This is a genomic window from Salinivibrio siamensis (assembly GCF_001996005.1).
GTDB classification, from domain to species: domain Bacteria; phylum Pseudomonadota; class Gammaproteobacteria; order Enterobacterales; family Vibrionaceae; genus Salinivibrio; species Salinivibrio siamensis.
In genome coordinates, this window is record NZ_MUFB01000007.1 from 57,672 (window position 1) to 115,342 (window position 57,671).

59 protein-coding genes and 2 pseudogenes (1 of these 61 only partly in view) are annotated in these 57,671 nt (G+C 51.1%); 57 read left to right on the forward strand and 4 right to left on the reverse strand.

What is annotated here, in order from left to right; genetic code table 11:
* Positions 1-8 precede the first annotated feature (8 nt).
* A complete protein-coding gene (gene flgA / locus BZG73_RS05275) occupies positions 9-701 on the reverse strand; it encodes a flagellar basal body P-ring formation chaperone FlgA (protein ID WP_077577997.1) in 693 nt (230 codons plus the stop codon).
* Positions 702-826: 125 nt separating this feature from the next.
* Between flgA and BZG73_RS05280 the strand changes: the two genes are divergently transcribed.
* From BZG73_RS05280 to flgL, 13 genes are all read left to right on the forward strand, one after another.
* Positions 827-1,750, forward strand: coding sequence for a chemotaxis protein CheV (locus BZG73_RS05280; RefSeq protein ID WP_046074970.1), 924 nt, complete (start codon positions 827-829; stop codon positions 1,748-1,750).
* A gap of 26 nt (positions 1,751-1,776) precedes the next feature.
* Complete coding sequence (locus BZG73_RS05285; protein ID WP_046074969.1) at positions 1,777-2,604, forward strand: protein-glutamate O-methyltransferase; 828 nt, start codon at positions 1,777-1,779, stop codon at positions 2,602-2,604.
* Positions 2,605-2,790: 186 nt separating this feature from the next.
* Complete coding sequence (gene flgB, locus BZG73_RS05290; RefSeq protein WP_046074968.1) at positions 2,791-3,186, forward strand: flagellar basal body rod protein FlgB; 396 nt, start codon at positions 2,791-2,793, stop codon at positions 3,184-3,186.
* Between the two features lie 3 nt (positions 3,187-3,189).
* On the forward strand, positions 3,190-3,603 hold the full coding sequence (flgC, locus tag BZG73_RS05295; protein WP_046074967.1) for a flagellar basal body rod protein FlgC: 414 nt from the start codon (positions 3,190-3,192) through the stop codon (positions 3,601-3,603).
* Between the two features lie 14 nt (positions 3,604-3,617).
* The gene (gene flgD / locus BZG73_RS05300) at positions 3,618-4,361 is read left to right on the forward strand and encodes a flagellar hook assembly protein FlgD (protein WP_046074966.1); all 744 of its coding nucleotides are present in this window, start codon (positions 3,618-3,620) and stop codon (positions 4,359-4,361) included.
* 24 nt (positions 4,362-4,385) lie between these two features.
* Positions 4,386-5,699, forward strand: coding sequence for a flagellar hook protein FlgE (gene flgE, locus BZG73_RS05305; protein ID WP_046074965.1), 1,314 nt, complete (start codon positions 4,386-4,388; stop codon positions 5,697-5,699).
* Positions 5,700-5,873: 174 nt separating this feature from the next.
* Positions 5,874-6,623 carry a flagellar basal-body rod protein FlgF gene (gene flgF, locus BZG73_RS05310; RefSeq protein WP_046074964.1) on the forward strand — a complete coding sequence of 250 codons (750 nt, stop codon included), beginning with the start codon at positions 5,874-5,876 and terminating at the stop codon, positions 6,621-6,623.
* Between the two features lie 22 nt (positions 6,624-6,645).
* Positions 6,646-7,434 carry a flagellar basal-body rod protein FlgG gene (gene flgG, locus BZG73_RS05315; RefSeq protein WP_046074963.1) on the forward strand — a complete coding sequence of 263 codons (789 nt, stop codon included), beginning with the start codon at positions 6,646-6,648 and terminating at the stop codon, positions 7,432-7,434.
* Between the two features lie 20 nt (positions 7,435-7,454).
* A complete protein-coding gene (locus BZG73_RS05320) occupies positions 7,455-8,249 on the forward strand; it encodes a flagellar basal body L-ring protein FlgH (protein WP_101494468.1) in 795 nt (264 codons plus the stop codon).
* 58 nt (positions 8,250-8,307) lie between these two features.
* Positions 8,308-9,363, forward strand: coding sequence for a flagellar basal body P-ring protein FlgI (locus BZG73_RS05325; protein WP_369795706.1), 1,056 nt, complete (start codon positions 8,308-8,310; stop codon positions 9,361-9,363).
* A gap of 8 nt (positions 9,364-9,371) precedes the next feature.
* Entirely contained in the window at positions 9,372-10,322 is a 951-nt protein-coding gene (gene flgJ, locus BZG73_RS05330) for a flagellar assembly peptidoglycan hydrolase FlgJ (RefSeq protein ID WP_077667771.1), read from the forward strand.
* Between the two features lie 169 nt (positions 10,323-10,491).
* Positions 10,492-12,369: a flagellar hook-associated protein FlgK gene (gene flgK / locus BZG73_RS05335; protein WP_077667772.1), complete on the forward strand. Its 1,878-nt coding sequence runs from the start codon at positions 10,492-10,494 to the stop codon at positions 12,367-12,369.
* 11 nt (positions 12,370-12,380) lie between these two features.
* On the forward strand, positions 12,381-13,574 hold the full coding sequence (flgL, locus tag BZG73_RS05340) for a flagellar hook-associated protein FlgL (RefSeq protein ID WP_046074959.1): 1,194 nt from the start codon (positions 12,381-12,383) through the stop codon (positions 13,572-13,574).
* 106 nt (positions 13,575-13,680) lie between these two features.
* Here the strand turns inward: flgL and BZG73_RS05345 are convergent, their stop codons facing one another.
* Entirely contained in the window at positions 13,681-15,783 is a 2,103-nt protein-coding gene (locus tag BZG73_RS05345; RefSeq protein WP_077667773.1) for a tetratricopeptide repeat protein, read from the reverse strand.
* A 445-nt stretch (positions 15,784-16,228) separates the two neighbouring features.
* Between BZG73_RS05345 and BZG73_RS05350 the strand changes: the two genes are divergently transcribed.
* From BZG73_RS05350 to BZG73_RS05525, 37 genes and pseudogenes are all read left to right on the forward strand, one after another.
* Positions 16,229-17,371, forward strand: a complete 1,143-nt coding sequence (locus tag BZG73_RS05350) for a flagellin (protein WP_046074957.1) — start codon at positions 16,229-16,231, stop codon at positions 17,369-17,371.
* A gap of 268 nt (positions 17,372-17,639) precedes the next feature.
* A complete protein-coding gene (locus BZG73_RS05355; protein WP_077578001.1) occupies positions 17,640-18,764 on the forward strand; it encodes a flagellin in 1,125 nt (374 codons plus the stop codon).
* A 56-nt stretch (positions 18,765-18,820) separates the two neighbouring features.
* Complete coding sequence (locus tag BZG73_RS05360) at positions 18,821-19,249, forward strand: flagellar protein FlaG (protein ID WP_046074955.1); 429 nt, start codon at positions 18,821-18,823, stop codon at positions 19,247-19,249.
* A gap of 18 nt (positions 19,250-19,267) precedes the next feature.
* A complete protein-coding gene (gene fliD / locus BZG73_RS05365; RefSeq protein WP_046074954.1) occupies positions 19,268-20,626 on the forward strand; it encodes a flagellar filament capping protein FliD in 1,359 nt (452 codons plus the stop codon).
* Positions 20,626-20,931: a hypothetical protein gene (locus tag BZG73_RS05370; protein ID WP_077606536.1), complete on the forward strand. Its 306-nt coding sequence runs from the start codon at positions 20,626-20,628 to the stop codon at positions 20,929-20,931. The genes fliD and BZG73_RS05370 overlap by 1 nt, the downstream gene beginning before the upstream one ends.
* Positions 20,932-20,943: 12 nt before the next feature.
* A complete protein-coding gene (fliS, locus tag BZG73_RS05375; RefSeq protein WP_046074953.1) occupies positions 20,944-21,348 on the forward strand; it encodes a flagellar export chaperone FliS in 405 nt (134 codons plus the stop codon).
* 163 nt (positions 21,349-21,511) lie between these two features.
* Complete coding sequence (locus BZG73_RS05380) at positions 21,512-22,996, forward strand: sigma-54 dependent transcriptional regulator (RefSeq protein WP_077667774.1); 1,485 nt, start codon at positions 21,512-21,514, stop codon at positions 22,994-22,996.
* Between the two features lie 138 nt (positions 22,997-23,134).
* Positions 23,135-24,184, forward strand: a complete 1,050-nt coding sequence (locus BZG73_RS05385; protein WP_046074951.1) for a sensor histidine kinase — start codon at positions 23,135-23,137, stop codon at positions 24,182-24,184.
* A pseudogene (locus tag BZG73_RS05390) lies at positions 24,181-25,338 on the forward strand (sigma-54-dependent transcriptional regulator); the annotation flags it as partial. The gene BZG73_RS05385 and the pseudogene BZG73_RS05390, both read left to right, overlap by 4 nt.
* Before the next feature lie 78 nt (positions 25,339-25,416).
* A pseudogene (locus tag BZG73_RS16330) lies at positions 25,417-25,590 on the forward strand (helix-turn-helix domain-containing protein); the annotation flags it as partial.
* 110 nt (positions 25,591-25,700) lie between these two features.
* On the forward strand, positions 25,701-26,012 hold the full coding sequence (gene fliE, locus BZG73_RS05395) for a flagellar hook-basal body complex protein FliE (RefSeq protein WP_046074949.1): 312 nt from the start codon (positions 25,701-25,703) through the stop codon (positions 26,010-26,012).
* 15 nt (positions 26,013-26,027) lie between these two features.
* The gene (gene fliF / locus BZG73_RS05400; RefSeq protein ID WP_077667775.1) at positions 26,028-27,803 is read left to right on the forward strand and encodes a flagellar basal-body MS-ring/collar protein FliF; all 1,776 of its coding nucleotides are present in this window, start codon (positions 26,028-26,030) and stop codon (positions 27,801-27,803) included.
* Positions 27,793-28,848 carry a flagellar motor switch protein FliG gene (gene fliG, locus BZG73_RS05405; protein WP_077667776.1) on the forward strand — a complete coding sequence of 352 codons (1,056 nt, stop codon included), beginning with the start codon at positions 27,793-27,795 and terminating at the stop codon, positions 28,846-28,848. Before fliF ends, fliG begins: the two co-directional genes overlap by 11 nt.
* A 22-nt stretch (positions 28,849-28,870) precedes the next feature.
* Complete coding sequence (locus BZG73_RS05410; RefSeq protein ID WP_077667777.1) at positions 28,871-29,833, forward strand: flagellar assembly protein FliH; 963 nt, start codon at positions 28,871-28,873, stop codon at positions 29,831-29,833.
* Positions 29,833-31,152, forward strand: coding sequence for a flagellar protein export ATPase FliI (fliI, locus tag BZG73_RS05415; RefSeq protein WP_046074945.1), 1,320 nt, complete (start codon positions 29,833-29,835; stop codon positions 31,150-31,152). Before BZG73_RS05410 ends, fliI begins: the two co-directional genes overlap by 1 nt.
* A gap of 3 nt (positions 31,153-31,155) precedes the next feature.
* Positions 31,156-31,611, forward strand: a complete 456-nt coding sequence (gene fliJ, locus BZG73_RS05420; RefSeq protein WP_046074944.1) for a flagellar export protein FliJ — start codon at positions 31,156-31,158, stop codon at positions 31,609-31,611.
* Between the two features lie 88 nt (positions 31,612-31,699).
* Complete coding sequence (locus BZG73_RS05425) at positions 31,700-33,328, forward strand: flagellar hook-length control protein FliK (RefSeq protein WP_077667778.1); 1,629 nt, start codon at positions 31,700-31,702, stop codon at positions 33,326-33,328.
* Positions 33,329-33,350: 22 nt separating this feature from the next.
* Entirely contained in the window at positions 33,351-33,842 is a 492-nt protein-coding gene (gene fliL, locus BZG73_RS05430) for a flagellar basal body-associated protein FliL (protein WP_077667779.1), read from the forward strand.
* 8 nt (positions 33,843-33,850) lie between these two features.
* Positions 33,851-34,921 (forward strand): flagellar motor switch protein FliM, encoded by a 1,071-nt coding sequence (fliM, locus tag BZG73_RS05435; protein WP_077578008.1) that lies wholly within the window; start codon positions 33,851-33,853, stop codon positions 34,919-34,921.
* Between the two features lie 29 nt (positions 34,922-34,950).
* Entirely contained in the window at positions 34,951-35,349 is a 399-nt protein-coding gene (fliN, locus tag BZG73_RS05440) for a flagellar motor switch protein FliN (RefSeq protein ID WP_046074940.1), read from the forward strand.
* Positions 35,350-35,357: 8 nt separating this feature from the next.
* Positions 35,358-35,741 (forward strand): flagellar biosynthetic protein FliO, encoded by a 384-nt coding sequence (gene fliO, locus BZG73_RS05445; RefSeq protein WP_158010009.1) that lies wholly within the window; start codon positions 35,358-35,360, stop codon positions 35,739-35,741.
* Positions 35,738-36,577 carry a flagellar type III secretion system pore protein FliP gene (fliP, locus tag BZG73_RS05450; protein WP_077578010.1) on the forward strand — a complete coding sequence of 280 codons (840 nt, stop codon included), beginning with the start codon at positions 35,738-35,740 and terminating at the stop codon, positions 36,575-36,577. Before fliO ends, fliP begins: the two co-directional genes overlap by 4 nt.
* An 11-nt stretch (positions 36,578-36,588) precedes the next feature.
* The gene (gene fliQ, locus BZG73_RS05455) at positions 36,589-36,858 is read left to right on the forward strand and encodes a flagellar biosynthesis protein FliQ (protein WP_046074938.1); all 270 of its coding nucleotides are present in this window, start codon (positions 36,589-36,591) and stop codon (positions 36,856-36,858) included.
* 11 nt (positions 36,859-36,869) lie between these two features.
* Positions 36,870-37,652, forward strand: coding sequence for a flagellar biosynthetic protein FliR (gene fliR / locus BZG73_RS05460; RefSeq protein ID WP_046074937.1), 783 nt, complete (start codon positions 36,870-36,872; stop codon positions 37,650-37,652).
* Between the two features lie 6 nt (positions 37,653-37,658).
* Positions 37,659-38,795 carry a flagellar biosynthesis protein FlhB gene (flhB, locus tag BZG73_RS05465; protein WP_077667780.1) on the forward strand — a complete coding sequence of 379 codons (1,137 nt, stop codon included), beginning with the start codon at positions 37,659-37,661 and terminating at the stop codon, positions 38,793-38,795.
* A gap of 151 nt (positions 38,796-38,946) precedes the next feature.
* On the forward strand, positions 38,947-41,052 hold the full coding sequence (gene flhA, locus BZG73_RS05470; protein WP_046074935.1) for a flagellar biosynthesis protein FlhA: 2,106 nt from the start codon (positions 38,947-38,949) through the stop codon (positions 41,050-41,052).
* A gap of 25 nt (positions 41,053-41,077) precedes the next feature.
* On the forward strand, positions 41,078-42,628 hold the full coding sequence (gene flhF / locus BZG73_RS05475; RefSeq protein WP_077667781.1) for a flagellar biosynthesis protein FlhF: 1,551 nt from the start codon (positions 41,078-41,080) through the stop codon (positions 42,626-42,628).
* Positions 42,621-43,508, forward strand: a complete 888-nt coding sequence (locus tag BZG73_RS05480) for a MinD/ParA family protein (protein WP_046074933.1) — start codon at positions 42,621-42,623, stop codon at positions 43,506-43,508. The genes flhF and BZG73_RS05480 overlap by 8 nt, the downstream gene beginning before the upstream one ends.
* A complete protein-coding gene (locus tag BZG73_RS05485) occupies positions 43,501-44,226 on the forward strand; it encodes an RNA polymerase sigma factor FliA (protein ID WP_077667782.1) in 726 nt (241 codons plus the stop codon). Before BZG73_RS05480 ends, BZG73_RS05485 begins: the two co-directional genes overlap by 8 nt.
* Before the next feature lie 55 nt (positions 44,227-44,281).
* Positions 44,282-44,650, forward strand: coding sequence for a chemotaxis response regulator CheY (gene cheY, locus BZG73_RS05490; RefSeq protein ID WP_046074931.1), 369 nt, complete (start codon positions 44,282-44,284; stop codon positions 44,648-44,650).
* Between the two features lie 30 nt (positions 44,651-44,680).
* The gene (locus BZG73_RS05495) at positions 44,681-45,415 is read left to right on the forward strand and encodes a protein phosphatase CheZ (RefSeq protein WP_046074930.1); all 735 of its coding nucleotides are present in this window, start codon (positions 44,681-44,683) and stop codon (positions 45,413-45,415) included.
* Positions 45,416-45,424: 9 nt separating this feature from the next.
* Complete coding sequence (locus BZG73_RS05500; protein WP_077667783.1) at positions 45,425-47,659, forward strand: chemotaxis protein CheA; 2,235 nt, start codon at positions 45,425-45,427, stop codon at positions 47,657-47,659.
* Positions 47,660-47,677: 18 nt separating this feature from the next.
* Complete coding sequence (locus BZG73_RS05505) at positions 47,678-48,814, forward strand: protein-glutamate methylesterase/protein-glutamine glutaminase (protein WP_077638741.1); 1,137 nt, start codon at positions 47,678-47,680, stop codon at positions 48,812-48,814.
* A 10-nt stretch (positions 48,815-48,824) separates the two neighbouring features.
* Positions 48,825-49,607, forward strand: a complete 783-nt coding sequence (locus BZG73_RS05510) for a ParA family protein (protein WP_046074927.1) — start codon at positions 48,825-48,827, stop codon at positions 49,605-49,607.
* On the forward strand, positions 49,594-50,745 hold the full coding sequence (locus tag BZG73_RS05515) for a chemotaxis protein CheW (RefSeq protein ID WP_077667784.1): 1,152 nt from the start codon (positions 49,594-49,596) through the stop codon (positions 50,743-50,745). Before BZG73_RS05510 ends, BZG73_RS05515 begins: the two co-directional genes overlap by 14 nt.
* A gap of 34 nt (positions 50,746-50,779) precedes the next feature.
* Positions 50,780-51,268 carry a chemotaxis protein CheW gene (locus tag BZG73_RS05520; protein ID WP_046074925.1) on the forward strand — a complete coding sequence of 163 codons (489 nt, stop codon included), beginning with the start codon at positions 50,780-50,782 and terminating at the stop codon, positions 51,266-51,268.
* Positions 51,268-51,702 carry a DUF2802 domain-containing protein gene (locus BZG73_RS05525; protein ID WP_046074924.1) on the forward strand — a complete coding sequence of 145 codons (435 nt, stop codon included), beginning with the start codon at positions 51,268-51,270 and terminating at the stop codon, positions 51,700-51,702. The genes BZG73_RS05520 and BZG73_RS05525 overlap by 1 nt, the downstream gene beginning before the upstream one ends.
* A 20-nt stretch (positions 51,703-51,722) precedes the next feature.
* Here BZG73_RS05525 and BZG73_RS05530 read toward each other — a convergent pair whose 3' ends face one another.
* Both BZG73_RS05530 and BZG73_RS05535 read right to left on the reverse strand, forming a co-directional pair.
* Entirely contained in the window at positions 51,723-52,022 is a 300-nt protein-coding gene (locus BZG73_RS05530; protein WP_327294534.1) for an EscU/YscU/HrcU family type III secretion system export apparatus switch protein, read from the reverse strand.
* Complete coding sequence (locus BZG73_RS05535; RefSeq protein ID WP_077667785.1) at positions 52,022-52,831, reverse strand: hypothetical protein; 810 nt, start codon at positions 52,829-52,831, stop codon at positions 52,022-52,024. The genes BZG73_RS05530 and BZG73_RS05535 overlap by 1 nt, the downstream gene beginning before the upstream one ends.
* 120 nt (positions 52,832-52,951) lie before the next feature.
* Here BZG73_RS05535 and ccmA point away from each other — a divergent pair, with 120 nt between their 5' ends.
* The 7 genes in view from ccmA to BZG73_RS05570 are tightly spaced (at most 28 nt apart) and all read left to right on the forward strand, a layout consistent with a single transcriptional unit that may run on beyond the window.
* On the forward strand, positions 52,952-53,569 hold the full coding sequence (gene ccmA, locus BZG73_RS05540) for a cytochrome c biogenesis heme-transporting ATPase CcmA (protein WP_046074922.1): 618 nt from the start codon (positions 52,952-52,954) through the stop codon (positions 53,567-53,569).
* Complete coding sequence (ccmB, locus tag BZG73_RS05545) at positions 53,566-54,234, forward strand: heme exporter protein CcmB (protein ID WP_077578019.1); 669 nt, start codon at positions 53,566-53,568, stop codon at positions 54,232-54,234. The genes ccmA and ccmB overlap by 4 nt, the downstream gene beginning before the upstream one ends.
* Positions 54,235-54,262: 28 nt before the next feature.
* Positions 54,263-55,000 carry a heme ABC transporter permease gene (locus tag BZG73_RS05550; RefSeq protein WP_046074920.1) on the forward strand — a complete coding sequence of 246 codons (738 nt, stop codon included), beginning with the start codon at positions 54,263-54,265 and terminating at the stop codon, positions 54,998-55,000.
* Positions 55,000-55,206, forward strand: coding sequence for a heme exporter protein CcmD (ccmD, locus tag BZG73_RS05555; RefSeq protein ID WP_077638738.1), 207 nt, complete (start codon positions 55,000-55,002; stop codon positions 55,204-55,206). The genes BZG73_RS05550 and ccmD overlap by 1 nt, the downstream gene beginning before the upstream one ends.
* Complete coding sequence (gene ccmE, locus BZG73_RS05560) at positions 55,203-55,688, forward strand: cytochrome c maturation protein CcmE (RefSeq protein WP_046074918.1); 486 nt, start codon at positions 55,203-55,205, stop codon at positions 55,686-55,688. The genes ccmD and ccmE overlap by 4 nt, the downstream gene beginning before the upstream one ends.
* A complete protein-coding gene (locus tag BZG73_RS05565) occupies positions 55,685-57,649 on the forward strand; it encodes a heme lyase CcmF/NrfE family subunit (RefSeq protein ID WP_077667786.1) in 1,965 nt (654 codons plus the stop codon). The genes ccmE and BZG73_RS05565 overlap by 4 nt, the downstream gene beginning before the upstream one ends.
* Positions 57,646-57,671, forward strand: the beginning of a protein-coding gene (locus BZG73_RS05570) for a DsbE family thiol:disulfide interchange protein (protein ID WP_077665887.1). Its footprint extends 526 nt past the window's final position; 26 of the gene's 552 nt are visible here — the first part of the coding sequence; the start codon lies at positions 57,646-57,648; its stop codon lies beyond the right edge, outside the window. Before BZG73_RS05565 ends, BZG73_RS05570 begins: the two co-directional genes overlap by 4 nt.

Sequence of the window (57,671 nt, forward strand, 5' to 3'; positions counted from 1 at the left end):
GTAAAAAGTTAGAAATTAACCGTTACTTCGCCGACCGCTGAGATTGTAGCATCGACAATCCGGTTAGATTTATTGTTCTTCACTTTTATTTGCTCACCTAGAGCGCCATCACTTAATGCCGTGCCTTTTGCAACAATGTTCAGTCCGTTTCCTTGCGCAGTGATCAAAACGTCATCATTTCGACACACGGCGCAGACATCGTTACTGCTGATCGGTTCACCTATTCCCACGGTTCGTTTGACTTTAGAGCCAATTAAACGCGCGGGTTGCGTATAGGTATGCCCGCGTTGAAACCGACTATTTACCATTTGAACGGCTAGATCATTCGAAGCAATAGTCATGCCACGATTGAGTGGTCGCTTTGCGACAACCGAGGGGGTCATCAACTCGATTTTAACCGGAATATACACTTGCCAGTTGTCTCGATCACAAGACACCATTACGGTGACCGAGGTATTAATCTGTTGACGGCCTGGCACTTTGGTGTCGAGTGGCACGGGGCAATCGGTTAGGCGCATGCGCGAATCAAGGTTCCCCGCCGCGATGTTGAGTTCGCCATTTTCAGGCAGCGAAATAATACCGGCGACATGCGCCTCCGCGGCTTCTTGCACCGCTTCAATTTGACTTACTGTCGCAGCAGCTATACTTAGGCTAAAGCTTGTAAGCCAAACGACGATAAATAAACGTAATATCTTGGACATAGTTCAATCCATCAGTAGCGGACGTTAAGAAAAAAAATCCCTTCTTTTCTCGAGAGTCATGTGATTACCCACTATGATTACCATGCTACTCTACAAAAAAAACGGGGCAATATGGAGTTTATCTTATGACAGGTGGTGTTCTTGATTCGGTCAACCAGCGTACACAGCTGGTAGGACAAAACCGGTTAGAGCTGTTGACTTTCCGCCTGATGAGAAAACAGCGCTTTGGCATTAATGTTTTTAAAGTCAAAGAAGTGTTGCAGTGCCCACGGCTCACCGCAATGGCAAATTTGCATCCTTTGGTGAAAGGAGTGGCCCACATCCGCGGTCAAACCGTCTCTGTCATCGACATGAGCCTAGCAACTGGCGGGCCAGCTATTCCCGATCCAGAGAACCGCTTTGTGATTATTGCCGAGTTTAACCGTTCCATGCAGGGCTTTTTAGTCGGCTCGGTCGAGCGTATCGTCAATATGAACTGGGAAAAAATTCTTCCTCCCCCGCAAGGGACAGGGCGATCGCACTACCTCACCGCGGTCACCGAAATTGATAACGAGTTGGTGGAAGTGCTCGACGTTGAAAAAATTCTCAATGAAATCGCGCCCGTGAATGAAGATGTGAGTGAGGAAGTACTCTCGAAACGGCAAGAGCGGGAAGAAAGTGCGCCTAGCCAGGTGTTAGTGGCCGATGACTCCAGCGTCGCACGCCGTCAGGTGAAGCGCGCGGTTGAAAGCGTCGGGTATGACGTTATCTTGGTACAAGATGGCAAAGAAGCGTTAGAAAAACTGAAAGAAATGGCCGCCGAGGGAAGCATCTACAGTCAACTTGCCTTGGTGATATCCGATATCGAAATGCCTGAAATGGATGGGTATACCCTCACAACCGAGATTAGAAAAGATTCGAGTCTCAAGGATCTTCATGTAGTATTGCATTCATCATTGAGTGGGGTATTTAACGAGGCCATGGTTCAGCGTGTCGGGGCTAACTCGTTTATTGCGAAGTTCGACCCTGATGAATTGGGCTCTGCCGTACTCGAGGCGGTTAAGTCGTAACCCAACCAGAGCGATTGAGTTAATTAATGACAAATGTAGCAATCAGTGACCAAGAATATCGAGACTTTTGCAAACATCTCGAAGCCAAGTGTGGGATCGTACTGGGAGATAGCAAGCAGTATCTGGTACGTAGCCGCTTGAGCCCGCTGGTGAATAAATTTGGCTTGGGGTCGCTGTCAGAGTTGATAAAGTCAGTCACCACTGGACGTAATCGCGAGCTGGCAGTCGCTGCGATAGATGCGATGACCACCAATGAAACCTTATGGTTTCGCGATACTTATCCGTATGAAGTGCTGGCACATCGTTTGTTACCCGAGCTAGCCAAATCTCGTAAGCCGATAAAAATCTGGTCTTCAGCAAGCTCCTCAGGGCAGGAGCCCTACTCCATTGCCATGACGGTGGCGGAAACCCAGCAACGCAAACCTGGCATGCTTGGAAGCGTGAGTATCACCGCGACTGATATATCGACATCCATGCTGGAGGCGTGTCGCCAGGGGATATACGACAACTTGGCACTGGGACGCGGACTGTCGCCGGAACGTCGACGTACCTTTTTCGAGGACGTGGGAGATGGCAAAATGCGGGTGAAAGAAAATATCAAGCGCATGGTGACGTTCCGCCCGCAAAACTTGATGGAAAGCTATAGTCTGTTAGGCAAGTTCGACATCATTTTTTGTCGTAATGTACTGATCTACTTTTCACCTGATATGAAAGCCAAAGTGTTGAATCAGATGGCGGGGGCATTGAATCCTGGCGGTTACTTGATCTTGGGCGCGTCGGAGTCACTCACGGGGTTAACCGACAAGTTTGAAATGATCCGCTGTAACCCCGGCATTATCTATAAGCTTAAATAGCAGGCGGCAAAGCGGCACATGGTTTGCCGCTTTTTACATCTCTCTGCCGCTCTCTCACTTTTTATCGATAGACATTCCTGTCTCTCACCCCGCGTCCCACCTGAGCTGAAGACAAAAACAAGGCCTTGTTGAAAACTTGGCACCCTGTTTGCTTTATTACATGCAGTAAGAACTCGGAGGTTGTCCATGGCGATCACATTTGACAATGCACTTGGTGTGCACCAGCACACAGTTGGCGTTAGAGGCAAGCGGGCAGAAACCCTGTCTAGCAACATTGCGAATGCCAACACGCCAGGTTACAAGGCGCAAGACATCGACTTTCAACGCGCCTTAAAAGCGGCAACATCCGAGGCAAGTATTGGCCTAAGCCGCACCAATGAGCGGCACATTGCTGCCTCTAGCCAGGTGATGGGGGAAAAGAAATACCGTATCCCCACGCAACCAGACACTGGCGATGGCAACACGGTTGATGCGCAATTAGAAAAGAATTTGTTCATGCAGAACGCACTAGAATACCAAGCCTCACTGGACTTTCTTGGCTCTAAGTTCAAGAACATGAAGAAGGCATTGAATGGGAAATAATCGATGAGTTTGTTTAATATTTTTAACGTGTCGGGATCGGCGATGAGTGCCGAGTCAGTACGATTGAACACCACATCAAGCAACCTGGCCAATGCCAACTCGGTGAGCAGTTCTGCGGAAGAAACGTATCGAGCTCGGCATCCGATTTTCTCTGCGGAGCTTAACCGCTTCAAACAGCAAGGGGAAAGTGTGCCGGTCAACATTGACGGTATTGTGGAAAGCCAAAAGCCATTACGGGCGGAATATAACCCTGATCATCCGATGTCGAATGAAGAAGGGTATATCTTCAAACCGAACGTGAATGTCATGGAAGAAATGGCGAACATGATTTCGGCATCGCGGGCCTACCAGACCAACGTGCAGGTTGCCGATGCCAGTAAACAAATGCTGATGCGTACGCTTCAGATGGGGCAGTAATGTAGGAGGCGAAGATGGCCGGAATCGACGGTACAGGTTCGAGTAACGGACTGTCCTACATTGACCAGCTAAAGGCGCAGCAAGAGAAAAAACTGCAAGAGAGCCAAGATAGTACAACAGGCAAACAGGCACTCAAGCAAGAAGACTTTCTTTCTCTGCTCACCAAACAGCTGTCACAACAGGATCCGTTCAAACCTGTCGATAATGACAAGATGATCTCGCAGATGGCGTCTTTTGCGACGGTAGAAGGCATCGGCAAAATGAACAATCAGTTTGATACGTTCAACGAGTCGATTACTTCCAACCAAGCATTGCAAGCGTCATCCTTGGTCGGACGTGATGTCCTTGTGCCTGGATCGACAGGTGTTAAAGGAGAGACTGGCGGTGTGGCTGGTATGGTGAAGTTGCCGCGTGCGCTCGATAACGTCAGTGTCCGAGTTGAAAACGAACAAGGACAGCTATTACGAACGTTCAGTATGGGTGCCAAACCGCCGGGCGATCACCGTGTGGAATGGGATGGGCTCGACGATAACGGCAATCCTATGCCGGAAGGGACCTATAAGCTCAAAGTTAGCGGCTTGGTTGATGGCCAAACTCAAGAGTTTGATGTGTCGACCTATGCCAATGTAAACAGTGTCTTGCTGGGGAATGGCGATGGCAACGTGATGCTAAATCTTGCCGGCTTCTCCTCACCGTTTAAGCTTGCTGAAGTGCTAGAGGTCGGTAATGCCGACGTCGGAAATGTGACGAAAGGCTAACCGATTTATTAGGAGTGAAAAGCAATGGGTTTTAATATTGCGTTAAGTGGCCTTGGTGCGGCCCAGAAAGACATGAACACCACCAGTAACAACATCTCGAATGCCAATACGTATGGCTTTAAGGAGTCACGTGCTGAGTTTGGTGATGTCTACTCAACCTCCATCTTCTCTAATTCGAAGACCACGAACGGGACCGGTGTACAAACGTCGACCGTGGCACAACAGTTCCACGAAGGCTCGAGTATCTACACCAACAACCCGCTTGATTTGCGGATTAGCGGTAATGGTTTTTTCGGCGTGTCAAATGACAAGCTGCAAAACAACGATTACCACTTAACGCGCAACGGTGCCTTCCACCTTGATAAAAATAACGACATTATCAACTCTGAAGGCCAGTATCTGCTCGGTTATAATGTCGACCCTGATACTCAGCAGGTTTCGTCGTATGAGCCGCAGTCGCTCAACGTCCCGGATCAGTTTGGCCAGCCTCGTGCGTCACAAAATGTTGATATTGGCTTGAACTTGCCTGCCGGCGGGGAAGAGAAAGATCCCGCGCAGTTCAATTTTGAAGATCCAGAAACTTACAATAAGCAAACCTCTGCCACAGTCTATGACTCCCTCGGTCAGCCATATAAGTTGTCGACGTACTATGTAAAAGGCAACGATCCGGCGAACCCGAACAGCTGGTCAGTGTACTACACCATGACAGATCCTGAAGGCGAGAAGCCGGTGAATATCCAAGGGGGTAATTCAACCAATGCCGCTGGACAGGTTGGCCACACCATCGACTTTAACTCTGATGGCTCAGTGAACAATATCAATGGTGGTAACCCGATCGTGACCGATGCCCTAGGGCCTGCGGGGGCGGGATTGGAAATGAACGGCGCGAATGGTGATCAGCAGCTTACGCTCAACTTCGATAATCCGACCCAGTATGCGGCACCGTTTGAGATGCGAAAATTCACCGATGATGGCGCAACCACGGGGTATCTCACCAAAGTCGACATTGATCCTAAAGGCACTATCATGGCGACATACAGTAACGGTGAAAATGTCGCGCTAGGACGAGTGGCGATGGTGCGTGTTGCCAACCAGCAAGGCTTGGCACAAGTGGGCAATACGCAATGGGATGTGACGCAAGACTCGGGTGATCCCATTTTTGGTGAAGCCATGCAAGGCGCCTTCGGGCAGGTAAAAAGTGGCACGATCGAACAGTCCAATATCGATATGACCCAAGAGTTGGTTGATTTGATCACCGCGCAGCGAAATTTCCAAGCAAACTCGCGTGCCTTGGAAGTGAGCAACCAGATGCAACAAAATATCCTACAGATCCGCTAGCGATGATACGCCTTGCCGCTTAGTCATAGGGCGGCAAGGCTTTTCCATTCTCCCCCTTTTTTCTTTCTTTTTAACCACACCACATCCCTGTTAACGTACTGATATTGAACGATTTAAATTACTGGCACGCTCTTTGCTTTCTTCTCTGTAGAACGATTGTGGAGGCAACCAATTATGGATCGCTCGTTATACCTAGCCATGAGTGGCGCAAAGCAAGATATGCAGGCCATGCAACTGCGCGCCAATAACCTGGCCAATGTCAGCACCACAGGCTTTCGAGCAGATTTAGAGCAATCTCGCTCCATGCAGGCCTATGGTGAAGGACTACCCAGCCGTGTGTTTAACATGACTGAGCGACCTGGATACAGCTTTGAACAAGGTTCGACGATCACCACTGGCCGAAACCTCGATGTGGCGGTGCAAGGTGAAGGCTGGATGTCAGTGCTAGACAGCCAAGGGCAAGAAGGCTATACCCGTGCGGGCCATCTCAAAGTGGATCAAACCGGCTTACTCCAAAACAGTAATGGTAACCTCATTGTCGGAGAGAGTGGGGGCCCGATATTTATTCCCCTCCCTGCAGCCAAAATTGAAGTGGGCAAAGACGGCGGTGTCTCTGTACTCCCCCAAGGTGCGCCAGCTGATGCGATGGAAGTGGTGGATAGAATCAAACTGGTTCGCCCAGATAATCAAGATCTCTTTAAAGACAAAGACGGCGTGTTCAAACCCAAAGAGCCCGGCACTGTGTTTCCGGCCGATGCGGGTGTGACGTTGCAAACGGGCGCGTTAGAAGGCAGTAATGTCAACGCTGTGGGTGAGATGACTGGGTTAATCGACTTGCAACGTCATTTTGAAATGCAAGTGAAGTTAATGAAAACCGCGGAAAAAATGGACGAGTCGTCTTCATCGTTATTACGGCTTGGCTAAGGTTTATTAAGAGGAAGTAATTATGCATCCAGCATTATGGGTCAGTAAAACCGGACTTGATGCGCAGCAGACCAATATCTCGACGATTTCGAATAACCTAGCCAACGCATCCACGGTCGGGTTTAAAAAATCACGCGCGGTGTTTGAAGATCTCTTCTACCAGAACATCAACCAACCAGGTGGGCAATCCTCACAGAACACTGAGTTGCCAAGTGGATTGATGCTCGGTGCTGGTTCAAAAGTGGTGGCCACTCAGCGCGTGCACACCAATGGTAATGTGCAAACCACAGACAATGCCCTTGATATGATGATTGAAGGGGATGGCTTTTTCCAAGTATTACTGCCTGATGGCAACATCGGCTATCAGCGTAACGGCCAATTTACCCTGAATGACGAAGGCACGATAGTGACATCAGGTGCGGGCTATACGCTAGAGCCAGAAATTACTGTTCCTGAAGACGCGGTACAAATTACGGTCGGAACGGATGGTGAAGTGTCTGTGCGATTACGTGGTCAACAAGAGAACCAAGTACTCGGGCAAATAACCACGGTTGATTTTATTAACCCAGGTGGGTTGGAGCCTATCGGCCAGAATATTTACCTGCCCACTGGTGCGAGTGGTGATCCTCAAGAGGGGGTGCCTGGACTCGATGGGTTCGGTGAAGTGAAGCAATCGATGCTGGAAACCTCTAACGTGAATGTCACCGAAGAGCTGGTGAATATGATTGAGGCTCAGCGCGTCTACGAAATGAACTCCAAAGTGATCTCGTCGGTCGACCAGATGCTCAGCTACGTCAATCAGCAGCTGTAATAAGGGTTAAGGAGGCAATGATGACGGTGCAACGTATATTAATCCCAGGCCTTTTCCTTGCCACCTTGTTGGGGCTAGGTGGCTGTTCATTGCCGGGGCAACAAGACACAGGCAGTGATCTTGACCAAGCGACCTCGACCACCGACGCGGTCGAAGGGGACACCACACCGGACAGCGAAGGCTTGATTGGCTTATTGCGTCAACGTGAAGACCCCAAAGCGGATGATCCAGCGTGGTCGCCAATCCGGCCGCAACAAGCGCCCGAGCATTACGCCACGGCGACAGGATCCTTATTCAACGTGAATGACCAGCGTGACCTGTACGATGGTTCAAAACCACGTAGTCTGGGTGACATTGTGACCGTGATGCTGGAAGAAAACACCCAAGCGCAAAAAAGTGCCAGTTCTGACTTGGCTAAATCCAATGATCTCAGTATGGATCCCTTATCACTAGGCGGTGAGGAGATCACCATTGGTGAGCGAACACTGTCGTACGAGGTCAGTAACGACAACTCGGTAACCGGCTCCACCTCGGCGGATCAGAGCAACAGCCTGCAAGGCTCTATCTCTGTACAGGTGGTGGATGTACTCGCGAATGGGAATTTGATGGTACGCGGTGAAAAGTGGCTTACCTTGAATTCAGGGGATGAATATATCCGCCTCAGCGGTACAATTCGCCCGGCCGATATTGGCCCTGACAACACCATTGCTTCGACCCGTATTTCCAACGCTAGAATTCAGTATTCAGGGACAGGTGAGCGACAAGATACCCAAGAGCAAGGCTGGTTGGCACGATTCTTTAATGTCACCTTGTAGCCCTACAATGTGTCGGAGAGTTGACGTGAAAAAGTGGTTGTTATCGATAGTCTTGCTGATGGTGGCGATGCCAAGCCTCGCTGCGCGCATCAAAGATGTGGCGGAGGTCGCAGGGGTACGCAGTAACACCCTAACCGGCTATGGCTTGGTGGTGGGGTTACCCGGTACAGGTGAAAGCACGCCCTTTACCGATCAAAGCTTTAAGTCGATGCTGGAAAACTTTGGCATCCAATTGCCGCCAGATATCAATCCTCAATCAGCTAACATTGCCGCCGTTGCCGTCACCGCTGACTTGCCCGCGTTTGCTAAACAAGGTCAAAAACTTGACGTTACCGTGTCGTCGATTGGTTCGGCAGAGAGCTTACGTGGTGGCACCTTGTTACAAACTTTTCTCAAAGGCTTGGATGGTAATGTCTATGCGACCGCACAAGGAAACTTGATTGTAGGCGGTTTTAGCGCCACCGGTGCTGATGGCTCTCAGTTGGTGGGAAACACCCCAACCGTTGGACGGATCACTAATGGCGCGTCCGTTGAGCGGGAAGTTCCTAATCCTTTTGGTCGTGGTGATTACCTGACTTTCAACTTATTCCAATCCGACTTTACTACCGCACAGCGTATGGCGGATGCGGTTAATCGCTTTCTTGGTCCGTCAACCGCATCAGCTATGGATGCAACCTCAGTGAGAGTCAGAGCGCCGCGTGATGTTAGCCAGCGTGTGGCTTTCTTATCAACGGTAGAAAATATTGAGTTTCAGCCGGGTGATGCGGCAGCGAAAATAATCGTTAATTCTCGCACTGGCACGATTGTGGTCGGGCAAAATGTGCGCCTTCGCCCTGCGGCGATCACCCATGGTGGCATGACGGTCTCGATCCAAGAAGACTTCAATGTTGATCAGCCTAATCCATTAGGTGGCGGTGAAGCTGTGGTCACGCCTGATACCGAGATCAATGTTGAGGAAGAGCAAGGGCGGATGTTCCACTTTAAACCTGGCGTGACATTAGACGACTTAGTCCGCGCCGTGAATGGCGTTGGTGCTGCACCCTCCGATCTCATGGCGATTCTGCAAGCGCTGAAACAAGCTGGGGCCATTGATGGCCAATTGATAGTGATATAGGGCAACGCATGAAATCTCCTGTTGATAGTCAATTTGTACACGATATAAGCCAGCTCGACTCACTACGTCGCCAAGCCGTGAAAGGGGAAGAAGGGGATGAGCAAGCGGCGTTGCGTTCAGCCGCCGAGCAGTTCGAGTCCTTATTTACCCAGATGCTGTTCAAGTCAATGCGTGATGCCAATGAGGCGTTTGAGTCTGACTTAATCGACGATCGTACCTCGAAGTTTTATGAGCAGATGGCCGATGAACAAATGGCCAGTGAACTAAGCCGAGAGGGCTCACTGGGCCTCGCGGATATGATTGTTGAACAATTAGGCAAAGCGCAAGGCGACAGCCAGCCAGATATGAATGAWGCGGCTCGCGCGTCGGCGCAATCTTTGCCGTTGGATCAAAACCGTAGTCGAGAGGCAGCAGAAAAAGCGATTGCGGCGCTCGATAGTCAGTCTATCGCGCCGCCAGTCGCTAGCACCCCTGCGCCCCAACGTTCAGAAGGCTTCGATTCGCCTGATTCCTTTGTGAACACGCTGGCACCGCATGCTCGTCGCGCGGCTCGCGCGTTAGGCACGGATCCGGCGATTATTCTTGCTCAAGCAGCACTAGAAACCGGTTGGGGGAAAAAGGTTATCGCCAATGCCCGCGATAACAGTCATAACTTGTTTAATATAAAAGCGGATCAACGTTGGGGAGGCGATAAAGTCGCCACACAAACCCTGGAAGTGTATGACGGGATCCCGGTCAAAGAAACGGCAAGCTTTCGGTCRTACCCCTCCTATCAAGAGAGTTTTGACGATTTCGTCTCATTTTTGCGTGACAACCCGCGCTATGAGCAAGCTTTATCGCAATCTGCGCAACCTGAACAGTTTATTCGGGCGCTTCATCAAGCCGGATATGCCACCGATCCGGAATATGCCGATAAAGTCATTCGTGTGCTCGACCAAGTGCGTGGCATGATGGACTAAGGCGGCGGCAGGCAAGAGCTTGCCGTTTTTACTTCATCTTGCTTCAATTGTACTCTTGAACTCCTTAATACATTGTTTTAATGAGACAATAACTCAAATTCACTCCTTGGCTCAATTTTTGCTTAACCCCTAGTATCTCGTTTTAATTGCCGGGTTATTTGGAGGCACAATGGGCTTGGACCTGCTTTCCCTTGGGTCGCAAGGCGTACTGACTGCGCAGCGACAGCTGAATACAACAGGTCACAATATCTCTAACGTGAATACGGAGGGATATAGTCGTCAGTCGGTTGAGCAAAAAACCAATGATGTCCAGTTTTGGGGCGGCAATAACTACGGCACCGGTGTCCATGCCGCGGCAATACGCCGCAACTATGACAAGTTTGCGGTCAACGAGTTAAATGTCTCGACGTCAAACCTTTCTCATGCTGCTGCCCGCAATGAACAGCTTGGGCGGCTTGACGATATGATGGCGCATTCGGCCAAAAAAATACCCGAGAATATGAACGAATTTTATGGGGCGGTCAAAGGGCTGGCAGATAGCCCCAGCGACATGGGCGCTCGTAAAGTCGTGCTCGAGAAAGCGCGTATGGTCGCTTCTGGTATGAACGATGTTTATGGTGTGTTGCAGCAGCAATCAATTGATACGTCCTCGCAAATTGATGCCACCGTCAAACGAATGAATGACATTGGTCAAGAGTTGGTGGATGTGCATAAAGCCATACTGAAAACGCCCGCCGAAGCCAATGACTTGCTAGACCGGCATGACAAGCTGATCCGAGAGCTCTCTGAATATACCCAAGTGAGCGTAAACGCGCGAGAAGATGGGCTATTCAACGTGATTATCGGCAGTGGCCATATGTTGGTGTCTGGCATGAATAGCAGTGAATTGACCACCTTGCCGGGTAAGCCTGACCATCAAGAGCGTCGTTTGGCGTTGGTGGAAGGGAAGACAGTGAAAGCGATTTCTAATCAAGACATCCGCGGCAAACTCGGGGCATTGTTTGAATATCGTGATGATACCTTAGGACAAGCGCGAGACGAATTAGGTCGGATGGCCATTGGCTTCTCTCAATCTCTCAATGACTTACAGAGTCAGGGTTTTGATCTGAATGGGGAAGTGGGAAAGAATATTTTCACTGACTTTAACAATGACCGTATTGCCAGCGCCCGAGTGATCCAAAACGGCGACTCTACCGCTGACTTAAAAGTCTATATCGATGATCTTCAGCAGCTCAAACGGGGCGATTATCAACTGAAATTTGATGGCACCCAATATACCCTGACATCACCGGATGGAAAGCAATCGACGGTGACACCGAGTGGCACCCCGCCTAGTTTTAATGTCGATGGAATGCGAGTGCAAGTGGATGCCGGCTTGGCGGCCAATGAACGCGTATTGATTCGTCCCGCTCGCTCAGCGGCAGGGCAAATGCGTGTGACCATGGAGGATCCGGCAGATATCGCGGCGCAAAGTTATGTCAGTGCAAGCTCGGTGAGCCATGGCGACGGTGATGTGCGAATTCTACAAGCCGGTGGACAAAAAGAGTTTCAAGTGCGGATCTCCCCCGATGGCAGCCAATTTGCGGTGACCGACCCTAAGGGGCAAGTCTTGGTCGCGCCACAGGCCTACCCAACGGGTGGGCCGGTTGATGTCAATGGCACCATCATTGAGGTCAACGATAAAGCGGCACCGGATGATGTGCTGGCTATCAGCCTTATCCCGGCTGATGGTGACAATAGTAATCTTATCCGTATGCAGGAGCTGCAAACGGAAAAACTAATGGATAACGGTCGCTCGACGGTGCTCGATGTCTATGAGGGACTAAGTACCGATCTTGGGGTGCAAAAAGCCTCTTATGAGCGTCTGCAAGATGTGAGTATGGTTGAACACGATGCCGCAGAAAGTCGTGTGGCGGAAGTGTCTGGGGTGAACCTGGATGAAGAAGCGGCCAATATGATGAAGTTTCAGCGCGCGTACATGGCGGCGTCACGGATTATGACCGCCGCTAACGAAACATTTGACTCTCTGCTCAATGCAACGCGATAAGGTAGGACAGTATGATTAGTCGTATTGCCAGCTTTCACAATTACCAGTCGGTCTCCAACGACATTATGCGTCAGAATGTGAAGGTGCAGGATAACCAAGAGCAGATGGCGACGGGGAAACGTGTTATTACATCCGGTGATGATCCGGTGTCGTCTATCTACATTCAAAACTTTCGCCAGCAAGATGAGCAGATTGACCAATTTATTGACTCGATAACGTTAGCGAGAAACCGACAAACTCGCGAAGAAATCGCGATTGATGAGTCCGAACAGCTCATGGACGGCGCGAAACGCAAAGTGATGGCGATGATCAACGGCTCGTTATCGGTGGAAGATCGCACCGCGCATCGGCAAGATTTGCAAGGGATGTTTGATAACTTTATGGACTTGGTGAACACCAAGGATGAGTCAGGCAATTTCTTGTTTTCTGGTACCCAAACCAGTACGCAGCCTTTTTATCGTGATAGCCAAGGCAACGTGCGTTATGCGGGGGATAGTTACTTTCGTACGGCCCAAGTAGCCCCAGCGGTAGAAGTGCCGACGTCTGATCCAGGCGATAAACTGTTTATGGAAATTGATAACCCTTTTGGTGATTATCAGCCTGAATACGATCTTGAAGACGGGTCTTTACTGCTGATGGCGAAAGCGGAAAATACCAATGATGCGGATACCTCTAACTATTCGGTGTCTTTTGACGTTAATGCGAGTGGAGACACCACCTACTCGTTGATGCAAGATGGTACTGAGGTCAGTGCCGGGCTCTATGATCCTCAAAACGGCGTTGAGTGGAACACGCTGAAAATGACTTTCGAGGGTGAGATGAAGCCAGGTGATACCATTAACCTTGAAAGGCAAGACAGTTTTAACGTTTTTGATTCGTTTAAAAATGGTGCCGCGCTGTCTTATGCCGATATTGACGATGCGTCTGCCACAGCAGAACTCCACCAAGTGACCGAACAGTTTGCAGCAGCCTTCAAGCATTTGAACAAGGCTCGTTCAGAAGTGGGAACACGACTGACCACCTTAGATAGGCAAGAAAGTATGCACAAAGACTTCAAGTTGGTACTCAACCGCTCACTGGGCACCATGGAAGACCTGGACTATACCCAGGCGGCCATCGATATGAACGAGGACATGCTCGCGCTGCAAGCGTCCCAACAGGCCTTTGCCAAAACGAAAGATCTCTCGCTGTTTAATTATATCTAACCCAAAGCGTAAGCCTTTGGTGGCCACAAGATGCCGAGGATAAGAGAAAAACGGGGTCGCATCAGCGGCCCCGTTTTGTATCCGTTTAGACTTGCAGTCTCATCCTTTAGGGGCAGAGGTCACTCACCATACGGTGTGCCATGGCATCGAGCAAGGGTTGCTTATCTTTGAGCATGGGCGGATAACTGAACGCGTACTCATGGTTCCCCGGCATCGCGTCAGGGGTTTGCATATCACTGTGCTGATGGCCGGCAAAAAACACATAACATGGGGTGCCAACGGCGACGGTCAGCCTGTGTACCGCTGTCCCTGCGGTAAACACACCAGACAATTGTTTGATTGTGTGCGCCGTCCCCATAAAGTCATTTTTAAGATCCAGTCCCGGCAAGGAGACGATCTCGATCCCCGTTTGTTTCTTTATTTTACTGAGTTCTTTATCACACTCGCCATATTGCAAATTGACAAACTGGGCATTGGGGCAAAGCTGGCGCATGGTTTTTATCCAGCCAGCCAATTCATCCGCGACCAAATAGTGAATATTACGGGTGGCGGCGGCGAGGCCACTTCGCCAACACACGCCAAACACGGGCCCGTGTTGATGTAGCTCGGCTAACGGGGCGATCCAAGGCGCATCGGCGGCGACATCTGGGACAATGTAGGTTTGGTGATACAAATGGCGCCCAAAGTGTTGGTAGCTCAGGCCCGCCAACGAGCCACCGGCAATCCAACTATCAATATCGGCTAGGACATGCTCTGGCACAAAAATGTCTTTCCCGTCAGTACGAGAAATGGGCACAATTTCCGTGCTGGGGAAAGCTTGGCGTAGTAGGGGCTCTAAGCGGGGATCACAGCCGACATACACTTTCCGAGCGCGTTCAACCACCATGGCAACATTGTGAAAATAAGCCAGTTCATCCCCAACCCCTTGCTCGGGCATGATAAGCACGGCATCGGTTTTTGGCCGAGATAAATCCCAACGGGGTAAGTTGCCGTGATATTTGAGGCGGCGACCGCATTCAATCCCAGCTTCATTGGCTTGGTAGAATTTCTCCCAGGCCATTTGCGTACGATAGACAAACGCCAGGTTAAATCGCAGTGCCTGATCATCCGGCTGCGCCGATAGCAATGCTTCTAGACGATGCTGTGCTTGCTCAATATCGCCCATATACCAATCAAGCTCGCCCAGTTGTGCTTGTAACGTATTGGCTTGCTTATCCTTGACATGATTGAGTGCCTTGAGGTGGATCTGGTAGCAATCGGTTAATTTATCTTGGGTAAATTGATGGTGCTGCTTGAGCAGTTCGAAGGTCGCACGGGCATAGGCATAGTGTAATTCACCGCGCTCAGGTTCATCACGCAAACATTGTTTGGCCAGTTTACTTGCTTCTAGCCAGTTAGCTTCATTGAGATAAACCACCAGGAGTTGACGCAAAAATGCCGTGTCTTGCGTTTGCTTATAGGTCGTTAAACAGCGCTGGCGCGCGCTGGCATACTCCCCCAGTCCGGCTTCTGCGCGGATGAGTAGCAGTTGCCAAACTGGATGAGCCTGTGCTTTTGCACTGCCACGTAGTAGCAATTGTTGTGCTTTGCCGAACGCTTTCTGATCCAATGCTTGTTGCGCCAATGCCATCAGCGCCGGTGGGTAATCCGGCTCCAGCGTGAGTATGGTTTGGTAAAGCTGCTCAGCTTGGTCACTATGCCCATCAGCGACCAAATCAGCCGCCACTGACAAGGTTTTGTTAATTTCATCGGCCAGCCCTTGGTTTTTTAGCTGGTGGAGCTCGTCACGCAAAGCATGCGTTCGACGACTTTCTCCCTGTAGGCCGAGCTTGGCCGTTAACTGCTCACGCAAATTAAGGATGTCTTGGTTCGTCGGAGCGGCGGCAAACAATGTCTCAACAAGTTCCATGGCCGCGTGATTATGCCCTTGTTGCGTCAATAGCTGTGCCTTATCGAACAACAAAGACAGATCGTTAGGGGCATGCTCAAGCGCGTGGTCAAGGTGAGCCATTGCTTGCGTGTGTTGCCCCGCTTCCGCATCCAATACGGCCAGCACTTGCCGCACTTGCACGGTATCGGGTGCGTGGCTCAGTATTTGCTCGAACACTTGCCGCGCGTCGGTTTTCTTCCCCTCTTGGTAAAGACGAATCCCGAGCTGGAAGGCGTCATCCAGCGTCATATTAGTGTGGCCGTCATTGTCTTGCGTCATCGGTTACATCGTCCTGTTATCCGTGAGAGCCTCGCGTATTACCGCAAGAGGCTGGCGAGCATCGATAAGCCAATAATTTAGCAAAAAATATGCCTCGCGTCCGGCTGTTGAGCGAAGTTGGCCGCTAACTTGCAGGCTAACGCTCACATAGACGGCAAAAAGCTAGGCGAGGCATTGCCGCACCTTGCCGCCAAGCACAGAAAAGCGGCAGTGTTTTTTGAATCAATTTTGGCTGTCAGGACAACGAAAAGCATTTAAGATTATGATTTTTAATGATTTATAAAAGTTGGCACACATATTGTATTTATTCGAACAAGCGGCCAGTTTTTGAACGGGCTGATTTTGAAACTGATTAACAAGCTGTTCCCGCAGCACCGCCAAACACAGTGCAACACGTCGCGGGTAGGCTGTTTCGCAAAGCAAGCGAAAGTCAAAGGAGAGCAAAATGGGTGTAACAGTTAACACCAACGTGTCTGCGATGACTGCGCAGCGTTACCTGAATAAAGCGACCGATGAGTTGAATAATTCAATGGAACGTCTGTCGTCAGGTAGCCGAATTAACAGTGCTAAAGACGACGCGGCGGGTTTGCAGATCTCTAACCGTTTGGTTGCCCAAACACGAGGCCTTGATGTGGCAATGCGAAACGCCAATGATGGTATTTCTATTGCGCAGACTGCCGAAGGGGCAATGCAGGAATCGACCAACATTTTGCAGCGTATGCGGGATCTTTCCCTCCAGTCTGCAAACGGTGCCAATGGTAAATCTGAGCGTGTCGCTATCCAAGAAGAGGTAGAAGCACTGAAAGATGAGCTTAACCGGATTGCTGAAACCACGGCGTTTGGTGGCCGTCGATTGCTTAATGGCTCGTTTGGTGAAGCCTCGTTCCAAATTGGTGCGGATGCCGGTGAGGCGATCATCATGGGACTATCGAGTATTCGCGCTGATGATTTCCGCATGGGTGGGGTCGAGTTCACGGGTACTCAGCCAAAATCGGCAGGGTGGGAAGTCGATCCTGCGGCGGCAACGTTGCAGCTGCAGTTTACTACTAAAGATGGCCAAAACGTGAGCATGGCCATCGCCGCGAAAGCGGGTGATGATGTCGAGGAGCTGGCCAGTTACATTAATGGTCAGTCTGGCGAAATGTTAACCGCCTCAGTCGATGAAGAGGGTCAACTTCAAGTCTTTATCGAAGAGCACAAAGTTGAAGGTGCGGTGACCTTTGGTGGCGGACTGGCGACCTCGTTGGGGATGGTGTCTGGCAATGGTGATTTGGTCACCGCCGCCGACCTCGATGTGTCGGATGTTGGTGGCGCGCAAATGGCCGTTGGGGTGATTGATTCGGCTATGCGCTATATTGACAGCCAACGTGCGGACTTGGGTGCCAAGCAAAACCGACTCAGCCACACCATTAGCAACTTGTCGAATATTCAGGAAAACGTGGCGGCATCGAATAGCCGGATCCGCGATACCGACTTTGCCCGAGAGACCACGGCAATGACCAAAGGGCAGATCTTGCAGCAGGCGGGCACCTCCATGTTGGCGCAAGCGAAACAGATGCCACAAGCGGCACTGAACCTTCTGCAATAATTCTCTTCATATCAACACACTAAAAGCGGCAATGGGTTGCCGCTTTTTTTTGTGCCATTTTTTCGCAAAATCTTGCTAAAGATATTTCTCCTTTGGGCGTTAACCTTCATAGCGCCTTACGGCAGTGGTGTAAATGCACCGCCAAGCACCGACAAAAAAAGCTAAAGCTTTCTCAACGTGCGCCGCTAAATGGGTTGTGAACAATTTTGATACTGGTTTTCCCTGGTCAGCTGGGCGAAGCCGGACCTAGAACCAAAGGAGAATAGTTATGGCTATTACTGTTAACACTAACGTCCCTGCGATGACTGCTCAGCGTTATTTGAATAACTCAACGGATGCGCTGAACAACTCGATGGAGCGTTTGTCATCCGGTTCTCGCATTAACAGTGCTAAAGACGACGCGGCAGGCCTTCAGATTTCTAACCGTTTGATGGCACAAAGCAGTGGTTTGGGCGTGGCTGTACGAAATGCGAATGACGGCATCTCAATGGCGCAAACCGCTGAAGGTGCGATGGAAGAGTCAAGCAACATCTTGCAACGTATGCGTGACTTGTCACTGCAATCAGCTAACGGTGCGAACGGTGATTCTGAACGTGCTGCAATCCAAGAAGAGGTTGTTGCGCTGAAAGACGAACTGAACCGTATCGCAGAAACCACCTCGTTTGGTGGGGCGAAACTGCTTAACGGTACCTTCGGTACGCGCTCTTTCCAAGTGGGTGCAGACGCCGGTGAAGCTGTGATGATGGAGTTTAAAAACATCCGTGCAGACCACAGTGAAATGGGTGGGGCAAGCTTTACGGCGGCTAACGCAAAATCAGCAGGTTGGACGGCGACTGCCGGTGCCACCATGGCAATCAATATCACTAACGCTGACGGCACGTCTACGTCTATCAACGTGACGGCCAAAGGCGGAGATGATATTGAAGAGATCGCTACTTACATCAATGGTCAATCTCAAGACAAGCTGAGCGCGTCTGTGACTGAAGATGGCGAGCTGCAAATCGTAACCGGTGCTGGATCAGATGCGACCTTCACCGGCGCCTTGGCAACATCGCTAGCCATGGGTACCAAAGTAGATGAAACCATTAAAGATGTTGATGTTTCGTCTATGGGTGGTGCGCAAAAAGCCGTGGGTATGATTGATAATGCAATGCAGTTTATCGACTCTCACCGTGCGGAATTGGGTGCGAAGCAAAACCGCTTGAGCCACACCATTGCCAACTTGGATAACGTTAATGAAAACGTCTCGGCCTCTAACAGCCGTATCCGTGATGTTGACTTTGCCAAAGAAACAACCAACTTGACCAAGTCACAAATCTTGCAGCAATCTGGTACCTCTATTTTGGCGCAAGCCAAGCAGGCACCACAAGCCGCACTGAGCTTGCTCGGTTAAACCATTCACGAGTGGCGGCCTAATCGCCGCCGCTACGTTTTGGGAGGTGAATAACGATGGACATTTCATCCGTTACAAATTCATCCCTGCCGCACTCAGTACACTCTGATGGCACAAAGGTTGCTAGAGATGTAAGAGTTGGAAAAGTACGCCCAGATCCGGTCAGCCAGCACCAGCAGGCAGAGCGTCGTGAGGCGAGAGAGTCAATGCAACAACGCCGTGTAGAGCAGTCACAGCGCATTGAGGAAAATCGTCAGCTACAACGCAAACAACTGGAGAAGTTGGTAGAGCGGCTCGATGAGTTTATGTCCGACTTTAACAAGGGGCTCGCATTCCGTTTGGATGAAGACACAGGACGCAGTGTGATCACCGTTTATGAAATGAACAGTGGCGACATCATCCGTCAGATCCCAGAGCAGGAAATGTTAGAGCTTGCTAAGCAATTGTCGCAACACGCGCGAGGGCTTGTCACAGAAAAGGTATAACGAGGTGAGAGAGTCGTTATGAGTGTTAAGGCAGCAGGCATGGGCGGTGGCATGGATATCAACTCCATGGTCACTAAAATCGTGGATGCTGAGCGTGCACCCAAACAAGAGCGTATCGTCAAACGCATGAATGATGTCGAAACCGACATCAGTGCGTTTGGCCGCTTAAAAGAATCTCTCGATAAACTCAAAACCCAAATGTACGATTTTCGTCGCAATGAAGGTTTTGCGGCGAGAACCACATCAGTTAGCAATCCAGACGCACTTGGCGCCAGCGCGACGCCAGATGCCATCCCCGGTCGTTATCAAATCGATGTTCAGCAACTCGCGGGTGCACACAAGCTTGTGTCACCGGGCGTTGATGCTGATGCGTCTTTAGGTAGTGGCAAGCTCACCATTACCATGGGTAATCGCACCAGCGTGATTGATGTTCCCCAAGGCAAAGACAGCTTGGCAGACATCGTGCGTGCGATTAATAGCGATCCGAAAAACCCCGGTGTACAAGCGTCGCTTATCCAAGATGATAGCGGCGCACGCATGGTGTTGAATGGCAATAAAACGGGGGCGGATAATCAGGTGGAAGTCAGTGTTGATGCGCAAGTGGGGAGTGCGCTTCATCAGTTAGGCTTCAAAGCGGGACAAGCCAATAACGGCATGGCACAAATGCAAGCTGCACAAGATGCCAAGATACTGATTGATGGTATCGCGTCAGTCTCCAGTGCCACGAACACCTTTGATAATGCCATCGAAGGCGTATCACTGGAAGTCGCGCAAACCAGTGATAAGCCGTTGGCACTCGCCGTTGAACATGACCGAGAGTCTGTACGTTCGACCATTACGTCGTTCGTCGATAATTACAATGCGTTTTTCCGTGTCTCGCAAGCGGTCAGTAAGTATGACCCTGAAACCCAGCAAGGTGGCCCTTTGGTGGGGGAAAGTGTCATTCGAACGGCAACCAGTCGATTGCGCAATCTTTTCTCGTCACCGATTGAGCAAGCCCCGGAGGGAATGAAAACCCTGAGCGAGCTTGGTGTCACTACCACTATGGACGGTCGTCTAGAAGTCGATAACAAGGTGCTTGATCGGCAACTGCGTCAAAACTTTAACGCATTGGAAGGTTTTTTTGGTGGTAATGATGGCTTTGCGCGTCAGCTTGAACAAGTCGTCGGCGGCTTTACCGGCGCGGGTGGTGCGATCAGTAATCGTGAAAGCACATTGTCAGAGCAAAAACTTCGCCTTCGTGATGACCAACGAGAGTTAGACCGCCGCATGGAAAACTTAGAGTCGCGCACCATGCAGCGCTTTTCTGCGATGGAAGAAGCCACCTCGCAAATGCGTTCACAGTTACAAGCTATGCAAAACATTATGCCGGGTTAATGATGACCCAGGTATCCGAATGGCTCGACGCACTCGAGCAGATTGATGAAGCAATTGCGCAGCAATTGAACATGAGTGACATTGATTCAGAAAAACTGGCTCAGCAATTGCATGACAGACAAGCGTTGCTTGAGCAGATTGCAGCGTCGCCACAAGCGCCGAATCAACAGCAATGGTCTCAGGCGTTAGCAAGAACAGAAACGCTCATTGATGCACTCGAGGGGCAGAAAGCCGATGCTGCCAAGCGCTTGTTACAGCAGCGCAAGGGGAAGCAGTCTGTGCAGCTGTATAAGAAATTTCAATAAGTGAGGAAGACTATGAGAGGCTCACTACAGGCCTACAAGAAGGTCTCGGTTGACAGTCAATTAAGCGCTGCGTCGCCTCATAAGGTTATCCAAATGCTGATGGCCGGCGCGATTGAGCGCTTAATTCAAGGCAAAGCTGCCATGGCACAAGGCGACTTATCCGTCAAAGGTGAGCGGTTAGGTAAAGCGTTAGATATCATTATTAATCTACGTGCATGTCTATCAATGGATGATGGCGGCGATATTGCTGATAACTTAGACGCCATCTATGACTTTATGATTCGTCAGGTGAGTACCGCGAATTTGGAAAACAAACCGGAACCCATCGACGATGTGATTGAGCTGTTAAGAGAGATAAAATCCGCTTGGGACCAGATCCCTTCCGAATACCATAATATGACTCAAGCGACCAGTTAAACTGCCTATCAAACCACTGACATGGCACTGGAGTCACAGGTTTACTGTGTCTCCGGTTGCCTTATGCGCGTTCTCTATTACAATGTCTTGATTAAAATTGAGATTGTTGTTGCTTAAAAGCGACACAATTATAAAAAGTTATCAGGGCAGACGTATCTCACACATGCAAGATTTAGCAAAGATCCTCGTTATCGATGACGATGACCAGTTTCGTCACGATCTCGGCGTGATACTCGACTTTATCGGCGAGCGTTACGCGCTTCACTCGACCACAGATGTCAGTGATGCACTTTGGGAGCAAAACTGGGGCGCATGTTTTCTTGGCCACGTCCGCTCGACACCGTTACTTGAAAAAGTACTTGAGCAGCTTGCTACCTATCATCACGTGCCTGTGATTGCGATTCGACGCCACGATCGTGAGCTTTCAGGGTTACCTAACTATGTGGGTGAACTTGGGCTACCTTTGAACTACCCGCAATTATTCGATGCACTCCATCATTGCCGCGAGTTTGCCGGTAAACAGGCTTTCAGTATTCCACAGTTGTCTGGCGATAATACCGCCTTTCATAATATGGTGGGCAAAAGCGATGCCATCGAACAGGTCCGTCATCTTATTGAACAGGTCGCTTTTACCGAAGCCAGTGTTTTGATCCTCGGTGAATCCGGTACCGGAAAAGAAGTGGTGGCGCGTCATATTCACCATGCCTCATCGCGCGCGTCTGGCCCCTTTGTGCCCGTCAATTGTGGGGCGATTCCAGGAGAGCTGTTAGAAAGCGAACTCTTCGGTCACGAGAAAGGTGCCTTTACGGGCGCGATTTCAGCGCGTAAAGGGCGCTTCGAACTGGCGGAAGGCGGAACGCTGTTTTTGGATGAAATCGGCGACATGCCGATGCCAATGCAAGTCAAATTGTTACGTGTGTTGCAAGAACGCACGTTTGAGCGAGTGGGAGGCAACAAAAGCATTCGCGCCAATGTTCGCGTCGTTGCCGCGACCCACCGTACGCTAGAAACCATGATCAAAGACGGTGAGTTTCGAGAAGATTTGTATTATCGACTCAATGTCTTTCCTATCGAAATGCCAGCGCTGCGCGAGCGAATTGATGATATTCCGCTATTGATCCATGAGCTCATGTCTCGTCTCGATGTGGAAGGTAATGGTCGGATCCATATTTCACCTCGCGCGATTAATTCGCTGATGGAGCATGAGTGGCCAGGCAATGTACGCGAGCTGGCTAATCTCATTGAACGTTTGGTTATCTTGTATCCTGGGCAAATGGTCGATGTGAACCATTTGCCAGCTAAATATCGCTACAGTGATATCCCTGAATTCCAGCCTGAGGCCTATTCGGTCGAAGATACTGAAATGGCGGAGCGTGATGCGCTAACGGCGATGTTTCATGAGCCGGACGAACCTGCTTTCGAAGAGGATATGCCAGGCTTTGCAGATAGCCCAGGACTCACAAGCTTGCCGCCTGAGGGGGTTAACTTGAAAGAAACCCTCGCCGAGGTTGAGATTGATTTGATTAAGCAGGCGCTAGAGGCGCAGTCTGGTGTGGTTGCTAGGGCGGCTGACATGCTGAGTATGCGGCGAACGACACTGGTAGAAAAGATGCGAAAGTACGGATTGAATAAGGAAGAATTAATCTAGAACGACGAGGCGTCAAAAAGCGGAGTCAAAAAAATGACTTCGCTTTTTTGTCTTCAACTAGCTGATAATATTAGTTATTTTTATGGCATAATCTCTGCTTAAGTGAGTAAAACCTTGATCGAAATGTGTGTTGCCTAAATGGAAACCCAATCTTCGCCACTGGGATCAGTGGATCAACAAGTCACTCGGTATAAGCAAGTTCTCGATGTGATGCCAGCAGGCGTTATTTTGCTTGATGCGAATGGCCGTGTCGCTGAAGCCAATCCAGAGGCACATCGCCTTCTTGGGGAACCGCTTACTCAGCAGCGATGGTTTGATGTGATTCAACGCGCATTCTCGCCGCGAGATGATGATGGACACGAAGTCTCTCTCAAAGATGGTCGTCGGGTGAAGCTTGCCATTTCTGCGTCCGATTCAGGGCAACTTATCTTGATCACCGACATGACAGAAACCCGTTTATTGCAGTCGCGCGTCAGTGATCTGCAACGGCTATCGTCGTTGGGGAAAATGGTGGCGTCGCTGGCACACCAAGTGCGTACGCCGCTATCTAGCGCGATTTTATATGCGTCGAATCTTGGCGCGCCTAACCTCAACGATGCGACACGGCAGCGGTTTCAATTCAAACTGTTAGACCGGCTACATGACTTGGAAAAACAAGTGAATGATATGTTGTTGTTTGCGAAGGGTGGCGACAACAAAGTGGTTAAAGTGTTTACCGTTGAGCAGTTGTTTAACGAGTTCGAGCCGATGGTGGATGCGGTGATTCAAGGTCACGATGTTGACTTTGCCATCAACAGTGATGATGAGAGTCTTGCGTTGCTCGGTAACCCCAATGCATTGGCCAGCGCGCTGAGTAACTTGGTCGTCAATGCCGTTCAAGTGGCAGGCAAGGGCTGCCAAGTTGTGGTTGATTCGCGCCAACAAGGCGATAATTTATTGCTGTCTGTTGCGGACAATGGTCCTGGGATTGCGCCTGAACTGCAAGCGAAAGTTTTAGAGCCTTTTTTTACTACACGACAGCAAGGTACAGGTCTTGGCCTCGCCGTTGTGCAAATGGTGTGTCATGCCCATGATGGCAAGCTCACCTTACAATCGGAGCCTGAAAAAGGGGCCTGTTTTACATTGTGTTTGCCGCTCGCCAAGGGTGTAGCGGCAGAGCAGGGTAAGAGCGTAGGAGAAACACAATGAGCCAAACCACAGTGCTAATCGTTGAAGATGATGAAGGTTTGCGCGAGGCGCTGGTCGATACCCTAGCCTTGGCGGGATACCATTGGCGTGAGGCGGACAGTGCAGAGCAAGCCCTAGTGACACTCAAAGCCGAGCCGATTGATATTGTTGTTTCAGATGTACAGATGGCGGGTATGGATGGCTTGGCGCTTTTGCGCTCAATCAAAACACATATGCCGAATTTACCCGTTTTGCTCATGACGGCTTATGCCAACATTGAGGATGCGGTCGCTGCCATGAAAGAGGGGGCGATCGACTATATGGCCAAACCCTTTGCGCCTGAAGTGCTACTTAATATGGTCAGTCGCTACGCCCCGGTTAAAAGTGACGACTCGGATGCCATTGCAGAGGATCCTAAAAGCGTCGCCTTGTTAGCCTTGGCCGATAAGGTTGCCAACACTGATGCCAACGTGATGATCCTTGGACCCTCAGGGTCGGGTAAAGAAGTGATGGCGCGCTATATCCATGACCATTCTACCCGCGCGAGTGCCCCGTTTGTCGCGATTAACTGTGCCGCGATTCCAGAAAACATGCTGGAAGCAACCCTTTTTGGCTATGAAAAAGGGGCGTTTACCGGTGCTGTGCAAGCGTGTCCGGGAAAATTTGAGCAAGCCCAAGGTGGCACTATCTTATTGGATGAAATCAGTGAGATGGATTTGGGGCTACAAGCCAAACTTCTCCGTGTGTTACAAGAGCGAGAGGTGGAACGCCTCGGGGGTCGCAAAAGCATTCAGCTTGACTTGCGCGTGCTTGCTACTAGCAACCGCGATCTAAAAGACTATGTTGCCCAAGGACACTTTCGTGAAGACTTATATTACCGTCTGAATGTGTTTCCCATCACGTGGCCTGCGTTATATGAACGCCCAGGTGACATCATCCCGTTGGCAAACTATTTATTATCACGGCATTGTCAAAAACAAGGTCTCCCTTGCCCAAGCATACAGCCTGACGCTGAGCAAAAGTTGTTGAATTACACCTGGCCGGGCAATGTCAGGGAGCTTGATAACGTGATGCAGCGTGCCTTGATACTGGCAACCCAATCTCATATTCAAGCGACAGATATTTTACTTGAAGGGCAAGACTGGCAAGATGCCTCGAGTTTACAAAGTAAGGTGATGGATAGCCAATCAACCGTTTCGGCGACAACGTCATCTTCAGTACCGAGTCATGATGCGATGGAAGCGCAGTCTAATGGTGCAGGGTTAGGCAATGAATTACGCGATCAGGAGTTTTCCATCATACTGGAGACCATTCGAGCCTGTGAGGGGCGGCGTAAAGATGTGGCAGAGCGCTTAGGGATCAGCCCCAGGACACTGCGCTATAAGCTCGCCAAAATGCGCGACGCCGGGATTGATATTCCCCAGTAATCACCCAAAGTCGTCAGCCTTTGCGAAAGTGGTCTCAAAGTTGCACATGGTAAGATGACTGATGAAAATCTGACTGAATTGACAAAATATTGACACAAGAAGGATCGACGATGAAAGCGAATGCCTTGACGCAAGAGATGCAAGCCATGGCGGCAGCGGCGAAGAATGTCTCTCAGCCTGCAACCGGTCAACAAGTCAGCCAAGAATTTGGCGATATGCTTGCCAGTGCGATTAACCATGTAAATGGATTGCAAAAGACGTCGGGTGAGCTTGCCACACGGTTCGATGAAGGTGACCGCAATGTAAGCTTATCGGATGTCATGATTGCTCGAAACAAGTCGAGTGTGGCGTTTGATGCCACCGTGCAAACGCGCAACAAGTTAGTTGAGGCGTATAAAGAACTCATGAATATGCCTGTTTAATGTAGGAATTAATCAGTGGCTGAAGAGAACCAAAACACCGATCTGGCGGTTTCAGATGGCGCAGCAGCACTGCCATCAACCGATGCGGCATTAGACGCAGAGCAAAGCACGCAAGATCCGGACGCATCAGAGCAGTCAGCATCGTCAAACTCGATATTTGGCGATCTCGACATGGTGCGCCAGTTGATCTTGGTGCTAGCGGTTGCGATTTGTGTCGCGCTGATCATGATGCTGTTTTTTTGGGTGCAGGAACCCGAAATGCGGCCACTGGGTACGTACGAAACAGAAGAACTGATCTCTGTTTTGGATCACCTTGACCAAAACAAAGTAGAATACCAACTGGATGGTAATACCATCCGCGTCCCTTCAAGCGATTACTCCTCCATTCGCCTCGGTTTAACTCGGGTGGGACTGAATACCAGCACGGCCGAAGGCGATGAAATTTTGCTCAATGACATGGGTTTTGGCGTCTCGCAAAAACTCGAGCAAGAACGTTTAAAACTTAGCCGTGAGCGACAGCTCGCCGCCGCGATTGAAGAAGTGCGGCAAGTGCGAAAAGCACGTGTCTTGTTAGCGATGCCCAAACAGAGTGTCTTTGTGCGCCACAATCAAGAGGCGTCGGCCACGGTATTCTTAACCTTGGGAGGGACGAACACCTTGGGTCAAGAGGAAGTGGACTCCATTGTTGATATGGTCGCCTCTGCCGTCCCCTCGCTAAAACCCACGCGCGTCACCGTTACCGACCAACATGGTCGCTTGCTAAATTCTGGCAGTGAAGATCCTGCGTCAGCGGCGCGGCGCAAAGAGTACGAATTGGAGCGTAAACAAGAACGTCAATTGCGCGAAAAAATCGACTCAATACTGATCCCCGTACTAGGGCTGGGCAACTATACCTCGCAAGTCGATGTGTCACTGGATTTCAGTTCGCTAGAAGAAACGCAGCGTCAGTTTAACCCCAACACACCGGCAACACGCAGCGAATATACGCGCGAAGATTATAATGGCTCGGATCGTGTAGCGGGTATTCCAGGGGCGTTAAGCAACCAACCGCCGGCCGATGCCTCCATTCCGGAAGACGTCAGGGACCTTAAAAATGGTGCAGGCGGTACCGGCTCAGTGAGCCGTGAAGCCACCCGCAACTTTGAACTCGACACCACCATTCGCCACCGACGCGCACAGTCAGGCGTTATTGATCGGCAAACTGTTTCTGTGGCGGTGAACTTTAAACAAAGTGTCGATCCTGAAACCGGGGATACGGTCAAGCAGCCGTTGTCAGACGATGAACTGGCCAAAATCCGCCGTCTCTTAATGGGCGGGGTGGGCTTTAGTGAACAACGTGGGGATGTACTTGAAGTCATCGCCGTCCCGTTTGTTGAGCCAGAGCAAGCGGCAGAGCAAGATGTGCCGATTTGGGATCATCCCAACTTTAATGACTGGGTACGTTGGTTAGCGGCCGCCTTGGTAATCATTGTCATTATCGTGGTGTTGGTGCGTCCAGCGATGAAAAAGCTGCTTTATCCAAATACCGACGAAGATGGCAATACCGTGGGGCCCAATGGCGAAATCCTTGGCCCAGATGGCTTACCTATCACCCCAGATGGGGATGATGTTGGCTTGATAGGCTCTGAGCTTGACGGTTCTAGCAACTTTGCGATGTCAGCGTCGGATGTGGAGCTGCCAAACTTACATAAAGATGAAGACTTGTTAAAAGCGGTGCGGGCGCTGGTGGCCAATGAGCCAGACTTGGCCGCACAAGCGGTGAAAAATTGGGTAACCGAAGATGGCAAATGAAGTCGCAACCACAGGCGGTGATGAGCAAGCTGGCTCAAACTTCGATATCAGCTCGTTGAGTGGGATTGAAAAAGCCGCCATTTTGCTGCTCAGTTTAAGTGAACAAGACGCCGCGAGTATCATTCGCCACCTTGAGCCGAAACAGGTTCAACGGGTGGGCGCGGCAATGACCTCGATGACTGACCTTAATTCGGACAAAGTGGCTGCGGTCCATCGTGCTTTTTTGGAGGAAATCCAAAAATACACCTCGATTGGGATGGGGAGTGAAGACTTTGTGCGCAACGCCCTGGTGGCAGCCTTGGGTGAGGACAAAGCGAATAACTTGGTCGATCAGATCTTGTTGGGTAGCGGCTCGAAAGGCTTAGACTCACTGAAATGGATGGATCCGCGCCAAGTGGCCAGCATTATTATCAACGAGCACCCGCAAATCCAAACCATCGTCTTATCCTATTTGGATCCCGAGCACTCGGCAGAGATCCTCTCGCAATTTGTAGAGCGTGACCGTCTCGATTTAATGATGCGGATTGCCAACCTTGAAGAAGTGCAACCAGCCGCGCTCCATGAGCTGAATGAGATCATGGAGAAACAGTTTGCAGGTCAAGCAGGGGCACAAGCGGCCAAAATTGGTGGCTTGAAAGCGGCAGCGGAAATCATGAACTACATGGACRACAGCGTCGAAGGGGTGTTGATGGACTCGATTCGCGATCAAGACGAAGAGATGGCCTCACAAATCCAAGACTTGATGTTCGTGTTTGATAACTTGATTGATGTGGACGATCGCGGCGTACAAACCTTACTACGTGATGTACCACAAGAAGTGCTACAAAAAGCGCTCAAAGGGGCGGAAGATAACTTGCGCGAGAAAATCTATCGCAACATGTCTAAACGTGCAGCAGAAATGTTGCAAGATGATATCGAAGCCATGGGGCCAATCCGGGTTTCAGATGTGGAAGGGGCGCAGAAAGAGATTCTATCTGTCGCACGCCGTCTCGCTGATGCAGGTGAAATCATGCTTACCGGAGGCGGCGGCGATGAATTCGTCTAAGTCGTTTTTGTAAGGGGCAACGATGAGTTTAGAAAAACGCCGTGGCTATATCCGCGTCGATGAGGCCGATGCCGAAAGCATTGATAGGTGGGCACTGCCCCCTTACAACGAAGGCGAAAACTTGCCCAAAGAGACCGCACTCAATTACGACCCCAGTTGGGAGCCGGACGTTGAGGTGGAGCCGGAGGAAAACGAGCCAGCCCCCGAACCTTTAACCGCCGATGCCCTCGATGCTATTCGCCAGCAGGGCTATGACGAAGGGTATGAAGAAGGCAAGCAGCTGGGGCATGCTGAGGGGCTCGAAGCCGGTTTAGAACAAGGGCATGAGAAAGGCCATGAAGAAGGAAAAAAGGCGGGGTTTGAGCAAGGCCTCGCCGATGGCCAAGCGCTGATTGAAGCGCGTTGCCAGCAGCTTGACAGTATTCTCAATCAGCTAAGTCATCCATTAGAAAAGCTGGATATCGATGTCGAGCAACAACTGTTGGTGATGGTCCAGACCTTGACGAAATCATTGACAGGCGTGGAGCTAGACACGAATCCTCAGGTGATTCTACACACCTTACGGGCCGCCATTGCCGCTTTGCCAGTGGCTGACCACCCGGTTACTGCTGCTTTGCATCCAGATGACTATGCCATTGTCACCGACGCGTATGACGACGATATGCTGGCTGCCCGCGACTGGACTTTGCAATCAGAGCCCGCACTCTCGCGTGGAGACGTCCATGTAAAAGCCAAAGATTCAGTCGTCGACTATCGCTATGCTGACCGCGTGGACGCGTTATTAAGAGAGTTTCAAGGGCAGAATCAACCCCGGCAATCCGCGCCATCAGACGGCGCAACGGTAGAGCCTGTTGATACTGGCGCCTATGCCAACGAATCGGCGACCGCTGAGCGCGAGCCGTCGAGTGACGAACCCGTTGAGCAAGACGCCACGGCCACGACGCAAGATGAACCCACATCGACTGAGGAGCCAGGGCAATCATAATGAGCCAACTCGCTGAGCGGTTAAAACAATGTCAGCTTGATAATTTAGCCCCCAAGCCAGTGGCGTCGGGCAAATTGGTGCGTATGGTTGGGCTAACACTTGAAGCGATAGGCTGTCGCGCGCCCATTGGGTCTGTTTGTTCGGTTGAAACCCTTAATGGCACTATTGAAGCCGAAGTCGTGGGATTTGCCGACGAACTTTTATACCTGATGCCCAACGAGCAAGTATCAGGCGTATTGCCAGGTGCAAGAGTGACGCCTTTGTCTGAACGCAGTCAACTCTCGGTGGGTATGGAGCTGTTGGGACGTGTTATTGATGGCATGGGTAATCCACTGGACGGTAAAGGCGACATCTACACGGATAAACAGGCGAGCTTGGAGGGCATGCCCATTAACCCCTTATCACGTCAACCCATCCGTGAGCCGCTTGATGTTGGCATCAAAGCGATCAATGGTCTATTGACGGTGGGGAAAGGGCAGCGTATCGGCTTGTTTGCCGGCTCTGGGGTGGGTAAATCTGTCACCTTGGGAATGATGACACGCGGTACCACTGCACAAGTGGTGGTCGTGGGGTTGATTGGTGAGCGTGGCCGAGAAGTGAAAGAGTTTATCGATGATATCCTCGGAGAAGAAGGCCGTGCCCGAGCGGTAGTGGTTGCCGCGCCTGCCGACGCCTCACCGCTGGTGCGGTTAAAAGGTTGCCAAACGGCGTTGACCATTGCTGAGTATTTTCGCGATCTGGGTCTTGATGTTCTCTTATTGATGGACTCGTTAACGCGGTTTGCGCAGGCTCAGCGCGAAATTGCGTTGTCAGTGGGCGAGCCACCCGCGACCAAAGGGTATCCGCCTTCGGTGTTTGCGCGCTTACCCTCACTGGTTGAGCGCGCGGGGAACGGTGCCGTTGGACAGGGGTCGATCACGGCCTTTTTTACCGTGCTGACCGAGGGGGATGATTTACAAGACCCCATTGCCGATGCAGCACGAGCGATACTCGATGGTCATATTGTGCTATCGCGCGAGTTAGCAGATAGCGGTCATTATCCTGCCATTGATGTTGAGCGTTCAGTGAGTCGAGTGATGCCCAATATTACCAGCGATGAGCAAATTCTGATGTCGAAAGCGGTGCGGCAAGTGTTGTCCGTGTGCCGTAAAAATCAAGATCTGGTCTCGATAGGCGCCTACAAACCTGGCAGTGATGCGGCGGTTGATCAGGCGTTTAGTTTGAAGCCCAAGCTCGACAATTATCTGCAGCAAGGGATCAAAGAAGTGGTTCCTTTTGATATGTGTGTCAACATGTTGCGTTCAACCTTACAGGGGTAACCGATGGCCGATCACGCACTTCAGTTGCTGTTAGACAAAGCCCAAGAGGATGAAAAGCAGGCTCAGCTCAGTGTGAGCGCGGCTCAGCAATCACTTGATGATTACTATCGCCAGTTGGAGCAAATTGAACAGTACCGGCTTGAGTATTGCCGTCAGATGTCTGAGCGTGGTCAGTCAGGCTTATCGGCCAGCGCCTTTGGTCATTTAAATAAATTCATTGTTCAGCTTGATGAAACCTTGGCAAAACAAAGAGATGCAGAGCATCAATTTAAAGATCATTTAGAGCAGTGCCGTCAGACATGGCAACAAACCCGCCAGCACCGGCAATCACTAGAGTGGCTGATAGAAAAACGAGAACGTGAGGAAGCAGAGCGTGCTCGTTACCAAGAACAACGACAAATGGATGAAATGGCAGCGATTATCGCACGTCGACGCCCCTCGCCCTTCTCTTCACAATAAAATGGCGCGATAATTGCTTTCTCATTACCGACGCGCCAGCTGATGCCAAGCTGACGCATAGGTAACCATAGGTAATGATGAGAAACTTATGACGCAGTCAATGCTGACACTTTCCAATGTTTCGAGTAAAACCCTGTCTGCGCCGAGTGAGGGCGCGTCCAGCGAGGTGAAAGGAGAGCAAAGTGCCGGCTTTTTGTCCGCTTTGCATCAATCCCTCGATGGAAGTGAAGGACAAGGGGAGTCTATCAAGCTAACCCCTGATGGCAAAACCTTACTCGTCGATGGTCAGGCCATTGATGCGGAAGCCATGCTGGCTGACGGTGTTTTCAGCGAGGCGGAGATGGAAAAAATTGCCGATATGACGGCAATGGAAGAAAGCCAATCTTTATTAATGCGTTTGAATCAAGCGGCGGACATGCTTACTGGCAAAACCTTGCCTGCCGGTGGGGATACCACGGCATTATCTGCCGATGCATTACCGATGAGCGACGCTGACAGTAACGTGCGAGTAGACCTCCAGGGTCAAGAGGGTGAAGTAGACAAACAAGCACTGCTTGCCGAACTCTCTAAAGCGCTACCGGATGAGGTTTCCGCGGAGGAGGTATTGGCACAGTTATCGCCCGAACAACTCGCCGCGTTAGTCGCCCAGGTTAAAGCCACGCAAGATCGTGGCGCCGCATTGGAACAAGGTGCTGGGCGCCAAGTGGCGCTTGATAGCAGTGGTGAGGTGCCTAAAGGGGGGCAATCTCTCCCTGTGGATGGGCCGGCGATCAAATGGGCGGCCATGAAGGCGCAGCAGGAGAGTCAACATGGGGCTGCCGCCGCTAAGGTGGCGCCCGGTGAGTCTGCCTTAGGCGATGCTGCGTCAGCCAACAAAGAGTCTGCGCTCAAAGATTTGTTGGCCAAAGAAGGGGCGACGACGAAAACGAACGAGCTGGCTGATAAGCTGCGACAGGCGACTGGCCTACAACAAAATATGGCAAACCCTGACGTAAAAGGTGGCGCAACAGGCAACCCGAATGCCGCTTCTATGTTAGCCGGGCAAAATGAACGGTCAGACAATGTCAGTAAAGCGGCATTGAAAGCGATGGCAGAACAGGCGGTTCAAACTGACGCCGCATTGGCTGCAGGCAGCGCTGCAAGCGCGGCGGAAGGGGCCTCACGAGGCGAGAACTTGGCCCAGCAATTGGCAAGCAGTCTAGGCACACCAAGCGCGAACGCAGCGACAGCACGACAAGATATTCAGGTCGCTCAAACTGCGCAGGCCCCGCTACCTTTGGGGCAAACACCTAGCGAAGCGGGCGCGGCACTGACTGAGCGAATCAATGTCATGTTGTCTAAAAACCTCAAGCAAGTGGATATTCGTCTCGACCCACCCGAGCTTGGACGCATGCAAATTAAGTTGGGGATAAACAACGACCAAGCCTCTGTGCATATCACGGTGGCGAACCAGCAAGCGCGTGATGCTGTCGAGCAAGCGATGCCAAGATTGCGCGATATGTTGCAGCAACAAGGGCTACAGTTAGCCCAGGGGTCGGTTCAACAGCAAGACAGTGGTGCACAACAGATGGCCTCTGGCCAGCATGGCGATGGTGCTGGCACTGCAGGTGGGGCACCACGTGGCACGACAGGGCCGGATGATGGCGATGATGCCATGCTAGCCGGGCAAACGCTGAACGTCTCACACAGTGATCGCGCCGTCGATTACTACGCTTAAATAACAAGGAGCAAGACCAGCCATGGCAGATGATAACGCAACCCCAGAGCAAGGTGGGAGCAAGAAAAAGCTGCTCATTATCATTGTCGCCGCCGTTGTATTGCTCGCGGCGGTAGGCGGTGCGGCGTTCTTTTTCCTATCTGGTGATGACGGCAGCCAAGAAGACATTGTCCTCGAGGAACAAAGCAATGCTCTGCCTGCGATTTATGTCACCTTACCCAAGCCATTCGTCTTTAATGTCACCGGTGATGAGCAACAACGACTGGTGCAAGTCAATACCCAGTTGTTAGTGCGTGGCAGTGAAATGGAAACCCTAGCGAAGGAAAACTTACCGCTGATTGAGCACGCGCTTCTTAATACGTTTGGTGCGGCCACGGTGGAGCAACTGCGCACACCACAAGGCCAACTCGAAATTCGTCGCCAGTCGGCAGAAAATGTGCGCGCGGCCTTAATCAAAGTAACGGGCGAGCCGGTGGTAGAGCGTGTGCTCTTTACTGGCTTTGTGATGCAATAGGTGATGACGTGACTGACTTACTCAGCCAAGACGAAATTGATGCGCTGCTTCACGGTGTTGATGACGTCGAAGAGGAAGACAACGAGCCCGAAGCGGATCAAGAGGGGGCCGTCTCCTTTGACTTCTCGTCACAAGACAGAATTGTGCGTGGGCGGATGCCGACGCTCGAGCTTATTAATGAGCGCTTTGCCCGTCATATGCGCATTAGCTTGTTTAACATGCTGCGTAAAACCGCCGAAGTATCGATCAACGGCGTGCAGATGATGAAGTTTGGCGAGTATCAAAACACCTTGTACGTGCCGACCAGTTTGAATATGGTGCGTTTTCGCCCACTAAAAGGCACCAGCTTGATCACCATGGAAGCCCGTCTGGTGTTCATATTGGTGGAAAACTTTTTTGGTGGCGATGGGCGCTTTCATGCTCGTATTGAAGGGCGGGAGTTTACCCCGACAGAGCGGCGTGTGATCCAGATGCTGCTGAAGTTGATGTTTGAGGATTACAAAGACGCGTGGGCGCCCGTGATGGAAGTGGCCTTTGAGTATTTAGACTCAGAGGTTAATCCGGCAATGGCCAACATTGTCAGCCCTTCAGAAGTGATTGTGGTGAGCTCATTCCATATCGAGCTTGATGGTGGTGGCGGTGACATTCATATGGTCATGCCCTACTCAATGCTGGAGCCGATTCGCGAGCTACTTGATGCCGGGGTACAAAGTGACAAGATGGATACCGATGTGCGCTGGAGTAAAGCGCTACGGGATGAAATCTTGGATGTGAATGTTGAATTGAGTGCCAAGCTTTTAGATGTCACTTTATCCTTGCGCGACCTGATGGAGCTGCAAAAAGGCGATGTGATTCCGGTTGATATGCCGGATGCGTGTACGGTGTTCGTGGAAGACTTGCCCACCTATCGCGCGAAGATGGGACAATCTAACGATAAGCTGGCACTGAAAATTGTGGAAAAACTTAAGCGTCCTGAAATGGCGAAATCGGATATTTCGTTGTTGCAGGATAAACCTGAGCTACTCGATGATCTCGAGGAAGATTTACCCATCGATGATAAACAAGGTAATGCTCAGTGATCAGAATCTGTAAACAAGGGTGAGACGTCATGGATCAAAATGATGTAGACGATGATTGGGCTGCAGCCCTGGCTGAGCAATCTGATGCCGAGGGCTCTGATGATGTACAAGCGGCACCACTTGAAGAGCTCACTGATGACAGCGAGCAAAAAATGGGGGCGGATGAACAGCGCAAACTGGACGCGATCCTCGATATTCCAGTGACCATTTCTATGGAAGTGGGGCATACGCAAATTAACATCCGTAACCTGCTTCAGCTCAACCAAGGCTCGGTGGTTGAGTTAGATAGGTTGGCCGGGGAGTCGCTCGATGTGCTGGTCAATGGCACGCTTATCGCACACGGTGAAGTGGTGGTCGTTAACGACAAGTTTGGTATCCGCCTCACGGATGTGATTAGCCAAACTGAACGGATTAAGAAACTACGATAGGGATGACGGTGAACCGACGCGTTTGGGGTGTACTCTTGGTGCCAATGCCCGTGTGGGCGGCGGCGCCCGAGGTCAGTATAGTGACAATGCTGTTGTCGCTGGGGTTGGTGCTTGGGCTTATCTTTGCTCTGGCCTGGTTGCTGCGACGATTAAAAGTGCCGGGGCTGGCACAGCAAAGTGACGGAATCACGATCGTCAGCCAATTGGCAGTGGGTCAAAAGGAGCGCATTCTGGTGGTCGATATCCACGGCGAGCAGCTGGTTGTCGGCGTAACGGCTACCAGCGTGAACGTGTTAAAAACACTGGATAACCCCATTCCAACGGCGACGCCAGCGTCTGACAAGCCTTCTCGCTTTGCCAATCAGCTTAGCCAACTGTTGAATCGAAAATGACGATACGAATGTTATTGGCCGCTTGGGTCTGGGTGGCAGCTACCTTATTTACACCGTTTGCTGCAGCCGAACAAGAAGCGACGCCAGCACAAGAAAGCATCACCACCGAATCGATTAGCGAAAGTGGTGAGGCGGCACGTTTAGAAGTGGGTCGCAATACAGGAGGCGGGATCCCAGCGGTCACGATGCGTGTCAACCCGGATGGTAGTGAAGACTACTCCGTCACGTTGCAAATTCTGGCAATAATGACCGCGCTGGGCTTTTTGCCAGCGGTTGTCATTTTAATGACGTCGTTCACTCGGATCGTGGTGGTGATGGCCATTTTGCGTCAAGCCATGGGGTTACAGCAAACGCCATCGAACCAAGTGATCATTGGCATAGCGATGTTTTTGACCTTATTTATTATGTCACCTGTGATTGACCGAATGAACACAGAGGCGATTCAGCCTTATATCAATGAACAAGTCACAGCAAGGGAAGCCTTTGATCGGGTACAGGTGCCGCTGCGTGAGTTTATGCTCCGGCAAACGCGGGTTAAAGATTTGGAAACCTTCGTCAATATGTCTGGGTCGCAAGTCGATGAGCCTGAACAAGTCCCGATGACGGTGCTGATCCCCGCGTTTGTAACGTCTGAGCTCAAAACCGCGTTCCAAATTGGCTTTATGCTGTTCTTGCCGTTTTTGGTGATTGATTTGGTCGTGGCGTCGGTATTGATGGCAATGGGTATGATGATGCTATCGCCCATGATAGTGTCGTTACCCTTTAAGTTGATGCTATTTGTTCTGGTTGACGGGTGGAACTTGATCCTCTCCACCTTAGCCGCCAGTTTCGGCTAAAGGAGGCAGCGATGGCCCCAGAAGCGTTTGTCGAGCTTTTCCAAGATGCGCTCTATTTGGTGTTACTCCTCGTCTCAGCGATTGTGGTGCCTGGTTTGTTGGTTGGCCTGATTGTCGCCATCTTTCAAGCGGCAACCTCGATTAACGAGCAAACGCTGAGCTTTTTACCGCGTTTGATCGCGACCTTTATTGCGCTGATGTTTTTTGGCCACTGGATGACGCGAATGCTGATGGAGTATTTCTATCGCTTGATTGATCACATCCCCAACATTCTCTACTGACGAGGCAAGCCATGGAATATCCAGCCTCGGTGATTTTATCTTGGATGGCTAACTACTTTTGGCCCTTTACCCGTATTTCGTCAATGATGATGGCGATGACCTTCTTTGGCGCGCGGTTTGTGCCTGTGAGGATCCGCCTCTACCTCTCTTTAGCGATTACCTTTGCTGTGATGCCCGCGTTACCGGCCGCCCCCGAGAATATCGAGCTGGTCTCTTTTGCGGGGTTTACCGTGCTTGCGCAGCAAGTGATCATTGGTGTGGCGATGGGGATGGTCACCCAATTTATCACCCAAACCTTTGTGGTGTTAGGGCAAATTTTGGGGATGCAGTCGAGCTTGGGGTTCGCATCTATGGTCGACCCGGCTAATGGTCAGAATACCCCTTTGCTAGGGCAGTTTTACTTGTTTTTGGCCGTGATGTTGTTTCTCGCCACGGATGGGCATCTAAAAATGCTTAACCTGGTAGTGATGAGTTTTGACACCTTACCGATTGGCGAAATGATTGGTGCCGCCGACTACCGTAGTTTGGCACAGTGGTTTGGCATCATGTTTAAAGTAGCACTCAGTATTTCCCTGGCCGGCGTCATTGCCTTGTTGGTGGTTAACTTGTCTTTTGGTGTGATGACACGGGCTGCGCCGCAACTAAACATTTTCTCTCTTGGCTTCGCTTTTGCATTGTTAATGGGGTTGCTGATCAGCTGGTATTTGCTGTTCGGTATGTTGACGCATTACAACAATCATTGGGAAACAGGGTTGAACCAAGTTTGTTCGCTGATTCGAATTAACTGTGGATAGAAGCTGATGGCAGAGAGCGACGGTCAGGAAAGAACAGAAGACGCCACGCCCCGAAGGCAGGAGCAGGCGCGGGAAAAGGGCCAAGTACCGCGCTCAAGAGAACTGGCTTCCGTGGCAGTGTTAGTGGTCGGGGCGATCAGTTTGATGTGGTTCGGGCAAGCGCTGGGCGAAGCCCTAATGGCATTGATGACGCGCCTATTCTCCTTGTCACGTGCAGAGATCTTTGATAGCTCGGAGCTGATGCTGGTGGTGGTCGGTGAGCTACTGCATTTGATTCTGCCACTTGGGCTGATCTTGATTGTGCTATTTATCTCCGGCCTCGTGGGGGCGGCCGGGCTCGGTGGTGTGAGTTTCTCTTGGGAAGCCGCACGGCCTAAGCTGTCGAAAATGAGTCCGCTTTCTGGGTTCAAGCGTATGTTTGGTACTCAAGGCTTGGTCGAGCTATTGAAGTCTGTCCTCAAAGTGCTGTTGGTCGCGGGCGTGGCGGCTTATCTGGTTTATGTGAACTTGGAAGACTTCTTTGAGCTGACCATTGATACCTTTCCCAGTAATCTCTATCACGCGCTCGACATTTTACTGAACTTCGTATTACTCGTGTGTTGCTCACTGTTGGTTGTGGTGGTCATTGATGTGCCGTTTCAAATTTGGCAACACAATGAGCAGCTTAAAATGACCAAACAAGAGGTAAAAGACGAGCACAAAGAAACTGAGGGTAGCCCAGAAGTGAAAGGGCGTATCCGAATGTTACAGCGTGAGATGGCGCAACGCCGGATGATGGCGGACGTGCCTCAAGCCGATGTGGTCGTGACTAACCCCGAACACTACTCCGTGGCGCTGCGCTACAATAGTGATATCGATAGTGCGCCCGTCGTGATAGCCAAAGGCTCGGACTTTACTGCATTGAAAATACGAGAAATTGCGGCTGAATATGACATTGCCATTGTCCCCGCTCCCCCTCTGGCGAGGGCATTGTATTTTAGCACCGAGCTTGAGCAACAGATCCCTGACGGTTTGTTTACCGCCGTCGCGCAGGTCTTGGCGTATGTCTTCCAGCTTAAGCAATACAAAAAAGGACGGGGTCGACGACCCACTTGTCCTGATGACGCTTATTTACCTATCCCTTCCGACTTGCAACATGACTAAGCGTTGCTGAACGCGGCAATGTCAGCGCAGTGCCAAAATGCTGACACTTTATTGTCTTTTTTTGGCGTAAAACTTGCTTCCTCTGCATTCCCGTTTTGATTATACGCGGCACCAGGCCCGCGTTCACCAATCATGGATTTGAACGCTTAACATGTTAAAAGCCAACTGGCGATTGCCATTTTCTGACAAAGTGCCTTACCACAGGTTAGGAGCGATGCCGGCTATCGGCGCGCCAGCACTGGTATTAGCGACCTTAGCGATGGTGGTTCTGCCTGTTCCACCGATGCTGCTCGACTTAATGTTCTCATTTAACATTGCATTGTCGCTCGTGGTCTTGCTGGTCACCATTTATACACGGCGCCCACTTGAATTTGCGGCTTTCCCAGCGGTGCTCTTGATTGCAACGTTAATGCGGCTGGCGCTTAACGTTGCTTCCACGCGTGTGGTTTTGCTTTATGGGCACGAGGGCCCGGATGCAGCAGGCCAAGTGATTGGTGCTTTTGGCTCGGTGGTCATTGGTGGTAACTATGCCGTGGGCTTGGTGGTCTTTCTTATCCTGATGATCATTAACTTCATGGTCGTCACCAAAGGTGCGGGCCGGATTTCAGAAGTGACCGCGCGTTTTACCTTGGATGCATTGCCGGGTAAACAAATGGCGATCGATGCCGACTTAAACGCAGGGCTTATCGACCAAGAACAAGCACGGTCACGACGCCAAGAAGTCACGCAAGAAGCGGATTTTTATGGCTCAATGGACGGTGCGTCTAAATTCGTTAAAGGCGATGCCATCGCCGGTATTTTGATCCTTTTCATCAACATTGTGGGTGGCTTGTCTATCGGGATGGGTCAACATGGCTTGGGTTTTTCCGAGGCGTTGGAGGTATATACCTTACTGACCATTGGTGATGGTCTGGTTGCACAAATACCGTCGTTGCTGCTGTCGATAGGCGCCGCCATTATGGTGACGCGACAAAACACCGAAGAAGACATGGGACAACAGGTGGTATTCCAGCTGTTTGATAACCCGCGTGCGTTGATGATTGCCACCGGTATTTTGACGGTGATGGGGCTAGTACCGGGGATGCCTCATGTGCCTTTCTTGCTGCTGGCAGTGATTTGTGGTGGCCTAGCGTACTGGAAATACAAGCAATATCAAAAAGCACAGCAAGCGCCGGAGCAAACCGATCTTCCCGAAGCCGCGCCTGCTAAACCGAAAGAGTTATCGTGGGACGATGTGCAGCCGGTGGATGTTATCGGACTGGAGGTTGGATATCGTCTGATTGCCATGGTCGATCGTGATCAGGGCGGAGAGCTGCTCGACCGAGTCAAAGGCGTACGTAAAAAGCTGTCGCAAGATTTTGGTTTTTTGATCCCACCGGTACATATTCGCGACAACCTTGAACTGCCACCCCATAACTATCGCATCACCTTAATGGGGGTCGCTGTCGGAGAAGCCGAAGTCCACCCTCAACATGAACTCGCGATCAACCCAGGTCAAGTTTTTGGCCCTATCGACGGCGAGCCCACCCAGGATCCGGCTTTCGGCCTTGAGGCGGTTTGGATTGAGCCAAGCCAACGAGAGCATGCTCAAGCACTCGGTTACACCGTAGTTGACTCTGCCACTGTGCTGGCCACCCACCTTAGCCAGATGTTGACCAACAACGCCGAGCGTTTATTGGGTCACGAGGAAGCGCAAAATCTGGTCGATATGTTAGGTAAGCAAGTACCGCGCTTGGTTGAAGGACTGATCCCGGATCAAATTCCGCTCAGTGTGCTAGTCAAAGTACTGCAAAACTTACTGAGTGAAGCGATCCCTATTCGTGATATTCGCACTATCGTGCAAACCATGGCTGAGTATACCGGTAAGAGTCAAGATCCTGACATTTTAACCGCAGCGGTCAGGATTGCATTGCGTCGTCTGATCGTTCAAGAAATCAATGGCAGCGCCCCTGAACTGCCAGTCATTACGCTTGTTCCTGAACTGGAACAGATGTTGCATAAAACTATGCAGGCATCCGGTGGCGAGTCGACAGGGATTGAGCCGGGTCTGGCTGAGCGGTTGCAGTCTTCGTTGGCAGAAGCGACGCAACAACAAGAGTTGCAAGGAGAGCCGGCCGTATTGCTAACGTCTGGCGTGCTACGAGCGACATTGGCGAAATTTGTTAAAAACACAATACCGACGCTACGCGTCTTGTCTTATCAAGAAGTGCCTGATGAAAAACAAATTCGTATCGTCAATGCGGTTGGCAACAATTAACATCGTTTATGAGTAGGGCAGTGCTTTGAAAATAAAACGTTTTTTTGCAAAGGATATGAGAGCAGCGTTAAGCCAAGTGAAAGAAGAACTTGGCGCTGATGCGGTGATCATGTCTAACAAAAAAGTGACAGGCGGCGTAGAAATTGTCGCGGCAGTTGATGCGGATACAGAGCCAATGCCTGATAAGCCCGCACCAAAAGCGCAGCAACAATCTGCTCAGGCTTATTCTCAGGCTCACCGCCAACTTGCGGATGATCAAGTGCAACTGCGTCAACGGCAACAGGCAGGTGGTCGTCAAAACGGTCATACTAAGCGCCCACCTCGTTTTTCTGCCATGTTGGATGAGTACCGTGACCAATCTCAGCCCGCGGAACCAGAAACAGAAGCTGATTCGTTGAGCGCGTTGCTACAACGCCAACAAAAGCAGCCAGCACGGAGCCCATCGCCATCAGGGGCTGACGAGCGGCCCGCCGCGCTAGGACGCGGTTATGAGCCTCGTCGGCAACTTAAAAGTAGCAGTCGTTCTGGCTGGCAAACGGCTGCCAATAAGTCGAGCGGTCCGCATGCATCTTCGTCAACGTCCAAGCCTAAGCTAGATCCATCCCGGTTTGAGGCACGCCAATCCCAGGCTTCTCATCAAGAAATTGATGCAATGCGTCAGGAAATGGCATCAATTCGAAGCTTATTAGAACACCAATTGTCGGGGCTTATGTGGCAAGAGGTAGAGCGGCGAGAGCCGTTACGCGCCATGCTTATCAAACGCTTAGAGCGTATGGGACTATCTTCTGAGCTAGCGGATCAACTGGCCTGTTATATCCCAGAAGAGACACCACCGAATGAGGCGTGGCAAGCGCTCCTTGACTTGGTTGCGGATCAGGTGATCACGGTTGACGAGAATATGCTAGAAACCGGCGGCGTGATTGCACTTCTTGGTCCGACAGGGGTCGGGAAAACCACCACGATTGCTAAGCTGGCGGCGCGAGCCGCGATGGAATTTGGCCCGGAAGATATTGCCTTGGTGACCACAGATACATTCCGTATCGGTGCCCATGAACAGTTAGCCACGTACGGCCGTATTCTTGGTTGCCCCGTTAAAGTGGCTAAAGATGCCGATGAGCTTGCCGACATCCTTTATCAGCTGCGTTATAGACGCTTGATATTGCTAGATACCGCCGGGATGGGGCAGCGTGATCTTCGCTTGTCGGAACAGCTCGATACCCTGATGCAAAATAGTGGCTCGCATATTCGTAGCCTACTGGTGTTACCGGCGACATCACAACGCCGCGTATTGCAAGAAACCATTGAACATTTTCGCCGCATCCCGTTATCGGGATGTGTTCTGACCAAACTCGATGAATCGCTCAGCCTCGGTGAACTGTTGTGTGTCACCATCGAAAATGCCCTGCCTGTGGCCTACTTAGCCGACGGGCAACGTGTGCCGGAAGATATCCGCCAAGCCACGGGACAGTTCCTGGTTGGCAAAGCCAGTGAAATGTTGGAGTCAGGTGCGGATCAGCACAATCACTTCTGGAACAGTGATGTCCCAGAGTCGAATGGGGCGGACTTTTATGATTGAGACAAGCATGCAAGATCAAGCAAGCGGCCTGCGCCGTTTAACCAATCCGTCACGCACCAAGGTTATTACCGTAACCGGGGGAAAAGGTGGCGTAGGAAAAACCAATGTCACGCTGGGAATGGCCGCGTCTATGGCTCGCCAAGGGAAAAAAGTCATGGTATTGGATGCCGACCTTGGCCTCGCCAATGTGGATGTGTTACTTGGCCTAAGAGCGGGCAAAAATCTGTCTCATGTGCTTCAAGGCGTCTGTGATCTGAAAGATATTATTCTCGAAGGTCCGCACGGTATGAAAATCGTACCTGCATCGTCTGGTCTTCAAGGTATGACGGAGCTCACACCGGCGCAACATGCTGGTTTAATTCGCGCTTTTGGTACACTCGAAGAAGAGGTTGATGTACTCTTAGTGGATACTGCCGCGGGGATTTCAGACATGGTACTGAGTTTCTCGCGCGCCGCACAAGATGTCGTCATTGTGGTCTGTGATGAACCTACATCAATTACTGATGCGTATGCATTGATTAAAGTACTCAGCCGTGAACATGGTGTGACACGCTTTAAAGTTGTTGCAAATATGGTCAGAAGCTACCGTGAAGGACGAGACTTGTTCACAAAATTAACGCGAGTCACTGAAAGGTTTCTCAATGCTAATCTAGAATTAGTAGCATGTGTTCCCGTTGACGAAAGGGTGAGGCAAGCAGTGAGAAAACAAAAAGTTGTCATTGACGCATTTCCTCGCTCGCCCGCATCATTGGCAATGAATGCGCTGGCGAACAAAGCGCTGACTTGGCCGGTGCCGCGAAATCCGGGAGGCCATCTGGAGTTTTTTGTTGAGCGGTTGCTTATCAAAAATGATGACGCAGGAGAGTTAGTTCGTGAATAGAGCGCTCACGTATAGCCGCACAGGGGCAGATCGCCAAGCGGTACTTGAGCGTTATTCGAGTTTGGTCAAGCGCATCGCGCATCACTTGATGGGGCGCTTGCCACCGAGTGTTCAAGTAGAAGATTTGATCCAAGCTGGTATGGTCGGCCTCCTTGAGGCACAGCAAAATTATGACCCCTCCAAAGGGGCGAGTTTTGAAACTTATGCCGGTATTCGAATTCGCGGTGCTATGCTGGATGATATGCGCCGCGGTGACTGGGTGCCACGGTCTGTCCACAAGGCGAGTCGTTCAATCAGTGATGCTATCGCATCGCTAGAAAAAGCGTTAGGTCGGGATCCAACCGACGTGGAGGTTRCAGAAAAGCTTGATATGAGCTTAGAGCAGTACCATCAGGCGCTTAACGATGTAAACTGTGGACGTTTGATCGGGATGGATGATCTGGGCGTCTCTGAAGATGCATTCACAACAGAGAGTCGCCGTAATGACAACACTCCCTTTCAGGGTGTTGCGGAAGACAGTTTCAAAGCCGCATTAGCGGCGGCGATCAAAAGTCTTCCTGAAAGAGAGGCGCTGGTGCTATCTCTTTATTATGATGAGGAATTAAACCTCAAAGAGATAGGAGCAGTGATAGGGGTCAGTGAATCCCGGGTCTGTCAGATTCAAAGTCAGGCTACGCAACGTTTGAGAGCTAAGCTATCCGCTTGGCATAGTGAGTAAGTAACTGTTTCGACAATAAAACGAGACCTCACCGGAGGCAACCTTGGATAAAAACATGAAAATTCTCGTTGTTGATGATTTTTCAACAATGCGCCGTATCGTAAAGAATCTTCTTCGTGACTTAGGTTTCAACAATACCGTTGAAGCGGATGACGGCTTAACCGCGCTGCCAATCCTCAAAAAAGGCGGTATTGATTTTGTCGTGACCGATTGGAATATGCCTGGTATGCAGGGGATTGACTTGCTTAAAGAAATCCGTAAGGACGGCGATCTTAAGCACCTGCCTGTATTGATGATCACCGCTGAGGCGAAGCGCGAGCAAATTGTAGAAGCCGCGCAAGCAGGGGTGAACGGTTACATTGTTAAACCTTTTACTGCCGCTACGTTGAAAGAAAAGCTCGATAAGATTTTCGAGCGTATGTAATTCGCAAGCGCACAGTAAGAAGGAACCGCCATGATCAATCTGGACCAAGCGAAACAATTGGTCGCGTATCTTGAAAACGGAGAGCAAGATAACGCTAATACGCTTCTTACCGAAATAGCGAAAGAAGCGCGTGACCCACTGTTTAATGAAGTGGGGAAGCTCACCCGCCAATTACATGACTCAATTACTGACTTTCGTTTGGATCCTAGAGTGAGTGATTTGGCCAACGTGGATATCCCTGACGCTCGCGACAGGCTCACGTATGTCATGCAGAAAACCGAATTGGCCGCCAACAAAACCATGGATTCGGTTGAACGAACCATGCCGATAGCAAGCGAGCTGCAAGACAACTTGCAAGCTGTTCGTCCCAACTGGAACAGCCTGATGCGCGGTGAGATTGCCTTGGATGAGTTCAAGTCGTTGTGTCACAACATTGACGAACTCTTGACCCAAGTAGAAGGGGGCGCGACAGAATTGCACGCGCACCTGACTGAAATCCTCATGGCACAAGACTTTCAAGACTTAACCGGCCAAGTGATTCGGCGCGTGATTGAATTGGTGCAAGAAGTTGAGCAACAGCTGGTAGAAATACTTACCGCCTTTGGCATGGATAGCGCTGCGATTGACGCAGCACCGGCGAAAAAAGCAGATGATACCACCGATAAGTCAGCCCCTGAGGGTCCTGTGATTCACCCTGAAGAGCGCGATGACGTGGTTCACAGCCAAGATGATGTTGACGATTTATTATCGAGTTTGGGTTTTTAGAGGTGCGCTATGAGCTTTGAGATGGATGAAGAAATCCTTCAGGACTTTTTGATTGAAGCGGGAGAGATCCTCGAGCAGATGTCTGAGCAGCTGGTCGATTTGGAGCGTGCCCCTGATGATGCAGACTTACTAAACAGTATTTTCCGTGGCTTCCACACGGTAAAAGGTGGCGCGGGCTTTCTTGGCTTAAATGCGCTGGTCGATACGTGCCACGGTGCTGAAAACGTCTTTGATAACTTGCGTAATCACGGGCGTGAGTTGACATCGGATGTGATGGATACCATTTTGCAGGCGCTGGACACCGTCAATGATCAATTCGCCGCGGTACAAAACCGCGAAGAGCCAGTGCCAGCCGATGGTGCCTTGCTCGAAGCACTGCACCGCTATGCGAAACCCGCGAGTGAAGATGAGGCTGTGGCGGAAGAGCCTGCACCTGAACCAGACCCCGAGCCAGAACCCGAACCCGAACCTGAGGCGTCTGAAAGTGACGCATCAAGCCAGGACGACAGTGCGATCAGTGGCGACTCCGTGGATGAGATCACCCAAGATGAATTCGACAAGTTGCTCGATCAGCTCCATGGTGAGGGAAAAGCACCCACGGCGTCTGATTCAGCATCCGAAAAGCCTGAGGTGGTGGAAAGCACTGAGGCCGATAGCGGCGATATTACCGACGACGAGTTCGAAAAACTGCTTGATGATTTGCACGGTGCAGGTAAAGGCCCTGCTGGAGGGGCAAGCGACACCAGCAATGAAAGTCCATCAGCGCCATCGGATAAGCCCGCTTCGGCGTCGTCCCAATCTGGTGGTGATGAGCTGATTGATGACGACGAGTTTGAAAAGCTCTTGGATGATTTGCACGGTAAAGGCAAAGGCCCCGCCGCCGAAGCGGAGAAAGCGAAAGCGGATGCCGATAAGGTGGATGCGCAAGCCAAACCTCAGCCAAAGCCGGAGCCTGCGCCCACACAAAAAGCGAGCAAGCCTGAGCCCGCGAAAGAAAGCACACCGAAAAGTGCCGGCGCGGGCGGTAAAGCCCCTGCGGCGGCAGAAAAGGCACCTGAGAAGAAGCCACCGGCCGCCCCTCAACAAGAGCAAACGGTACGAGTTAATACCTCCACGCTTGACGGCATTATGAATATGGTTGGTGAGCTGGTGTTGGTGCGTAACCGCTTAGTGAGCCTGGGCCAAAGCAGCAACGATGAAAGCATGGCCAAGGCGGTTACCAACCTAGATGTGGTTACTGCCGACTTGCAAGGCGCGGTGATGAAAACGCGTATGCAGCCAATTAAAAAAGTATTTGGCCGCTTCCCCCGCGTTGTCCGTGACTTAGCACGTAGCTTGAAAAAAGAAATCGTCCTGGAAATGCAGGGCGAAGAAACCGATCTGGATAAAAACCTGGTCGAAGCGCTGGCTGACCCTATGGTCCACTTGGTACGTAACTCGGTGGATCACGGTATTGAAATGCCTGATGAGCGTGAAAAAGCGGGTAAACCTCGTGTCGGTACCATCACCCTCAAAGCGTCACAAGAAGGGGATCATATTCTCCTGACCATTGCTGATGACGGTGGCGGTATGGATGCTGAAAAGCTGAAGAGCATCGCGGTTGACCGTGGTGTCCTTGATGCAGAAGCGGCGGCTCGCTTAAGTAATAGTGAAGCGTACAACCTGATTTTTGCTCCTGGCTTTTCAACCAAAACCGAGATTTCCGATATTTCTGGTCGTGGTGTGGGGATGGATGTGGTGAAAACCGGCATCACCAAGCTTAATGGCTCGATTAATATCGACTCTGAGCTCGGCCGAGGGACGGTTCTGGAAATCAAGGTACCATTGACACTGGCGATATTGCCAACCCTCATGGTCGGCGTCGGTGATAACCCGTTTGCGTTCCCTCTGTCGAATGTCAGTGAAATTATCAGTTTGGATATGTCCAGAACCAATACGGTTGATGGCCAGCTAACCTTAATCGTACGCGATAAAGCGATCCCACTGTTCTTCTTGCAAGATTGGTTGTGTAAAGGATCAACTGATATCGATAAAACCAAGGGGCATGTGGTGATCGTGCAAATCGCGCATCAACGCATCGCGTTTGTGGTAGACACCTTGTTTGGTCAAGAGGAGGTGGTCATTAAGCCACTTGACGAACTACTTCAAGGGACGCCGGGAATGGCAGGGGCAACCATCACCAGTGATGGTCATATTGCTCTGATCTTGGATGTGCCCAACCTGTTGAAACATTACGCAGGTTAATTTGAGAAAAGGACGCCCATGGCAGTAAAAGTATTGGTGGTAGATGACTCCAGTTTCTTCCGTCGCCGTGTTAGTGAAATCATCAATGCCGATCCGAGAATGGAGGTCATTGATAGTGCAGTGAATGGCAAGGAAGCGGTGGAAAAAACCGCCCAACTCAAGCCTGACGTTGTCACTATGGATGTGGAGATGCCAGTACTTGATGGTATCTCGGCGGTGCGCCAGATCATGGCGCAAACGCCCACACCAATTTTGATGTTTTCATCGTTGACGCATGATGGGGCGAAAGCCACGTTAGATGCACTTGAAGCTGGGGCGCTCGACTTTCTTCCTAAAAAGTTTGAGGACATCGCTCGCAATCGCGAAGAAGCGACCAGTTTACTGCAACAGCGCGTACTCGAAATTGCGCGTAAACGGCCGGTACTTCGACGTGCGACGCGCCCATCCTCCCCAGGCAGTACCGGGCAAACGGCTTCGCCATCGGGCGGTGTGCGCACGCCTGCGCGCCCAGCGTCCCGCCCTGCGGCGGGGGCGAGTGCGCCGTCCAAGGCGCCAGCGCGATTTACCGCCACAGGTAAACGTTACCAATTGATGGCGATTGGTACGTCGACCGGTGGCCCCGTTGCGCTGCAAAAAGTACTGACCAAGCTACCTGCAAACTTTCCGCTGCCGATTGTTTTGATTCAACATATGCCTGCCACATTCACATCGGCGTTTGCGCAGCGCCTGAATGGACTGAGCAAAATCACTGTCGTTGAAGCGAAAGATGGGGACACGCTCAAACCTGGGCACGCCTACCTGGCGCCGGGGGGGATGCAAATGATGATTGATGGCAGACCAGGCGCGGCACGTCTAAAAATTCTCGACGGCGGCGAGCGGATGAATTACAAGCCTTGTGTGGATGTTACCTTTGGCTCCGCCGCTAAAATATATGGCGATAAGGTTCTGTCGATGGTGCTCACCGGTATGGGCGCAGATGGTCGAGAGGGCGCACGTATGCTAAAAAGCGCGGGGGCAACTATCTGGGCACAGGACGAGGAAAGCTGTGTCGTTTATGGCATGCCGCAAGCAGTGGCGAAAGCGGGTATCTCGTCGGAAGACTTACCGCTGGAGAGGATCGCCGAACGCATCATGGTTGAGCTGAATTTAAAATAAGGAGTGGGGCTTGATAGTCTGGAGTATCGCCAACCAAAAGGGCGGTGTTGGTAAGACAACCACCACGGTGACATTGGCAGGATTGATCAGTGAACGTAAGAAACGTGTCCTGCTAGTGGATACGGATCCACACGCTTCTCTCTCGACCTATTTGAATTTTGATTCAGAGCAGCTGCCAGCGAGCTTGTTTGATTTGTTTCAACTACAAACTGTCAATAAAGAGACGGTGAAGCCGCTCATTGTCAAAACACAGTTTGAGAATATGGACTTAATTCCTGCACACATGTCGCTGGCGACGTTAGACCGTGTGATGGGGAACCGGGGTGGCATGGGGTTGGTGCTAAAAAAAGCACTGGATGCATTGGCTGACGAATATGACTATGTGTTGATTGATTGCCCACCGATTTTGGGCGTGATGATGGTCAACGCGTTGGCGGCCAGTCATCGTGTATTGATCCCGGTTCAGACCGAGTTTTTGGCGATGAAAGGGTTGGAACGTATGATGCGCACGTTGCAGATCATGCAAAAGTCTCGTAGCTCTAACTTTAATCTCACTATCATTCCAACCATGTACGACAAGCGTACGCGGGCATCGCTGGAAACCCTACAGGAGCTTAAAATTCGCTATAGCGATCAGGTCTGGGCCTCAGCCGTGCCTATCGATACTAAGTTTCGAGATGCAAGCTTAAAGCATATGCCAGCGTCTTTCTATGCGAAAAATTGCCGCGGTGTATTTGCCTACAAAACTCTATTAACCTATTTGGAGCGACTGGAGCAGGATGAACAAGCATAATGCCCTATCCAGTGGTCAAGCGCTCGACGATTACTTTGAGGCCCTGCTGGATGACTTAGGTGAGGTAGCCCAACCAGGCAAACAGCCTGTAGAGCCCGCTCGTGCCACGCCGGAGGTGTCGTCTGCATCGTACCTCGGTGATGCTTCTCCACGGCTTCAGCCACAACCTGTCACGGAGGCAGTAACACCAGAACCGGTCGCGTATGCTGAACCAGAGCGTGACTTGGCGGAAGTTGAGCGGTTACTTGCCCAGCTCAAAGTCGATGAAGAGGCGGAGCTGGAAGCGAAAACGGCGACCCAAACTGAGGAAGACGTTGCCCAAGAGACGGCCGAGCAGGTTGTCGATCCTGTTGTGGAAGAGGCACAAGAGCAAACCCTTGAAACCTATACCATGGCCGATTGGGGGCTTGATGTTGAGGAGCAGGTTCAGGTAGACGAGGCGGTCCCTGAGGTAGAAACTCTTACCGAGACCGAGACCGAGACCGAGACCGAGACCGAGACCGAGACCGAGACCGAGACCGAGACCGAGACCGAGACCGAGGTCAGCGTAGAGGCCGACGCCGTTGCCCCTGAAGCCGATATCGGGGTGACTGAAGAGCTTGAGCAAGCAGCTCACACGCAGGAAACAGTGGAGGCTGACACCCAAGCGGGAGAAGATCTTCCTCCTACTCAATGGGAAAATGCTGAAACGGAAGCAGAGTTTCAGGTATTATTCTTTGAAAGTATGGGCGTGACCTACGCGGTCCCTTTAGCCGAACTTGGCGGTATTCATCAATTGGGCGAGTGCAATCGCCTTATCGGTCGGCCTGATTGGTATCTAGGATTACAGACAGAAAAGCAACAACAGCTTGATGTTGTCGATACCGCTCGCTGGGTGATGCCAGAAAAACTGGCAGATAATCAGCACAGGGACGACTATAATTATATTGTGATTCTGGGCGATAGTAAGTGGGGGCTGGCGTGTGATCAGTTACTCGGCACCCAGGCGCTCAGTGGCAAAGCGATTCGCTGGCGAAAACAAGCGGGAAAGCGGCCTTGGCTAGCGGGCATGGTAAAAGAAAAAATGTGTGCTCTGATCCATGTTCAAGCATTTATTGCTATGTTAAATCAGGGGATTGACGCCAAGGCGATGGCGTAATAACTAGTTACACAGCGCGTAAAGAGGAAAATCAATGTCTCAGGTAGCTGAAGTTCAAAAAGAAGGCGTCAATGACGAGGTGTTGCAGTGGGTTACTTTTCAGCTCGAAGAAGAGACCTACGGCATTAATGTGATGCAGGTGCGTGAAGTGCTGCGTTACACCGAAATTGCACCCGTACCGGGCGCCCCTGACTATGTATTAGGTATTATCAACTTGCGCGGCAACGTCGTTACCGTGATCGACACGCGTTCACGTTTTGGCTTAGCCTCTACCGAAGTGACGGATAATACCCGCGTGATCGTTATCGAAGCCGAGACCCAAGTGATTGGTATTATGGTTGATAGCGTCGCGGAAGTGGTGTATCTGAAAACATCAGAAATCGATACCACGCCAAGTGTTGGCACTGAAGAAAGCGCTAAGTTTATTCAAGGCGTGAGCAATCGCAATGGCGAGCTTCTTATCTTGGTTGATCTCAACAAGCTGTTGACCGACGAAGAATGGAATGAGATGGCAATGCTGTAATGATGGAGCTTGTGCTGACGTGGTCGCCTGTTGCTGTGACGGTGGTGTTTGCCATCGTTGCTTTATGGCGCCTTCGCGCAGAAAAGCGTGCCAGGCAGCGACTAGAGAATAAGCTGCAAGCTATGGAAACCGTGCTCAAGAGTGCGCGTCAACGCCATGACAGCTTAGCGAAGCAATTTAATGAATTGCGGGCAGGTAGCATGGGGATGGGGCAGAAGCTCGCCGATTTATCTGCCAATGTGGATGAGTTGTTAGAAAAGCATGTTGAGCTTGAAATGCAGGATTCGGAAAGCCGTCTCTATAGTCGAGCCAGTAAAATGGTTGATTTGGGCGCGGATGTTGACGAGTTAATGCAAGAGTGTGATCTCCCCAAAGCAGAGGCCGAATTGCTGCTTAATCTGCGTAAACGACAAGCTGCCAATCAGCAGCGCTAACCACCCAAGCTTTCCGATACCTATACCAAGGTGTCTATCGGTGTATGTCCCTGCCAGCCTGGCGGGGTCTTTCCTTCCAGTACCCAAGCGTACGCAATCAATTCGGCAATCACTCGATAGAGCTCAGGTGGAATCTCATCATCTTTATCTAATCGGTCTAGCCAGGCGAGTAAATGAGCATCTTGATGAATGAGTGCACCTTGTTCACTCAAGGCCTCAATCAGCTCCAGTGCGAGTTTATCCGTGGCTTTTGCTTTGACTTTTGGGGCATGGTAGCCGTCATACCCGAGAGCCACTGCTCGTTTTTTATCTTTCATCATTAAACCCTCATGGAAATGCCAGCGGCTGGCACATCACTCTCTGATTCTGGTCCGGTTTCATCGATCTCTTCACTGATCGCTATATCTAAGGCAATCGCTTGATGCGCAAACCGCTCACTGAGCCAGTCAAGCGTTTGATGAATGCGGTGTTTGAGTGTCGTTGTCGGTGCGGTCAGTGTGAGTGCTCTTTCGTGCTTGGACAAGGTTAAGTCGGCACGGACAAATTGGTGCCTAACGGGAAGATATAGGCGAACGTGCCACTGAACCGTTTCCTCAGCGGAGGGGGATGTTTGTTCACCTTGTTTTTTTGCCGTGACACGAACGGGCGGCCGCTGGAGATCGGAAAAAGGTAATACCCATTGCCATTCGCCAGGGCGTGATGACTCAGCCACTCTTTGCTCGGCCATCAGTCTTAATGCACCCGTAAGATTATCGCCCTCTGACTGGGGCGAGAGCCATTGCTTGAGTAGTGTGGCAAGCAACTTATCGGCAGGGCGTTGTGTGAGCCACTGGACAATGGTGTCTGAACTGGTTCCCTGTTGATGGCCGGGAGTGGGAAGCGTCCAAGCGGTAAGTAGTGATTGCATTAACGCTTGGGTTGATGCCGGTTGTTGTCTCATGGTGGCAGTCAGTGCAGGTAACAAATGTAACTGGGCTAACACATCGGCCAACCCTGTGCTGGCCGCGGTATGAATTAGGGTAAATTGTGCCTGCGACAGCGCGCGGCCATCGATTGATGGCAAGGACGGTGAGGCGATGGCTGCGGGTTTTACCATCAAATGCTGTAGATTGGTTGGTGCAATCTTCATGGTTTCTCACAATTATTTACGCGAGTCACACTTTGCAACCCTGTGGTAACTAACAGTCATTTTGACCATTGTGGTACTATGCGTCCACTTTTGTAACACAAGCAGGATGCAACATTTGTCATGTTGGAAGTGAAACAGCTTTGCTGTGTTCGTGATGACCGAGTGTTGTTTGATGCGCTGACATTCTCTCTGGCTCCTGGTGATCTCGTACAAGTAGAAGGCCCAAATGGAGCAGGCAAAACCACATTATTGCGTATCATCGCTGGCCTTGGGGTGGCGGACAGTGGCGAGGTCTGTTGGCAGCAGCAGGCGATCACCCAACAACGCGATGCCTTTTATCGCGATCTTCTTTTTTTAGGTCACACCACAGGGGTCAAGCGCGAACTCACCGCGTTTGAAAATCTGGCCTATTACATGCAGATGCATGGACGGTGTGATCATGATGCAATTTGGCAAGCACTTGCCAAGGTCGGTTTGGCGGGGCGTGAGGATATCCCCGCGGGACAGCTGTCTGCGGGACAAAACCGGCGCGTTGCCCTCGCACGGCTTTGGTTAAGTGACCGGAGATTGTGGATTCTCGATGAGCCGCTGACGGCGATTGATAAACAAGGGGTGAAAGTGCTTGAAGCTGTTTTTGAGCGGCATGTGCAACAAGGCGGAATGGTGCTATTTACCACTCACCAGGACATGTTTGTGGGTCACCCGCTATTGCGTCGTATTCGTTTGGGGGCGCAATGATCAAAGCGATGTGGTTGATTATTCGCCGAGAGTTAAAAGTCGCTTTTCGTCAGCCGGCTGATAGTCTAAACCCTTTGTGGTTTTTTATTATTGTGATCACCTTATTCCCGCTCGGTGTTGGGCCTGGCCCTCAGTTACTGCAGACCATCGCCCCCGGCATTATCTGGGTCGCGGCATTACTGTCTGCACTGCTGTCACTTGAGCGTTTGTTCCGTGATGACTACCTTGATGGGTCGCTTGAGCAAATGATGTTGATGCCCGTCCCCTTGCCGCTGTTAGTGATTGCTAAAGTCATTGCCCACTGGTTATTGACCGGCTTGCCCTTGTTATTAGTCAGCCCAGTGTTGGCGTTATTGCTATCGCTAGATGGGGTCCAGTATCAAGCGGTGGTGATGACCCTATTGTTGGGCACGCCCACATTGAGTTTTGTTGGCGCGATCGGGGTTGCCTTAACAGTGGGTCTTCGCAAGGGAGGTGTTCTTCTGAGCTTGCTGATCCTCCCGCTTTATATTCCTGTACTGATTTTTGCCACCTCAGCAATTGATATGGCGGGATTCGGTGCAGACATCAATGGACAGCTGGCGATCCTTGGCGCCATGTTGGCTGGGTCCGTCACCCTGGCCCCCTTTGCTATCGCCGCCGCGTTGCGTGTGAGCGTGAACTAATTATTAATCAGGAAGTAGAGCAATTGTCATGTGGAAGTGGCTTCACCCTTACGCAAAGCCGGAAGTGAGCTACCGGCTGTGTGGAAAACTTCTCCCTTGGTTTGCTGTGTTGGCAGGCTTGAGCTTGGTTGTGGGCATGGTTTGGGGCTTAGCCTTCGCGCCAGCAGACTACCAACAAGGCGATAGTTTTCGCATTATCTATATTCATGTCCCTGCCGCTATTTGGTCGATGGGCGCCTATATGTCGATGGCCATCGCGGCGTTTATTGGTCGTGTTTGGCAGTTAAAAATGGCGGATTGGGCGGTGGGTGCTATTGCACCAGTGGGGGCAGTGTTCACCTTTATCGCCTTAGTCACTGGGGCCATTTGGGGCAAGCCCATGTGGGGCGCGTGGTGGGTGTGGGATGCACGCCTCACGTCTGAGTTAATTCTATTGTTCCTCTACATTGGCGTCATGGCTTTGTATAACGCGTTTGACGATGCACGCACGGCCTCGCAAGCGGCGGGGATCTTGGCGATGGTGGGGGTGATTAACCTGCCTATTATCCACTTTTCGGTTGAATGGTGGAACACGCTGCATCAAGGCGCCACGATCACTAAGTTTGCCCGCCCCTCGATCGACCCTGGGATGCTTTGGCCGTTACTTGTTTGTTTATTAGGCTTTGCCTGCTTTTTTGTCGCCTTGACCTTGATGGGACTGCGTAATCAAATTTTATTAAGAGAGTCTCACCGGCCTTGGGTACGCGCACTGGCGGAGGGGAAATAATGCATTTTGAGAGTTTTAGTGCGTTTTTAGCGATGGGAGGCTATGCCGCTTATGTCTGGAGCGCATTTGGTATCACGGCGGCTGCGATGCTGGCACTCATCCTTGGTTATCGACGGACACATAAAAAACGCCTGCAAGCGGTCAAACAGCAAATTGCCCGTGAGCAGCGAATAAAAGATGCACAAGCACTGGAGAACACATTATGACGCCCCGACGTAAAAAACGGTTGTGGATCACGTTAGCGTTGCTAATTGGTGTTTCGACCACTATCGGTTTGGTTTTGTATGCCTTGAACCAAAATATGGATCTGTTCTACACACCGACTGAAATCGTGCAAGGCAAGCCGGATGGAAGCAAGCCCGAGGTGGGCCAGCGCTTAAGAATTGGCGGCATGGTGGTGGAAGGTTCAGTGAAGCGCGATCAGGAATCGTTGCAAATTCAGTTTGATGTTGCCGATGTGGGTCCCGCCGTCACCGTGACGTATGAAGGTATTTTGCCGGACCTTTTTCGCGAGGGGCAAGGTATTGTCGCCCAAGGCGTGCTGGTTAACTCACGCACTGTGAAAGCGAGTGAGGTGTTGGCTAAGCATGATGAAGAGTATATGCCGCCTGAGATAGCCGAGGCGATGGAAAAGAATCATCAGCCGCTTGAATACACAGAGGAGCAAAAACAAGGTAGTCAGTTATGATTGTTGAGCTCGGGCATTATGCGTTAATCCTGTCGTTGGGACTGGCGCTGTTATTGAGTTTCTATCCGCTGTATGGCGCCAATCAAGGCCATGAAGGGATGATGAAAATGGCGCGCCCTCTTTCGGTGGGGATGTTCGCCATGTTGCTGTTTTCTTTTATCGCGTTGAGTTGGGCATTTTATACCAACGACTTTACGGTGGCCTATGTCGCGAGCAACTCCAACAGCGCCTTGCCTTGGTACTATCGCTTAACCGCAGTTTGGGGGGCGCACGAGGGGTCACTGTTACTTTGGGTGCTGATTCAGGCACTTTGGACCGTGGCGGTGGCGGTATTTAGCCGTGGCATGCCGTTGTCTTCGGTCGCACGGGTATTGGCCGTGATGGGAATGATTTCGGTCGGTTTCTTGTTGTTTATTATTCTTACCTCGAACCCGTTTGACCGAACCTTGCCTTATTTCCCCGTCGACGGGCGTGACCTCAACCCATTGTTGCAAGATCCGGGACTCATTGTGCATCCTCCTATTTTGTACATGGGGTATGTAGGTTTTTCGGTCGCCTTTGCGTTTGCTATTGGTTCACTGCTCGCGGGACGTTTGGACACCGCGTGGGCGCGCTGGTCGCGTCCTTGGACCACCGCCGCATGGTTATTTTTAACCTTAGGCATCGCGCTCGGCTCTTGGTGGGCTTATTACGAGCTTGGCTGGGGCGGCTGGTGGTTTTGGGATCCAGTCGAAAATGCCTCATTCATGCCTTGGCTGGCGGGTACCGCTTTGATGCACTCATTGGCGGTGACAGAGAAACGGGGCACCTTTAAAGCGTGGACCGTGTTACTCGCCATTTCTGCGTTCTCACTCAGCTTGTTAGGGACATTCTTGGTGCGCTCTGGGGTGTTGGTATCGGTGCATTCGTTCGCCTCCGATCCGGCGCGTGGCTTGTTTATTCTTGGCTTTCTTGTGGTGGTGATTGGTGGTTCATTGCTGCTTTATGCGATGCGCGCCTCTGAGATCAAAGGGCGCACTAAGGTGTCGTTCATTTCACGAGAAAATGCCTTGCTGGTTAACAATACCTTGTTAATGACAGCGCTTGTCATTGTCCTCATTGGCACCTTATTGCCGCTTGTGCACAAGCAGTTGGGCCTTGGCTCGGTGTCGATTGGCGAGCCCTTCTTTAACTTCCTGTTTGCGTGGCTGATGCTACCGTTTGCCTTTTTCCTCGGCATTGGACCTTTGATTCGCTGGAAGCGTGACAAGCTGTCAACCTTAGCCAAACCGATGCTCGTGAGTGGTATTGCGGCTGTTGTTCTAGGTGTCGGTGCCATCGCAACCTTAGCGGACAGTTTCAAAGCGATGGCGGCAATGGGCGTAACCATGGCGCTGTGGATCACCTTCCTGCATGGCTATGAGCTTCACTTGCGTGCTACCCATCGTCATGCCTTTACGGTAGGGATTAAAAAACTGGGGCGCAGCCATTGGGCCATGGTGCTGGGTCATATCGGCCTTGCGATCACCATTATTGGGGTGGCAATGGTTGAGAATTATGACATTGAGCGTGATGTCAAAATGGCGCCGGGCAGCAGCGTCACTTTGCAAGGTTATACCTTTAAGTTTACCGACTTATCAGACAAGCAAGGGCCTAACTACCAGGGTTACGTGGCCTCGTTTGATGTATACCGTGGTGACACCTTTATCAACCATTTGGATGCCGAAAAGCGGTTCTATTCAGTGCAGCGCTCGATGATGACTGAAGCGACCATCGATCGTGGCTTAACGCGTGACCTATACATCGCTATGGGTGAAGAGTTGCCTGATGGCTCATGGGCAATGCGACTTTACTACAAACCCTTTGTGCGTTGGATTTGGTTTGGTGCCATTGTCATGGCGCTGGGTGGTGCGCTGGCGATCAGCGATAAGCGCTACCGGTTTCGTAGCAAGCGGGTACCCAAGCAGGAGGCCAGCGTATGAAGAAGGTACTTTGGTTTTTGCC

Bases quoted from the DNA above. Each gene is read 5' to 3' on its own strand.
- flgA (WP_077577997.1), bottom strand. From the start codon at position 701: ATGTCCAAGATATTACGTTTATTTATCGTCGTTTGGCTTACAAGCTTT.
- BZG73_RS05280 (WP_046074970.1), top strand. From the start codon at position 827: ATGACAGGTGGTGTTCTTGATTCGGTCAACCAGCGTACACAGCTGGTA.
- BZG73_RS05285 (WP_046074969.1), top strand. From the start codon at position 1,777: ATGACAAATGTAGCAATCAGTGACCAAGAATATCGAGACTTTTGCAAA.
- flgB (WP_046074968.1), top strand. From the start codon at position 2,791: ATGGCGATCACATTTGACAATGCACTTGGTGTGCACCAGCACACAGTT.
- flgC (WP_046074967.1), top strand. From the start codon at position 3,190: ATGAGTTTGTTTAATATTTTTAACGTGTCGGGATCGGCGATGAGTGCC.
- flgD (WP_046074966.1), top strand. From the start codon at position 3,618: ATGGCCGGAATCGACGGTACAGGTTCGAGTAACGGACTGTCCTACATT.
- flgE (WP_046074965.1), top strand. From the start codon at position 4,386: ATGGGTTTTAATATTGCGTTAAGTGGCCTTGGTGCGGCCCAGAAAGAC.
- flgF (WP_046074964.1), top strand. From the start codon at position 5,874: ATGGATCGCTCGTTATACCTAGCCATGAGTGGCGCAAAGCAAGATATG.
- flgG (WP_046074963.1), top strand. From the start codon at position 6,646: ATGCATCCAGCATTATGGGTCAGTAAAACCGGACTTGATGCGCAGCAG.
- BZG73_RS05320 (WP_101494468.1), top strand. From the start codon at position 7,455: ATGACGGTGCAACGTATATTAATCCCAGGCCTTTTCCTTGCCACCTTG.
- BZG73_RS05325 (WP_369795706.1), top strand. From the start codon at position 8,308: ATGGTGGCGATGCCAAGCCTCGCTGCGCGCATCAAAGATGTGGCGGAG.
- flgK (WP_077667772.1), top strand. From the start codon at position 10,492: ATGGGCTTGGACCTGCTTTCCCTTGGGTCGCAAGGCGTACTGACTGCG.
- flgL (WP_046074959.1), top strand. From the start codon at position 12,381: ATGATTAGTCGTATTGCCAGCTTTCACAATTACCAGTCGGTCTCCAAC.
- BZG73_RS05345 (WP_077667773.1), bottom strand. From the start codon at position 15,783: ATGACGCAAGACAATGACGGCCACACTAATATGACGCTGGATGACGCC.
- BZG73_RS05350 (WP_046074957.1), top strand. From the start codon at position 16,229: ATGGGTGTAACAGTTAACACCAACGTGTCTGCGATGACTGCGCAGCGT.
- BZG73_RS05355 (WP_077578001.1), top strand. From the start codon at position 17,640: ATGGCTATTACTGTTAACACTAACGTCCCTGCGATGACTGCTCAGCGT.
- BZG73_RS05360 (WP_046074955.1), top strand. From the start codon at position 18,821: ATGGACATTTCATCCGTTACAAATTCATCCCTGCCGCACTCAGTACAC.
- fliD (WP_046074954.1), top strand. From the start codon at position 19,268: ATGAGTGTTAAGGCAGCAGGCATGGGCGGTGGCATGGATATCAACTCC.
- BZG73_RS05370 (WP_077606536.1), top strand. From the start codon at position 20,626: ATGATGACCCAGGTATCCGAATGGCTCGACGCACTCGAGCAGATTGAT.
- fliS (WP_046074953.1), top strand. From the start codon at position 20,944: ATGAGAGGCTCACTACAGGCCTACAAGAAGGTCTCGGTTGACAGTCAA.
- BZG73_RS05380 (WP_077667774.1), top strand. From the start codon at position 21,512: ATGCAAGATTTAGCAAAGATCCTCGTTATCGATGACGATGACCAGTTT.
- BZG73_RS05385 (WP_046074951.1), top strand. From the start codon at position 23,135: ATGGAAACCCAATCTTCGCCACTGGGATCAGTGGATCAACAAGTCACT.
- fliE (WP_046074949.1), top strand. From the start codon at position 25,701: ATGAAAGCGAATGCCTTGACGCAAGAGATGCAAGCCATGGCGGCAGCG.
- BZG73_RS05410 (WP_077667777.1), top strand. From the start codon at position 28,871: ATGAGTTTAGAAAAACGCCGTGGCTATATCCGCGTCGATGAGGCCGAT.
- fliI (WP_046074945.1), top strand. From the start codon at position 29,833: ATGAGCCAACTCGCTGAGCGGTTAAAACAATGTCAGCTTGATAATTTA.
- fliJ (WP_046074944.1), top strand. From the start codon at position 31,156: ATGGCCGATCACGCACTTCAGTTGCTGTTAGACAAAGCCCAAGAGGAT.
- BZG73_RS05425 (WP_077667778.1), top strand. From the start codon at position 31,700: ATGACGCAGTCAATGCTGACACTTTCCAATGTTTCGAGTAAAACCCTG.
- fliL (WP_077667779.1), top strand. From the start codon at position 33,351: ATGGCAGATGATAACGCAACCCCAGAGCAAGGTGGGAGCAAGAAAAAG.
- fliN (WP_046074940.1), top strand. From the start codon at position 34,951: ATGGATCAAAATGATGTAGACGATGATTGGGCTGCAGCCCTGGCTGAG.
- fliP (WP_077578010.1), top strand. From the start codon at position 35,738: ATGACGATACGAATGTTATTGGCCGCTTGGGTCTGGGTGGCAGCTACC.
- fliQ (WP_046074938.1), top strand. From the start codon at position 36,589: ATGGCCCCAGAAGCGTTTGTCGAGCTTTTCCAAGATGCGCTCTATTTG.
- fliR (WP_046074937.1), top strand. From the start codon at position 36,870: ATGGAATATCCAGCCTCGGTGATTTTATCTTGGATGGCTAACTACTTT.
- flhB (WP_077667780.1), top strand. From the start codon at position 37,659: ATGGCAGAGAGCGACGGTCAGGAAAGAACAGAAGACGCCACGCCCCGA.
- flhA (WP_046074935.1), top strand. From the start codon at position 38,947: ATGTTAAAAGCCAACTGGCGATTGCCATTTTCTGACAAAGTGCCTTAC.
- BZG73_RS05480 (WP_046074933.1), top strand. From the start codon at position 42,621: ATGATTGAGACAAGCATGCAAGATCAAGCAAGCGGCCTGCGCCGTTTA.
- cheY (WP_046074931.1), top strand. From the start codon at position 44,282: ATGAAAATTCTCGTTGTTGATGATTTTTCAACAATGCGCCGTATCGTA.
- BZG73_RS05495 (WP_046074930.1), top strand. From the start codon at position 44,681: ATGATCAATCTGGACCAAGCGAAACAATTGGTCGCGTATCTTGAAAAC.
- BZG73_RS05500 (WP_077667783.1), top strand. From the start codon at position 45,425: ATGAGCTTTGAGATGGATGAAGAAATCCTTCAGGACTTTTTGATTGAA.
- BZG73_RS05505 (WP_077638741.1), top strand. From the start codon at position 47,678: ATGGCAGTAAAAGTATTGGTGGTAGATGACTCCAGTTTCTTCCGTCGC.
- BZG73_RS05515 (WP_077667784.1), top strand. From the start codon at position 49,594: ATGAACAAGCATAATGCCCTATCCAGTGGTCAAGCGCTCGACGATTAC.
- BZG73_RS05520 (WP_046074925.1), top strand. From the start codon at position 50,780: ATGTCTCAGGTAGCTGAAGTTCAAAAAGAAGGCGTCAATGACGAGGTG.
- BZG73_RS05525 (WP_046074924.1), top strand. From the start codon at position 51,268: ATGATGGAGCTTGTGCTGACGTGGTCGCCTGTTGCTGTGACGGTGGTG.
- BZG73_RS05530 (WP_327294534.1), bottom strand. From the start codon at position 52,022: ATGATGAAAGATAAAAAACGAGCAGTGGCTCTCGGGTATGACGGCTAC.
- BZG73_RS05535 (WP_077667785.1), bottom strand. From the start codon at position 52,831: ATGAAGATTGCACCAACCAATCTACAGCATTTGATGGTAAAACCCGCA.
- ccmA (WP_046074922.1), top strand. From the start codon at position 52,952: ATGTTGGAAGTGAAACAGCTTTGCTGTGTTCGTGATGACCGAGTGTTG.
- ccmB (WP_077578019.1), top strand. From the start codon at position 53,566: ATGATCAAAGCGATGTGGTTGATTATTCGCCGAGAGTTAAAAGTCGCT.
- BZG73_RS05550 (WP_046074920.1), top strand. From the start codon at position 54,263: ATGTGGAAGTGGCTTCACCCTTACGCAAAGCCGGAAGTGAGCTACCGG.
- ccmD (WP_077638738.1), top strand. From the start codon at position 55,000: ATGCATTTTGAGAGTTTTAGTGCGTTTTTAGCGATGGGAGGCTATGCC.
- ccmE (WP_046074918.1), top strand. From the start codon at position 55,203: ATGACGCCCCGACGTAAAAAACGGTTGTGGATCACGTTAGCGTTGCTA.
- BZG73_RS05565 (WP_077667786.1), top strand. From the start codon at position 55,685: ATGATTGTTGAGCTCGGGCATTATGCGTTAATCCTGTCGTTGGGACTG.